This window comes from Chryseolinea lacunae, assembly GCF_016735595.1.
Classification (GTDB): domain Bacteria; phylum Bacteroidota; class Bacteroidia; order Cytophagales; family Cyclobacteriaceae; genus Chryseolinea; species Chryseolinea lacunae.
The window spans coordinates 173,015-230,685 of record NZ_JAERRB010000002.1 but is presented as its reverse complement, the minus strand read 5'-3'; the positions used below and the strand labels follow the sequence as shown (position 1 = coordinate 230,685).

Below are 57,671 nucleotides of genomic sequence, written 5' to 3'. Positions count from 1 at the left end.
GTAAAGTTTGATGTTCACGAACAAAACAAGGCCCAGCACAAGCACAACGATACCCGTGAGGACAACCTTTATTGTTTTACGCATAGCGGCAACGATCACATAGTTTCACAGAACAACTTATGCATTTGCCTTGAATTTCTTTGCTTCGAAAAAGATTATCGTTCAGAACAATTTCAACTGATCGCTCTCATCCTCCCTCCTCACGCGCTCGCCCAACTCTCCGAAGTTGGAAAGGGAGATGCCCAGGAGCCTGATTTTCTTTTCCTCCAGGTCGGTCGCTATCAACAGTTGGTGCACGGTGGCGAGAATGGTCGGTTTGTCGTTAACACCTTGGGGGAACGACTGGCTTCGGGTGACGAGGCGGAAGTCGTGGTATTTTATTTTCAAGGTGATGGTGCGGCCTTTGAAGCCGTGGCGTTGCAAACGGCCTTCCAGGATGGTGGCGATTTTTTCCAGCTCTTCCATCATTTCACTCACGTCTTCCAGGTCGTAGGGAAAAGTATCTTCGGCGCCTACCGATTTTGTTTCGCGGTCGGGGCGCACCTCGCGGTCGTCGATGCCGCGCACGATTTTGTAGAAAAACTTTCCGGGCTTGCCAAAACGCTTTGTCAGGTCCGCTTCCGAAAGCAGCTTCAGGTCGGCGCCTTTGTGCAGGCCCATGTTGCGCATCTTCTCGGCCGTGACGCGCCCCACGCCAAAGAATTTTTCTACGGGAAGGTCTTCCATAAATTTTTCGATGCGCGACGGACCGATGAACGTGAGGCCGTCGGGCTTGTCCATGTCGGAAGCGATCTTGGCCACGAACTTGTTGATGGACACACCCGCCGAGGCGGTGAGCTGCAGTTCGTCTTTGATGGCCTGCTTGATGAGCTTGGCGATGTCGATGGCCGAGCCGATGCCTTGTTTGTCGTGTGTCACATCCAGAAACGCTTCGTCGAGCGAGAGGGGTTCGATGAGGTCGGTGTAGCGATGAAAGATTTCGCGAAGTTTTCGCGACACGTCCTTGTAAACTTCAAACCGTGGTCGCACAAAAATGACACTGGCACAGAGTTGTTTGGCGCGTTTGGAAGGCATGGCCGACCGGATGCCGTACTTGCGGGCTTCATAGCTGGCCGTGGCCACCACACCGCCACGCCCTTCAGGCGAGCCACCCACCACAATGGGCTTGCCGCGATATTCCGGATGGTCGCGTTGCTCAATGGAGGCATAGAAAGCATCCATGTCGATGTGTATGATCTTGCGGAAATTTTTTGGAGTCTGTTCCATGCGTTGCCCGTGCATCACCTTGCCCACACTTCTGCAGGTGTTCTGAACGTTTTACGGCCGCGAGGTACCGGCCGTTTCGGACGGGCCGTGTTTTCTATGGTCTCAACCCAATCCACAACGTCCGGCAAAGTATTCCACCGCTTCATCCACAATCATGTCTTTGGCCTGAAGCTTTGTCCGCAGGGTGATGCCCCCCAAGGTTTTGCAACGGCTCAGGGCCACATAGAGCTGGCCGTGCGCAAAGGCACCGCGGCCCATGTCGATGATCACGTTGTCGAACGTCAGGCCCTGACTTTTGTGGATGGTGATGGCCCACGCCAGGCGTATGGGATATTGCGTGTAGGTGCCCAGCACTTCGAACGATATGGTGTTAACGCTCTTGTCCCATGTATACGATTTTCGTTCCCACGTGACGGGATCTACGCGGTGGATGTTGCCATCGGGAAAGCGCACCATAATCACCTCGGGGGTGAGGTGCTCCACCATGCCGATGGTGCCGTTGACCCAGCGGCCCTGCAAATCGTTTTTCACCATCATCACCTGCGCACCAACGCGGAGACTAAGCGACGCGCTGGCCGGATGCAGCCGTGTGTCGAAGGCACCGTCTGTTTTTCCTTTATACGATTCGCTGTGTGTTTTCAGGGCCATGAGTTTTTGCAGATTCACCTGGTCGGCCAGGGCGTTCACAGACGTGAGCGAGATGGCGAATTCGTTCTCGTCGTGGTCGGGAGCAAAGCGGCTGTTCAGCGCATCAAGGTCGTGTGTGTCGGCGGTGCCCACACGGATGCGGTTGAGCAGGTAAATAAAATCGTCGTCCTGCTGGCGGTAGATCTTTTTCAGCTCCATCACTTTGGGGCGGCTGGCGCGAAAGGCGTCGGCGCTAAAGAAGTAGGGGCTCTCGTAGTCGTCGAGGTCGGTACTTTGAAAATCCTGCGGGCTCACCACCGGCGAAAGCTGAAACACGTCGCCGATGAAAATGAGTTGTTTGCCTCCAAAGGGAAGTTCGCTGTCCATGTTGAGGCGCAACGACAGGTCGATGGCGTCCAGGATGTCGGCCCGCACCATCGATATCTCGTCGATCACGAGCGTGTCCATTTTCCGCAGGATGCGAAGGCGCGGGTGCCCCTTGCCCCAGGGTTGTATTTCGGGATCGCCCTTCACAAGCGTGCGCAGCGGGAAGCCGAAGAACGAATGAATGGTGCCGCCCCCCACTTGCAGAGCCGCCAGGCCGGTGGGGGCCAGCACTACATATTTCTTGGTGGTGTTCTTCCGGAAATAATTCAGCAGCGTGGATTTGCCAGTGCCGGCGCGGCCCGTGAGGAAAAGTGTCTCGTTGGTATACTCCATCATGTGGTAGGCCATCGTGAGGTCGTCTTCCAGCTTGAAATGGGCCGGGAGAAGGATGGATTCTTTGTCGGGAGCACCGGTCGTCGCCGCGTTCATGATGCGGCAAAATAGCGAAGAAAACAGTAGCGTTCATGAAAACCTCTGGCGCGTCGCTGGTCCGGACGAGTTGCGACGCTCGCCCGGCCCCACGGTTGCAAGCGGGCCCAAAGACGTCGCCGCGCGTTGTGTTGGGAGGGGAATTGCCATGCAGGGTTTGGATGGGCGAACGTCGTCTACATCGATTGAAGAACCTTGGCAGGAAGATTGTAAGCTGTTTATTGTTTTCTTACTTTTAGTTTTTCGTTATAAAACGAAGACCAAAAAATTTCCTTTAAACCATGCTGCCTTCACCGGCTATGCGCTTAGTTATGATGAGATCGTTCCTATTATCCTTATCGTTCTTGGGTTGCGCCACAGCATGGGCGCAAGTGTCCGTTCTGGAAACCACCAACCCCGCGCCACGCGTGGGCGACGAAGTTGAAATTCTGGTGTCTATCAAAAAAGAAAATCTGTCGACACTCGAAAGCAAAGAGAAAAAATCGAGCGACGACTTTGCGGCCATCCGCGGCAATAAAATTGCGTATGGCGACCTCAAAATATCGCAAGTATTTTCCGACACCGGCAAGGTGAAGATCGGGCCCTTCCGGTTTTCCATTCTCGACAAGGAATACGAAACCAACAGCCTCACCCTGCGTGTTTATCCAAAACTTTCAGACCAGATCAAAGACGGACTGTGGGTGCGCACCGTGGACTTTGGCGGACAGAGTTACCTGATTATCGAACAACGCATTTCTTCGGAGTGGGAGATCGCCAAATTTGCCCAGCTGGATCGCGATCGGTTGGAAGCTGCCGGGCTCGACATTGTGACCAGCACATCGAAATCGGAAAGCCAGGTGCTGGACAAGAAAAACTCGGTTGGCGCTGCACCGGTGAAGTATAAAATATCAACCTACAAGTTCAAGCGCAGCCCGCGCTTCAAAGGCAAACTAAAAATCGACCGGAATTATTTTATTGACTTCCCGTCAAACGTGTCGCTGGATGAGCTTTGGGTGAAGAACTGATTCCGTTCTCTTCAGAAATCTCACGCTACTCCCTTTCCTCCTGCTTTCTCCGTTTCGAACGATTGGAGCAAACTGAATTCGTATCCCCTGGCGTTGCACCACTTCAACCAGGTGTCGAACGCCGCCACCATTTTTGCACCGGTCTTCTTCTTCACAAATCCCGGAAAACCAAAACGCGGTTGCGTGAGGTCTGTAAACTCCCACGGGTGAAAATAGATGTTGAGATAGTTGTCTTTAAACATGGTGATGGCACACAACCGGCGATAGATCCACAACGGCAAATTGTGGAACGACAACCAGAACAATGGGAAGCGCACAAAGGGCGTGGCCGACGCCGGTATTTCCAGCAGCGGTCCGTTGTAGAAAAAAGTACGCTTTTTAAAGTAGTTGTTATAGCGCCCGGGAATGTAGACCGGGTTCAACGATGAATTGTAGCGATAGCCCGCGTCGATAATCGCCTGGGTTTCTACGGGCATCATCCGCGCCATGCGATAGCCGGTGATCTTTCTGCCCGACAATTCTTCCAGTGCCTCGCGCGACTGTTGCAGATGTTCGTTCTTGAAATCGGAATGGTAGTAGCCATGCGAAGCAAGCTCATGTCCTTCGTTGAGAATGCGCTGGATCACGACCGGCGCATGCTTGGCAAACACCACGGTGCTAAAGAATGTGGCGCGCGCGTTGTTGCGTTTCAACAAATCGAGAATGTGGTGACATCCTTCGGTGGAAATCTGAATCTGTTCTTCGAACGCGATGGTCTTGCCGTACTCCAGCGGCATGTCAAACTCTTCGATGTCGAACGAGAGGTAGAGGGCTTTACCCTTCGGTGTAGGCATAGTTTGCTTTAACGACTGCGGGATGATTGGTGGTGCGGATCACATAGTGTGGTCTTCCTTTGCCCTGCACCACCACGCGGCCGAGATACAAACCGATGATGCCGAGCATGAGCAACTGCAAGCCGCCAAAGAAAATAACAGTCATGATGATGGACGTCCACCCCGACACGGCCTGGCCGGTGAAATAGCTGATGAGCGCGTAGGGAAGATAAATGAGTGAGATCAGGAAGAAGATGATGCCCAGATAGCCGGTGACGATGAGCGGCTTGGTGCTGAACGAGGTGATGCCCTTGAACGCAAAGGTGAGCATGCGCGCCAGGCTGTATTTGCTTTTGCCCGAAAATCTGGGGTGCGGAAAATAGCGGACGGAGGTTTGCTTGAATCCCATCCACTTCACCAGCCCGCGGATGAAGAGATCGCTTTCGCCAAACTTGGTGAACACATCCACCACCGAACGGTCCATGAGCCGGAAGTCGGCCGCACCCTTCTCGATGTCCATGTTGGAAAGTTTGTTCATCACCGTGTAGAAATAGGTCGAGCTTTTGCGTTTGAAAAGCGAGAGCGACGGGTCGTCTTCGCGGATGGTGTAGACCACGTCGAAGCCGTCTTCCCACAACTTCACAAGTTTGGGGATGAGGTCGGGCGGATGTTGCAGGTCGCAGTCGAGCGTGATCACGCAATTGCCGCGGGCCACGTCCATGCCGGCCTTGAGCGCATATTGATGGCCGAAGTTCCGGGAGAACTCGATGTAGTAGATGTTGGGTTGTTCGGCGGCGATTTCGTGCACCATCTCCAGGGAGTTGTCGCGGCTGCCGTCGTCTACAAAAATAACTTCATAGTCATACTTCAGGGTTCCCATCACGCGGAGCAGCTCGGAATAGATTTTCCGCACATTGCTGCCTTCGTTGAAGACCGGGATCACCACAGAGATCATTTGCCGTGTTGTATGGACCATACCATCAGGAATCTAGTTGTTGTAATCTGGAACGTGCACCAAATCTCAAAAGCTCAACCATCACATAACACCACACAAAGATACACGGAACAGCTTTCAATGCATAGTCAAAGATGAACACCCGGGCCGGTTTGGGCATCAGGTCTGTGGGCGACAGGGAGGTGAGCACAAAGGCAAGGATCATCAACCCCATCACCAGCTTGGGGTAGGGCCTCTCGTGCAGCAAAAACCAGATGGCCACGCCGGTGAACGCCACGATGTAGGTAGACGACTCCGTGCTACTGCTGAACAGACAAAGGAAGAGCAACACCGAGCAGAGCATCAGCAACTGAAACGTTGTGTTGCCATAGTGTTTCACCTTGAGGTAGGGTAACATAAAAAGGAAAACACCCGGCAGCAGGAAATAGGTGAGCGGAATTTCGCGGTGCCCGGAAATGCGGCGCACCACGCCCGACACCGAAATGTCCTGGTGACGCGAGATGGCGTTCAACCCGTCCTTAGCCGTTAGCGACACTTGCCAGTCTTTATACGACTGCACCACAAACTCCGGCCCCGAAATGATCATGGGCGCCACAAAGCACACCACGGCCCAGAACGCCAGCGCCCCGATGAGCCGCATCTTGTGTTTGGAGAAAAAGAAAAACGCGAGGCCCGCAATGCTGTAGAGCTTTATGAACGTGCCGGCCATGATAACAAAGGCCGCCCAAAAATCTTTTTCCTTCCGCATCCACACATAGGCGAGAATGATGGTGGCCGCAATGAAGGGGTTGATCTGCTGATTGGAATACGACGTGTAGAGCTCGTTGGTGACCAGCCACAACACGGCGATGATCTGCGACTCTTTGAGCGGCAGTTGCCGGATGGCATAGAAGAGCACAGCCCCGTTGAACATGATCCACAGGCAAATGCCCACCGCGTCGGGCAACACAGCAAAGGGTGCGATGACCACGCTGAAAAACGGACCGTAGTGGTTGGAGTCAAAGTGGTCTTCGGGATAGAGGTCGTAGAGATTTTTTTTCTCCACGGCATGCCAGAACACGCCTTTAAAAATGAGGTAGTTGTTGTAGTTGCGCTTCACGTGTTCGGGACCGCGCAGGTAGTGCTGAATGCCGGCCGCGGTAGCCAACGTGAGCCACACTGCCAAAATGAACGAAGGTTTTGAAAAAATCACCTTCGCCCGGTCCAACTGATTCCTGGAGAAAATCATCTGAGTAGAGCGTTTAGTATAGAAAGACTGGTGGCTCTGTGTATGCGAAGGTACGCGATGGGCGCACCTTCTTTGAAGAAATCATTTCCGGGAACAGTAAAATCCGCCATGCAAAATCAAGTGTTTATACAAGTATTTTAAAACCTATCGTTGCAAAAAAGCCGAACATGGACGGGGTAATTTGTATTCGCCCCTAAAACTACAAACATGATCCATCGGTAGTGACCAAAGGCGCACATTAATTTTATATTTCCCTGCGTATACGTAATTTTTTATAAAATTAGCATACCCTCATTAGGCCTAACCTTTGTTCTTCACATCACTTGCTGCACTGCGCTCTCGAATTGAGGATCAAGCGCTTCCGGTCATTGAACTGATACGCGACCGCGACGTTTAGGTTCCGCATCACGGAACACAAACGAAGCCATAGGGGATAATATTTTTTGACGCTTGGACGATTATCGATGTTCCTGTTATCTTGCGGCCGATGGAGAATTTTGTAGTATCGGCAAGAAAATACCGTCCCACGGGCTTCGATGAAGTGGTGGGCCAGGAACATATTACCACCACACTCAAAAACGCCATCGACAACAACAAGCTGGCCCAGGCGCTGCTCTTCTGCGGACCTCGCGGGGTGGGCAAAACCACCTGTGCCCGCATCGTGGCCCGTCTCATCAACGGCTTCGAGGAAAAAGCCGAAACCAACTCGCTCAACATTTTCGAACTCGATGCGGCGTCTAACAACTCCGTAGAGGACATCCGCAACCTGATCGACCAGGTGCGCTACCCGCCGCAGTTCGGAAAATTCAAAGTGTATATCATCGATGAGGTGCACATGCTGTCAAACGCCGCCTTCAACGCGTTCTTGAAGACGCTGGAGGAGCCGCCGTCGTATGCCATTTTCATCCTGGCCACCACCGAAAAACACAAGGTGATCCCCACGATCCTGTCGCGCTGCCAGATCTTCGATTTTAACCGGATCCAGATCAGCGACATCGCCAATCACCTCAAAAAAATAGCCAAGCACGAAGGCATCCCCGCCGAAGACGAAGCCCTGCACCTCATTTCGCAGAAAGCCGACGGCGCCTTGCGCGATGCGTTGTCTATCTTCGACCTCATGGTCACCTATTCGTCCGGAAAGGGCGTGACCTTCAATGCCACCCTCAGCAACCTCCACATCCTGGACTATGATTATTATTTCCAGGTCGTAGATTCACTGCTCACCCAAAACCATACGCAACCCCTCCTGCTGCTGGACGAAATTCTGCGCAAGGGATTTGACGGACACAATTTCATTGTCGGCCTGAGCGAACACCTCCGCAACCTGCTGGTGTCGCAAGATGCCCGCACCACCAATCTCATGGAGGTGCCCGACAGCGTGAAGAAAAAATATGCCCAACAGGCACAGTCGTCGCCGCCCTCGCTCCTGCTCACGTGGCTGAACATTGCCAACCAGTGCGACATCAACTATAAGGGCAGCAAAAACCAGCGCTTGTCGGTGGAGCTTGCCCTCATGAAGATGGCCAACGTGGGGTCTGTGCTCCAGCTTCAGTATTTGAACCATGCGGGCGATGGATTAAAAAAAAAATTGATGTAAGCTCGGACGAAAGTGCCGAAACACCTCCCCAGGCCACAATAACAGCACCGCCGGTTGTCAACACACCGCCTGTTCCTACTATTCCGCCGCCATCAACACCAGTTCCAACACCGGCAAAAGCGCCACAAGAGGCACCTCCACCAACCGTGGAATTTCCTTCCAGGCAAGACGCTGCACCACGAAAGACAACGCCCAAAACGTTGAATCTTTCCAACATCATGAAGGTGAGCCCCAAGCAGGAGCAACCTGGCGAACAACAGCAACAAACCGAAACACAACCCCGCGCCGAAAATCCGTTCACCCCCCAACAGCTGCAAGCCGCGTGGGACACGTTTGCCGAGCAGCGGAAAAAATACCAGGCCGAATACCAGATGCTTCTCCAGCCGTTCGACCTCCAGGGGAACCGTGCCATTGTGTACCTGCTCAACCCCGTGCAGGAAACCATGCTCGAAAACATGCGCGCCGAACTGGTGACACACCTTCGCGAAACCCTCCAAAATTACTCCATCCTCGTGGTGGGCGAGATGCGCGAAATGGAACAAAAAACCATGCGCTACACGCCGCGCGACAAGTTTGAATACCTCGTGGATAAAAATCCAAACCTGAAAGAACTGAAAGACAGGCTTGGGCTGGACCCTGATTTCTAGACAGCCGTCGGTTAATCTGCCGTTCGCACCTAACAAAACAAGCATGCGCATTTCACTCGACGCTTCCGGGCTTTTTCTCAATGAACATCACGTTCAATTTCCCGTCACCAAAGAGACATTCGCCGAATGGATCGGGCCACCAGACCGCACCGTGACGTTGAAATATAACACGCTGCTCACCTGGGATGCATTGGGTATCTATGCCTTCTCAAAAGATCAAAAAAACATCGATGCGCTTGCCGTGCTGCTGAGCAGCCCGCCACGCTATAAGTATCAACCGGAGCATACCTTTCAAGGCGATATCACGCTGAATGGAAAAAACTTTCAGGCACAGGACTTTGTTGACAACAAGATGACGCTGGGCGGCGTGCTGGCCTATCATGATTTGGATGATGACGAAAAAACATCCGTCTCACTAGCCTTCAGCGTTCCCGAGCCCGAACCGCCAAAAGATCACTCCAAATATGTGCTCACCCCGCGCCAAGGCGACTTCATTGTCTTCAAAGATTTCAACTTCAAGCTGGCCGTGGTGAACATCCTGATGTATGAAAAAAAACTGATCACCCCGGCATTCGATCTCTATGAGTTTGCCGACCTGCATCGCGACAGAAAGATTGACATTGAAAAAGAGGGCTACGCATTTATTGCTGAAGTGACCCGCTACTTCACAGACCTTCAGATCGACAGAAAATTTGCATCCAAAATCACAAAGATCGTTCAGGACGGTGGCGACGAAATCTACGGCCAGCTGCTTCGTTTTTGGGATGGTGAAGACAACACCTTCAACATCGGCAGCGCCGACGACTTCGATCAGTTTCCGAACCTAAAACGCGTCAGTCTCTTTGGCGACACCAGCTCATCGGTGCTTGACGCTTTGCGGGCACGCGGCATTAAGGTGACAGATTCATAGCAAACTTTCTACTGTAAAAAAACACCGCGCGTGAGCGATAGCAGCGGCACCCCGCAGCCCGGTAGGGATGTGCGTGGCGCGAGGAGTATACCGGATAGCGCGACCCCCCGACGGGTCGGGGAGACACGCCCTGATTCCGGTTATTCGTTTTCTAACACAAGGTCGATTTCTTGATGTCGCCTTGTGATGCGGGCCTTTAGTTGCCGATGGGCTTCATGTAGCTGAACCCGATAATGAACGCGCGGTTCACGTTGTTCATGTCGTCGTTTGTTTTTTTCTGCAGGTCCATGAGGCCAAGTTCGTAGCGGAGATCAAGCGAAACGCTGCCGTTGCGTAAAAAATATTCCAGCCTGCCGCCAACGTTGGGGCCGAAGTCGAAGCGCTTGGCGCCGCTTTGGCTGAAGTCGAAATCGTCGCCTGTGGTGCCGGGGTCGAAGCCTTCGGTTTTATACTTGCCGCTGAGCCAATAGGCGGTGTAGACGCCCACGTTGCCGTGGAGCTTGAGGTTTTTCAGCCCGGGAAGAATGAAGGTATAGTCAAACACGATGGGAACTTCCAGGTAGTGCGCCTGCAGCTTGTCGGTGATGGTGTTGCACACTTTGTGATAGTAGCCCTTCTGAATGTATTGCAAATCGAAGGCGACGCCCACGTGCGAATTGATTTGTTTGAATGCGGTGAACCCAAACGTGTAGCCGAGGTTGGACGCTTCCTTCCACGGGGTTTTGGTTTTGTAGTTCGACAACGTGGGGCCGGCTTTCACGCCCACATACCAGATCTGAGCGGAGGCCACGGTGGCCGTGCAGATGAAAAGAAGAAGTAGTGCTGTTCTCATAGGTGGGGTTTAAAAAGGTTCTAAAACAAATTCAAATTCGTCGGCACCAGTCTTGTTGATGTCGCGCTCGATGATGAGCACCAGCTTGCGCGGCGTGAACGACTTGATGATGTAGGGCTCTACAAAACCCGACGCGGGAATGAGTGCAAGCACGGTGCTGTTGTTGCGCAGCTCCCACGTGCCGATGTCGGCCACGCCGCTAGGGTTCACGCGGTTGAAGAGCGAGGTGGTGGCCGTGGTGGGCTCGGGCATCAGGAGCGTGAGCTTGTATTTGCTGAGGTCGGTGGAGATGTCGAGCACGCCGTTGATGTAGGTTTCGGTGAGGCGCCACTCGCCCGACAGCACACACATTTTGGTGGGGCAGTCGGGAATATTCCCTCCGCAGGAAAATTCCAGCGCGAGGAAGGAGACGATGAGCAGTTTGGTGAATATGGATTTCATAGGTAGATGCGATCGAAGTTTTGTAGGCAACACGTTAGTTGATCTTCATGATTTTATAGGCTTGTTTTCTTCCCGGCGTTTCAATCATCAGGATGTTCACGCCGGTGGGAAGTTCGCGCACCGAAAGCACGTGCTCCATGCCGGAGCCTTGCCTTGTGCTGAGTGTGCGGCCGGTGATGTCGGTGAACGTGAAGGTGACCGACGACGCGGCCTCCGCCAGACGCACCGTTAACTCATCGCGCGCGGGGTTGGGATAGAGCGATACGGCTCCCGTGGCGGTCGTTTCGCGACCCGTGATGAGGTATACATAATCTTTCGAGCGCGAGGTGCAGCCGTTCAGCGACAGCTCCACGGCATAGATGCCATACTCATAGAGGTTGATGGGAAGCGATGTGGTGGTGGCCCCGTCAATTGGCTCAGCGTTGTGATACCATTGCAGGGTGCCCGGGGTGGTAGACGGAATGGTTAGCGTTGTGCCGTCGTTCGAAATGGAAATGACCGGTGCCGCCGGGCAGATGTCGTATTCGCCAAAATATTGGCGGGCCTCCCGTCCCATCCCGCCAAAGCCGCCGCCCACAAACAGTTTGTTCGAAGAGGTGGAGAGCGACACATTTTCATAGCCACTGTCGTTGCCCGTGTTGATGTCGGGATTCCATGGGTTGAGTGTGTTGTTGGCCAGCGAGAAAGAAGCCAGGCCGGGGCGGGGCGATCCGTCTACGCTATAGAAGAAGCCGGCCACGTAAACGTCGGTTGTGCTGAGGGCCACGTCGGCCACATAGCTGAAATCAAAATCAGGATTCCACGAAAGGGCGTTGCCGTTGGTGAGGTTTAGCGCAGCCACGCCAGCCTCGCGCACTTGCCCGCCCACGCCTTTCTCGAAGCTGCCGATCACATAGGCCGCTGCGGGTGCCACGCGAATCTTCTTCACTTCGCCAGTGCTCACAGGTGCCCACGAAAGCAGGCTTCCTGTTGTGGCATCAACCGCGGCAAGATTGCTGCGGGTGGTGTTGCCCACCGTGGCAAAATTTCCGCCGGCATACACCGTGTTGCCCACGATGTCGATGGAGTTCACATATTCTGAAATTTCTTTGCCGTTACCCACCTGCGGGTTCCAGGCATTGGCCACGCCTGTGGCCAGATCGATGGCTGCCAGACCGGGCCGTATGGTTGAATTGCTGTTGATGTTGAAGAACTGACCGCCCAGGTAGAGGAGGTTATCTTTTATGCGCATGCTGAACACTTCGTTGGTGGGGTCGGTGGTGCTTACGCCGTTTACCGTGGGGGCCCATGTAGACAATTTGCCGGTGGTGAGATCGAAGGCTGCGAGATTTTTGCGCGCGGTTTTGTTGATGAGGCCAAATTTTCCGCCGATGTAGAGCACGTTATCTTTCACGACGATGGTGTTCACGTGGCCTCCGTTGTCGAAGTCAAAACTAAAGGGCCATGCTTCGCCGGTGGCATCGTCTATCACCGCGAAGCCATTGCGGTTCACCCAGTTCACACCGGAGAAATATCCGCCAAAGAAAATGCTCGCTGCCGTGGCCTCCACCACATAGCCACCGCCAGTGGGCCGTGGTGCCCAGTTGGTGAGCGGTGCAGCGGCGGTGCCGGGCGCAGTCACATCAAGGGCGGCAGCATTTGTGCGGCTGATGCCGCCGATGGTGTTGATGTAGCCCGCGATGTATAAGGTATTTCCAAGCAACGACATGTCCTGTATGTAGTCGCCCGACTGCAGCACCGGGTTCCACGCCAGCAACGAGGCCTTGCCCACATCCAGTGCGGCCAGGTTTGTGCGCGCGGCGCCACCCACCGAATTGAAGTAGCCGCCCACAAACAAAACGTTTCCGTTGGTAGACATGGCCAGGTCATAGACGTAGGCATCCACATTCAAATTGGCATTCCACGATGTGGTGGCGCCGGTGGTGATGTTCACTTGCGACAATCCCTGGCGCGTGAGGCCTCCCGATGTGCTGAACGAGCCGCCAATGTAGACCGTGCCTTTTGCCTGATCGACCAGCAAGGTGTAGACATACGGTGAGTAGGGAGGCAATGCGAGCACGGGTGCCCAGCTGGTGGCGGTGCCCGCCGCATTGATGGCGGCCACGCTGATGCGCGATGCCCCACCGATGGTGGAGAAGCCGCCACCAGCGTAGACAATGTCGTTCGACACTTTGATTACTCTCACGTCACTGCTGGCATTGGGGTTCCAGGCGTTGAGGGCTCCCGTCGAGATGTCGAACGACGCAATGTGGCTACGGGCTTTGCCGGCAATCTCGGTAAAGCCGCCGCCGACGTATAACGTGGTGCCGCTCACGGCGAGGGTGTAGACAACGCCGTTCAGCTCGGGCTTCCAGGTGCGGTCAATAGTTTTGTCTGATTTGATGTGCGCGAGATAGTTTGTTTGCACCGTGTCCACACCATAAAAATAGCCGCCCACAAACCAGCCGCCGGTGCCGTCGGGTGCCACGGCATAAACATCGCCGTTAAATTTTGGCATCGACGCATCCACCACGCCCGTGACGGGGTCGGTGGCCACGCCGTTGCCCGTATAAGGGCCCACTTGCGAGAAACTTCCCGACAGCATAGTGTAGCCGTTGGAATATTCAACGCGGTCCACATAGCCATCGGTAATCCAGTTGTCGGTGCGATGTTCTTCCGACTGTGCCGCGAGCCGCAGGCTGGCAGCAAGCAGGGCGAAGAGAATGATGCGGCTTTTTTTCCAGAGCGTAAAAACAACCATGCAGAAAGAATTTATTTGAACAAGAAAGTTAGGAAATTTATGGGGTGCCCAGGAAATAATTTTGACGTATGTACGTTTCGTTGCACTGAATGATTCCAGGTTTGCAACGCAAGATCTGTGGCGCACCGGCTTCGGAGAGCCGTTCCTAAAATCACCTCATCACCACAAGGCCGTGCAACAGTCAACGCGGTCGAAAACCATCGTAGAATTTCAGGGCGAAGATTTGTCGATGTGTTTATTGATCGTGTATTGACGGGCACTCACGCTCAATCCCATCGCCGTGTTTATGCCGCCACTGACCGCTTGGCGCCCCGACAATTGAATGGCAACACACATAGGGATATGGCAGTTTTTTCTTTAGTTTTGCGACATTGAGAATAAATGGCACAAAACACCTATAAGTCAAATACATTTAAGAAGCCGGAGAAGGAAAAGAAGGGAAAAGCGTCCTCTAAAAGTAAGTTCACCTTAGGATTTTTGAAAGACCCGCGCTTCAAGCTGGCGATTGGGTTTTTCCTGATGATTGCCGGGATCTACCTCTTTCTGGCGTTGTTCTCATACCTCTTCACCGGCCAGGCCGATCAAAGCGTGGTGGAAGCCCACAACGAACCGCTGATCGAATCGGGCAAAGAAGCCGCCAACTGGCTGGGCCTCTACGGTGCCATCACGTCTCACTACTTCATTTTCCGCTGGTTCGGTATCTCGGCATTCTTCATTCCACCGCTGCTGTTCATTGTCGGGTTCAAAATCGTTTTCAACCGCGAGCTCCTGCGCATTTTTTCATTCTCCATCCTGGCCATCTTCACCGGCCTGTGGCTAAGCCTGCTGCTGGGCTACATGACCATGATCAACGACGGCGTGAGCGAGTGGAGTTTCCTGGGCGGAGGCCTGGGCTATTACCTGGCCGTGTGGAGCGACGGCATGTTTGGATGGGGCACGTTCCTCATTCTCATCCTCTCCCTGTTTGTGTTCATCGTGTTCTATTTTAACGTCACGGCCATCCCGCTTTTCGTGAAAGATCCGAAGCCCATGGGCAACGACGCTATCCTCGACGAAGAACAAGACGGCGAAGACGCACTGTTCTCTACCTACACCGACGACAAAGACAACTGGCCCGAACAAGATCCCAAAAAACCTGAACCCGCCAAGCCCGTGGTTGTGCCCAAGCCGCCGGCCGAAGACGTGGTGCTGCCCATGGCCGAAGTGAAACTCGACGTCGGCAAAACCGACATCCCCAAGCGGGAGCCCAAAACGGCAGAGCCCGTATTTACCGTGGAAGAAACTGTGGAAGCCGACACAGACAAGCTGGCCGAACAGCTGGTGCAGGAACAGGGACTCTACGACCCCACCCTCGACCTCAGCGGTTTCAAATTTCCACCGCTCGAGTTGCTGAACGAATACGACGCCAGCAAAGCCGGTGTAACCCAAGAAGAACTTAACCAGAACAAAGACCGCATCGTGGCCACGCTGGTCAACTTCAAGATCGGCATCCAAAGCATCAAGGCCACCATCGGCCCCACGGTGACGCTCTACGAAATTGTGCCCGACGCCGGCATCAAGATATCGCGCATCAAAAACCTGGAAGACGACATCGCCCTCAGCTTGTCGGCCCTGGGCATACGCATCATCGCGCCCATCCCCGGCAAGGGAACGATTGGTATTGAAGTGCCAAACAAGAACCGCGAAATGGTGGGCATCCGCTCAGTGTTCGCCACCAACAGCTTTGCCAAAACCGACAAGGAACTTCCCATCGCGCTGGGCAAGACCATCTCGAACGAAGTGCTGGTGATAGACCTGGCCAAGATGCCCCACTTGCTGGTGGCCGGTGCCACAGGTCAGGGCAAGTCGGTGGGCTTGAATGTGATTCTCACATCGCTCATCTATAAACGCCATCCTTCACAACTCAAGTTTGTGCTGGTCGATCCAAAAAAGGTGGAGATGTCGGTCTATAGCAAGCTGGAGCGCCACTACCTGGCCAAGCTTCCCAACAGCGAAGAAGCCATCATCACCGACACCCGCAAGGTGGTGCACACGCTCAACTCGCTGTGTATTGAAATGGAAAACCGCTACGAGATCCTGAAAGACGCAGGGGCCCGTAACCTGAAAGAATACAACGCCAAATTCGTGTCGCGCAAGCTCAACCCGAAAGAAGGCCACCGCTTCCTGCCCTACATTGTGCTGGTGATAGACGAGTTGGCCGACTTGATGATGACGGCCGGCAAGGAAGTGGAAACACCCATTGCCCGTTTGGCCCAGCTGGCCCGCGCCATCGGCATACACCTGGTGGTGGCCACACAGCGCCCTTCGGTGAACGTGATCACGGGCGTGATCAAAGCCAACTTCCCCGCGCGCTTGTCGTTCCGCGTAACCTCGAAAGTAGATTCGCGCACCATTCTCGACGCCGGCGGCGCCGATCAGCTGGTAGGACAGGGCGATATGCTGCTGTCTTCCGGGTCGGATGTGATACGGCTTCAGTGTCCTTTTGTGGATACGCCGGAAATTGAAAAAGTGGTGGAATTTATCGGATCGCAGCGGGGTTATGACTCCGCCTACATGTTGCCCGAATATGAAGGCGACGAAGAATCCGGACCGTCGAGTGTTGATCTTTCAGACCGTGACGCGCTGTTTGAAGAAGCCGCCCGCCTCATTGTGGGCCACCAACAGGGCAGCACGTCGCTCATCCAGCGCAAGCTGAAACTGGGCTATAACCGGGCCGGCCGGCTCATCGACCAGCTTGAAGCCGCCGGCATTGTGGGCGCTTTCGAGGGCAGCAAAGCCCGCGAGGTGCTCATAAAAGATGAGCTCAGTTTGGAACAATTATTGAATGCATTGAAAGAAAAACATAGTCAATCTTAACTTTACGCACGTTTTTAAGTTTCTAAAGAATGAAAAACCTGATTTTTGCCGCAATCGGCCTCTTTTTGGCTCTTAATGTTTCTGCCCAATACGACTCCAAAGCCCTGGAAATCCTGGAGGCGATGAGTAAAAAATACAAATCCATCCCTGCTTTTGAAGCCAATTTCTCCTACGTGCTCACCAACGATGTGGAAAAGGTGAACGAAGAGTTCAAAGGCAAACTCATCGTGAAAGGCGATAAATTCCGCATGGTGCTGCCCGAACAGGAAGTGATCAACAACGGCGCCACCATCTGGACCTATCTGCCCGAAGCCAAAGAAGTGAACATCGACAACTACGACAAAAATTCGGACGACGTGAACCCCTCCAAGATCTATGAGATCTATAAGAAAGGATTCAAATACCTCTACCTTCAGGACAAAACCGAAGGTGGTGTGCTCTGCGAAGAGATTGACCTGGTGCCCGAGAAAAAAGATGCACAGTATTTCAAAGTGAAAATGTTCATCAACAAAAAAGACAAGAGCATCCAGAGCTGGACCATGTTCGACAAAGGTGGAAACCGCTACAAATACACCATCACCAAGTTCATGCCCAACGCCAAAGTAGAAGACGCGGCGTTCACGTTCGATCCCAAGAAATATCCCGGTGTGGAAGTGATCGACCTCCGATAGGAAGGTCGCGACCCGCACTGCTTCAGGAAGCCCCGACACATCGGGGCTTTTTTGTTTTTGTCCACCCCCAAGTTTCCCTTACTTTAGCAGCGATTTTTCTAACACCGCTTCTATGAACCGCGCCGCCCTCTTCGAACAGATCAAGAAAAAAAATTCCTACCTCTGCGTGGGGCTTGACACCGACCTCGACAAAATTCCCCGGCACCTGCTGTCATCGTCGGACCCTATCTTTGAATTCAACAAACAGATCATCGACGCCACACACCAGTATTGCGTGGCCTACAAACCTAACATCGCCTTCTATGAAGCGCTCGGTCCCAAGGGATGGGAAAGCCTGGAGAAGACGATGAACTACATTCCCGAAGACATCTTCACCATTGCCGACGCCAAGCGCGGCGACATCGGCAACACCTCGGCGCTCTATGCCAAAACATTCTTCGACTACTTTCACTTCGACTCCGTGACGGTGGCGCCTTACATGGGCGAAGATTCTGTGAAACCCTTTCTCTACCCGGACAAGTGGGTGATCCTGCTTGCCCACACCTCCAACCCCGGCAGCAGCGATTTTCAACTGATCGAGTCGGTGGTGACGGGCCGCAAGCTCTATGAAGAAGTGTTGATCAAGTCACAACAATGGGCCACACCCGATCAGCTCATGTTTGTGGTGGGCGCCACGCAAGCCGAAAAAATGGAGAGCATCCGCGCGCAGGCGCCGGAACATTTTTTTCTTGTGCCCGGCGTGGGTGCACAAGGCGGCGATTTGAAAATGGTGTCGAAATATGGCATGAACAAACAATGTGGTCTGCTGGTGAACTCTGCCCGCGCCATCATCTATGCCGGCAACGGCCAGGACTTCGCCCAACGCGCAACGGCCGAAGCCGTGAAAGTGCAGGAAGAGATGTCGAATTACCTCCATAAGTACGCGAATTAAAAGTGATTGCCACAGGCGTTGATTTTGGTGCGGGAATCTTCTAGACTCGTTCCAAAAATCGTTACGCTGTGACCGAATCATTCCTCCACTACCTCTGGCAATTCCAGTATTTCGACAAGAAAGAATTGTGCACCGCCCAGGGCGAACCCATCCAGGTGCTGCATCCCGGCCACCGGAACACACACGCCGGCCCCGACTTCTTTAGCGCCCGCGTGCGCATTGGCCCCATGGAGTGGGTGGGCAGCGTAGAAATTCACATCCACGCTTCCGGCTGGCTCGAACACAAACACAACGAAGACAAAGCTTACGAAAACGTGGTGCTGCATGTGGTGTGGCACAACGACAAGCCTGTGCGCCGCGAGGACGGCACATTTCTGCCCGCCCTTGAACTGAAACACCGTGTGGATGATGCGCTGTTGTTCAGTTTCAAAAAACTCATCTACAACCCCGAAGAAATTCCCTGCGCCGCACAGCTTGACCGTGTGAACGAGATCACCAAAATTTCCATGCTCGACCGCGCGCTCATGCAGCGGCTCGAAAACAAAGCGCGCATCGTCACGGCCTTGTTGCAACGCAACGCCAACAACTGGGAAGAAACCTGCTACCAGTGGCTCGCGCGAAACTTCGGTTTCAAAGTGAATGCCGACCCCTTTCAGCAACTGGCCCGCGCCACCCCCTACAAACTCCTGCTCAAACACGCCGACCATCTGGTGCAGGTTGAGGCCCTGTTGTTTGGACAAGCCGGGTTCCTGGAAACAGACGAAGCCGACGACTATCACCAATTGCTGAAACGCGAGCATAGGCTGTTGGCCCACAAGTATCAGCTCCGCGAAAAGATGTTGAAGAAAGCACAGTGGAAATTTCTGCGCCTGCGCCCCGCCAACTTCCCCACGCTGCGCATTGCACAACTCGCCGCCCTGCTGCACCACCGCCAGCAGTTCTTCGCCATCCTCATGGAAGCCGACAGCCTGAAGAAAATGACCGACCTGTTTTCCACATCACAATCGGCCTACTGGCTGAAACACTACCAGTTTGTGAAGCCTGCGAAAGAACCCGTGAGCACCCTCGGCGAAACCAGCATCGAAAACATCATCATCAACACCGTGGCGCCCCTGCTGGTGGCCTATGGAAAATCGAAAGACGAATTGCTGTATGTGGAGCGCGCGGTGACCCTGCTGCAGAACGTGCATGCCGAGTCGAACATCATCATTCGCCAGTGGAAGAGCGTCGGCATTCCGTGCAAGACAGCGTTTGATTCGCAGGCGCTGGTGGAGCTTTACAACAACTTTTGTTTGAAGCGGCGGTGTTTGGAGTGTGCCATCGGGGCATCGTTGGTGAATCCGCGGCGAAGCCAGATGAGCATTGGATGATGTCGCGTCATTTCCCTTTTCTGTCGCACGCAGATGCCCGCTGGAAGTGGCAACCGAAGTTCACGCTCTCGTTGACAAATAGCATTGACGATTAATTCCTCCACTTTCCTAACTTTGACCCTTTACCAATTTCGTCTTTGTGGTGCCGTGAAGCAGCCCGCTGTTTTGTGCGACATATACAGGCGACTAAATCGTTGAGTCTGCCATGAAGATTTTCTTCGCGATCATAAATGTCGGTTTCCTGTTCGCTGTTGCGTTCCAGCTTTGGAAGAAGGAACCGGCAACGTTGCGCCCCCTCTTCTGGCCCGCCCTCCTCTTCAAATGCGCGGCGGGGCTTGGACTGGGTTGGCTATACGCCCACTACTATGGCCTGGGCGACACACTGCTCTATTTCCACGACGGCGCAAGGCTGGCTCAGCTCGCACGCCTGGACCCCGTGACCTACTTGCTTTTTTTGTGGAACGGCGACGAGTCCTTTCCGTTCTGGAGCAACCTTCACCTGCAGGAGCCGCGCGCGTTGTTCATGGCCAAGATCACCAGCGTGTTCAACCTCTTTTCGCACGACGACTACTGGATCACCTCGTTGTATTTCTCCATCATCCCCTTCTTTTCAGCATGGATGCTCACCAAGGCCATTGTGCGTCTGGATGCGACGTTGCGTGGGGCGGCGGTGTTCAGTCTTCTCTTCTTTCCATCGGCCGTGTTTTGGGGGACGGGGCTGATCAAGGAAAGCCTGGCCATGTCGTCGCTGTTTTTCATCAGCGTGGTATTTTTGAAATTGTGGCGCAACGAGCGGGTTTCGGCTGTTCAGTGGATTGCGTGCCTCCCGGCGCTGTGGCTGGTGTGGGGGTTGAAATATTATTACCTCGCCATCTTCCTTCCCGTGGCGGCGTCCACGCTGGTGGCGCGGTTTGTTTTCAGCAGGCTGCCTGCCATCAACACCGGCGTGAAAGTAGCGCTCTGGGCCGTCATCTTTCTCGTGCCGCTGTTGGCAGCAAGTCTTTTCCACCCCAATTTTTATCCCGAGCGTTTTCTGGAAGTGATTGTGTCGAACTATGACGTGTTTCATGAGATTTCACAACCGGAAGATGTGGTGACCTATGCCGGTTTGGAGGCCACGGCGTCGAGTGTGCTAGCGCATGCGCCCGGCGCATTGCTCACCGGACTGTTCAGGCCTTTTCCATGGGAAGCGGGCAACGTGTTGCAGGGCTTTGCCTCACTGGAAAACATGGTGCTGCTGGTGCTGTCGGTGGCCGCGTTGTGGAATGTTAAAAAACTGGTGGCCTCGCCGCAGCGCATGTTGCTGTGGTCGCTGTTTCTCTATAGCGTGCTGCTTTGCGTTTTCCTTGCCTTGTCAACACCCAACTTTGGCACATTGTCGCGCTATCGTGTGGGGTTTCTTCCCTTTTATGTGCTGTTGATATCGATTGAAAATCCGGTGCTGCGCTATGCATTTAACTTCCTGGAAAGATCATGGAACCGCCTTGTTCGGTAGGGCGCCGAAATCTACCTTTGCTCACTCACAAACACGTATGGAAAATCCCGTCATCATTCTCGGTGCAAACCCACTGGGCCGTCAGGCAAAAGAAATTCTCGAAACCAACGGCAACGTGGTCTACTGCTTCCTGGACGACAACAAAAAACTGCACCAGACCGAGATCGACAACATCACCGTGATGGGCAGCACCGACGATGACGGCTATCTGAAGCTGATCGGCAAAAAAACAGATTCGTTTGTGGCCGTAGACGACAACAAGCTGCGCAAAAACCTGGTGACCATGCTGCAGGAAGTGCGCCACGTGCAACCCGTGAACGTGATCGCCCACACCGCCATCGTGCCCAAAGCAGCAGACCTCGGTCATGGCAACTTCATCGACTACGGCGTCATTTTCGGCGCGGGTTCTTCCCTGGGAAATCACTGCATCGTGAATGCCGGTGCCATCATTGGCATGGAAACAACGATCGGCGATTTTGTTCAGGTTGGTTCAGGAACGGTGATTAATGCGGGCACGGTGATCGAGAACGAAGTGTTTATCGGCTCCGGCGTCACCATTGTGGGCGGCATCACCATTGGCAAAGGCGCGCGCATCGGCGCAGGCTCGGTAGTGGTAACGCCTGTGAAAGCGGGCGACACCGTGTTTGGAAATCCGGCTCAGACAATAAAAACATAGCCTTCTGAAGAACAGGCTTGCGTGTCGCGGTGTTCTATGCATAATCGCGCCGGGCTTCTATAGAAAATGAACACAGCGGCATTGCGTCTCTTGCTGTAGGCCGGACGTGATCCCGTTTTTTTAATACCAAACTCGAGCGGGTTTAAAACAGACAAGTCAGCGGATATGCCACCGATCTCAGAAACAGACCTCATTCTCAACAAAGACGGCAGCGTCTATCACCTGAACCTGTTGCCAAAACACATCAGCGACACCATCATCACCGTGGGCGATCCCAGCCGCGTCTATCGCATCAGCCAATATTTCGACGATTTGGAGTTTGAAATGAACAAGCGCGAGTTCATCACACACGTAGGCACATACAAAGGCAAACGCGTCACCGTGATCAGCACCGGCATGGGCACCGACAACATCGAGATCTTCTTCACCGAACTCGACGCCCTGGTGAACATCGACCTGAAGACACGCGAACCAAAGGCCAAAAAGAAACGCATGAAGGTGATCCGCCTCGGCACCTCCGGCGCACTGCAAGAAGACATACCGCTGGGCGCTCACCTCGTGACCGACTATGCTATCGGCTTCGACAGCCTCATGAACTACTACAACCTGGAGAACGACGGCTTCGAAGAAAGCATCGCCCGCGACATCCAGAAAAAACTGGCCCTCCCCTTCTCGCCCTATGTGGTGAAAGGCTCCGAGTCGCTGCGCCACCAAATTGGCGACGACATGGTGGTGGGCAACACCATCACCGCCCCCGGCTTCTACGCCCCACAAGGCCGCACCCTGCGCCTGCCTATCCGCTATCCCAAACTGATGGAAGACCTGAGCCGCTACCACAACAAAAGCAACGACTTCTGGCTCACCAATTTCGAAATGGAAACCTCCGGCTACTACGCCATGGCCCGCATGCTCGGCCACGACGTGGTGAGCGTAAACGCCATCATCGCCAACCGCGTGAAAAACAAGTTTTCGAAAGACCCGAACAAGGTAGTGGATGCGTTGATTAAGAAAGTGCTGGAGAGGATTTGATGGGTTGCAGTAGATCCAATATAACCGACGACCACCACTCTTTTTCGCAGCGCTAAGGCAAAGCACGCCCTGTATGAAATTTTAAGGCAACGGCAAAATTGTGCTGGATTGCTTGCACTACTTTCATATCTATATACTAAATTAGATCCAGCCCATCTTTTAACACCACACGGTGAGATTGATGGGCATTTTTATTTAAAATATTCTACGCATGAACGCTCTTAAGAGACAAGTTGAAAAAATTCTTGACGAAGCCTCTGGAGGCAATCTTCAGTTAATCGTGACGGTGAAAAACAGCAGACCAGAAATTAATCGATACATACAAGCCGCATCTGAGTCAGCGGAAAAAAGAAAGGCAGCCGTAAATCCACGCAGTTTACTTCCGCCCAGTAGAAAAATCCTTATCCGAAAGTCAATGAGCGATAAGAAACTTAGCGCCGAATTGAGGGAGACAAATTTACTTTCTGCAAAAACGCTAATTGCCTCCTTACCGCTACAAGGAATGACCTATCAATCTTTAAAGATCAGCAAACCATCATTTCTAAACTCGGCATATACCGCGAAGTCCATTGAAAGATTGTCAAAACGCAACAAGGCAATCTCAACTCCACCTATTTTCCATTCTTCAAGGAGTGTATTGATGGAGTTGTCAAAAGATGAATTATTCACCTTGTCCAGAGAGAATAATGAAATATCCGGAGTGTTTTTAAATAGAAAATTTAAGGGGCCGCCAGTATATAAGGCTTCAAAAATTCCAAGTGTTGTAATGGAACATAAAGGATACACATGGGGTATTAATAAGTGTGGGGCGCTGTCTGCGTGGGGAAGTTTTGGAGCGTATGGCGAGGGCGTGAAAATAGCTGTCCTCGATACCGGGGTCGATCCTAACCATCAAGATTTGAAGGGAAAAATAAGCCATTTTGCGGAGTTCGATGATTTGGGATATACCGTAACGGAAGGGGTAAAGAATGCTTATGATGATGACGTACACGGCACACATTGTGCGGGCATTATCGTCGGCGGAAATCAAAGCGGTAGATGGATTGGAGTGGCTCCTAAGGCATCTATCATGGCTGGCATTGTATTAAAAAATGGATACGGCACCGATGCGCAAATATTGGCCGGCATTGAATGGGCAATTGCCAACAAAGCGGATGTTATCAGCATGTCGCTGGGTGGCACCGATTTCGAAGCCGATGTATTTGATACCTACACCGAGGCGATTTTGAACGCCAATAGCGTTGGCATTCCTGTGGTCGTTGCAATAGGCAACGAAGGCCATCAAATTACGGGCGCACCTGGTAATGATTTTTTTGCATTCTCGATCGGAGCAACGGATGTAAACGATGGCATTGCAGGTTTTAGCGGAGGCAGAACACAAATAATATCCGACTCAAAATTTATTCGAAAGAAGGACCTTCCATTGGTTTATCAGAAGCCTGACATTTCTGCTCCCGGTGTTGACATATACTCATGTGTGCCCAGAAACAAGTATGCAACCCTCAGTGGCACGTCAATGGCAACACCACACGTAGCTGGCGCTATGGCATTGTTGTTGAGCAAAAATGGCCAAATGAAAGGCATAACGGGACTCCAAAAAGTAGATGTACTTCAATACTTATTGATAAGTGCCGTTAAACAACTGGGTGAATGTGGACAGAATCAACGATATGGATTTGGTCGAATTGATATCTTAAGAGCGTTAGGAGATGCGCAGGAGTTGGGGTACTGGTAAAAGCATCGGCTTTTAATTAACTTTGCATATGATTTCCAAGATTCATGAGAACACCCTAATTGACTTTCTGAAATCAGGGACTGATGACACTAGGTCCGTTATTGTTCAGCTAAGGGATGTATCGCCCGTTGTGAAAGTTGCAAAGTCGGTGGTTCTTGGTCGCCCCTTCTATCATAAAAATAGAAGAAGTGGTACACCCAAAATGGATTTTAAAAAGAGCGTTCGAACCTTTAAGAAAGAGCTTGCACAGATGGGCATCAAAAAGGTAAGAACGTTAGATTCAATTAAATACTTGATACTGGATTCTGTTACACCCGCGCAGATAAAACGCATTTCGATGATTCCCCAAGTAAGCCGAATCCGGCTCAACAAAAGCTATATAAAGCAGTCTTGAGTAGGGAATCGCCCTGTTCATAAAAAAACCTTTCCCAAAGCATCACCCGACACTTCGCGAAAGGTCTATTCGCTTTTGAAAGCAATTCTATTACTGCACGTTCACCGAGCTGTCCATGCGCATAATGTGCTTGGCGGCGGCGAAGGGTTCGTTGTTGTAGAATCCGGAAAGGATGCGGTGGGCAATTTGTTCGATGATGAGCTCGTCGTCGGTCTTGCCTTTTTTGCCTTGCCAGAAAATGCGGTTGGGGTGGCGCTTCATATCTTCCACGTAGCCTTTTGCACGGTTATACTGATCATCGGTGAAGGTGATCGTGAAGCAGGTTCTTACTTTTTGAGTTTCCATAGCGTTTTGCGTATCCATAGCCGTAGAGGTTTTTACAATAGTTATGCCATTTGATTGATGCTTTAAAATACTTAAAAACCCCAGCCCAGGGCAAGCGTTTGCCCGACATCGGTCAGAAGTGTTCGCGGATGGGAAGCGTGAAAATGAGGCTATACCCCAAAGGGCGGTGGGTTTTTGATATCATTGTTAGATATATATTTAAGGCCATAAAAAAGTATTCGGTTCGATGATAGACCAGACCAATTTCGAAGTTTTTAGGGCGGAGGCTATCTGGTATGTAAAACCAACCGACACTTTGGAGCTGAATGAATCAAGCCTGAAATGCTCCGACCTTTTCATCGCGACGTTTCCATCTCTCCACACGTTAATTTCGCAGGCAAGCGTTCTAGATGTGACACTGACCAGAAAAAAACGCACCATCTCCTATAAACTTTTCACCTGGACAAACGCAGCGAATCTGAAACGGGGCTGGTTATGCGAGTTCGAAACCAACGACTCGCCCATTGAAATTCTAAGTGAGCATCAACTCTTGCTGGATAATATTGGTGGAATAGTCGCGACCTACGATCAAATTCCCACCGCTGCGGAAATGTTGACCGACAATCAGAATTTCCTGTTCACAAAATCGCAGTGCTCAAGGGGCTTGAACGACTGGGCCATTTTATATAGTCAGTCCTGCGGATTTGAGGGAATCGAAAAAATTCAAACCGATGACCTGATCTGTTTTGTGTGTGAGGCAAACGGAAACGAAACTCTTTACGACTTAAACACAAAACAAGTTCTCCTTTTCGCGCCCGACCATAGTTTCAGAAATGTGGAAGTTCTAGAAGGGCAACCAGAATATACGTTTTACAAAATGACCGGCATCACAACATTTGTCGACTATGTCGAAACCCTCGCAGACCAATGGCTTTCATAACAGGTCTTTCCCGACTAGCTAAAATAGCTCCCTGGTGATTTCTCCAGGACATCCCGTCTGGGCACGTTCGGCATAGATAACCCAGAGATAACCCACATATGACCCAGTGATAATCCACTGATAACCCACTATTATTAAGATCTGGATTATCTCTGGTTGAAAGCTTGCTTACTTCAGGCTTATCAGCAGTGCGTGCGTACGTCTGGTATAGGCTGAACCTGAGGTTACTAATTCCTCCGAAATCCGTTGACCGCTCGTCCCATTTCAAAACCTAAATCATAACTGCCTCATTATGAACACCTAAGGCATCAAGGCATGCCGCACAACGCCGACCACTACCCGACTCACGACTAATAATTACCTTTGCACCCACATGAGAAACTGCACCATATTCAGGTTGGCCAACGGCATGCGCGTTGTTCATCAATATATACCTACCACTTCCATTGTTCATTGCGGCATTTTTCTGGGCATCGGCAGCCGCGACGAAACTGTCGAAAACCAGGGCATTGCCCACTTCTGGGAGCACATGGCCTTCAAGGGCACTCGCAAGCGCACCTCGCTCGACATCATTGAAAGCCTCGACTCTGTGGGCGGCGAACTCAACGCCTTCACCGACAAAGAGAAGATTGTGTTCTATGCCTCCGTGCGCAAGGAATATTTCGAGCGCGCCGTCGATGTGCTCACCGACATCACCTTTCAATCGGTGTTCCCCGAAAAGGAGCTGGAGAAAGAGCGCGGTGTCATTCTCGAAGAGATGGCCATGTATTTCGACAGTCCCGACGACTCGTTGCAAGACGAGCTGGAAGCGCTCATCTACAAGAATCATCCCATGGGCATGAACATTCTGGGCAACGAAGACACGGTGCGCAACTTCCGCAAGAAGGACTTTGTGTCGTTCTTTGCCGAGCATGCCGACAACCGTCGCATCGTGTTCAGCTGCATTGGCAACATCACACTCGAAGAAGTGGAACGGCTGGTGAAACGTTATCTCGAACCCCGGGCTGCGCAAAAGGCTACGGCCACACGCAAGAAGTTCACGAAGTATAAAAAGGGCGAGCATCACCTGCAGCGTGGCGTGAAGCAAACGCGTTGTGCTTTGGGCCGCACGGCCTATCCGCTGCTGCATCCCAATCGCATTCCGCTCTATCTGCTCACCAACATTCTGGGTGGACCGGGCATGAACTCGCGCCTGAATTTGTCGGTGCGCGAAAAACACGGCCTCGTCTATAGCATCGACGCACAATACCTGGCCTATGCCGACACGGGCATGTTCGCCATCTATTTCGGCACCGAGCCCAAGCAGGCCAAGAAGTGCATGCAGCTGGTGCATCGCGAAATGGACAAGCTGTGCACAAAGAAGCTCACGGCTCGCGAGCTGGCTTCGGCCAAAGAGCAGATCAAAGGACAACTGGCCATGTCGGAAGAAAATAACCTCGGCCTCATGATCATGATGGGACGAGCGGTCATTGATCTCGACAGAGTGCCGCCTTTACAGGAGGTGTTCGACAAGATTGACGCCGTGGACGCGTTAACTTTGCAGACGGTTTCGCAGGAGACCTTCGACCCCGACCAGCTCAGCTACCTGATCATGGAACCCGGCCAGTCGTAAAAAACACGCCGCATGGACTTTATAGACGAAAAGATTCAGGACTATTCCGAGCAGCACACCTCTCCGGAGAGTGCGTTGCTGCAGCGCATCAACCGCGACACACACGCCCATGTGATGAAGCCCCGCATGTTGTCGGGCCATCTGCAAGGACGCTTTCTTTCGATGGTGAGTCACATGATCCGCCCGCTGCGCATTCTTGAGATCGGAACCTACACGGGCTATTCCGCCTTGTGCCTGGCCGAGGGGCTGGCCGCTGGCGGCAAGCTCATCACCCTCGACATCAATGAAGAACTGGAGACCAAGGTGCGTGGCCACTTCGACGCATCGGCCTGGGGTGCTCAGATCGACTATCGCCTGGGTGATGCGCGCAAAATCATTCCCACGCTCGACGACACCTTTGACCTCGTGTTCATCGACGCCGACAAGGAGAACTATGCAACCTACTATGATCTGGTGATCGGCAAGGTGAGGTTGGGTGGCTTCCTGCTGGCCGACAATGTGCTGTGGAGTGGCAAGGTGTTGCAGGGCAAAACGGACAAGGACACGAAGGCGATTGTGGAGTTCAACGAAAAAATTCACAACGATCCACGCGTCGAGAACGTACTTCTTCCGTTAAGAGATGGTATTTTGACAATAAGAAAAGTATCTTTGTAGAACGAATAAGACCATGAAACTATTCTTCGCGCTATTTTTTGCGACCGTGTATACGGTTGCTGCGCAGACGCCCCAGGTCCCGCACAAGATGGAATTCGCCGGCATGTCGCTCACCATTCGTGACGATGCCCGACGCGAAATTCAGAAGGACGTGGATGCGCTCACCGCGTCGCCCAGGCATCACAACATCAAAGTGGAGCGGGCCAAAACCTACTTCCCGCTCATTCAGAAAGTGTTTGAAGAGGAGAACGTGCCCCAGGATTTTAAATACCTCGTGCTCCAGGAAAGCGCCCTCATTGCCGATGCCGTGTCGGTGTCGAACGCAGTAGGCTTCTGGCAATTCAAAGAATATACAGCCCTCGAAATGGGGCTACGCGTAGACAAAGAGATAGACGAGCGCCTCAACATCGTGTCATCGTCGCGGGCCGCAGCGCGCTACATCAAGAAAAACAATTTCTATTTCAACAACTGGATCTATGCCCTGCAAGCCTACCAGATGGGCGCAGGTGGTGTGATGAAAGCTGTTGACAAGACACAGAGCGGTGCCTCCACCATGGAGATCAACAGCAGCACCTATTGGTATGTGAAAAAATTCCTCGCCCATAAAGTGGCGTTCGAAGAAGCCGTGAAAGGTGAAGGTCAAACCAAAGTGGTGCTCTATGCCAACAAGACCAGAAAGAACATCGACGACCTGGCGCGCGAAGTGTCGGTTGACCAGGCCGAGCTGATGCTCTACAACAAGTGGGTGAAGAAGGGCACCATTCCCGAAGATCGCCAGTATATGGTGCTCATTCCCATGAAGGGCGACGGCAAACCGTTCTCGTTTCCTGAAGCATCGCCCACGGTGGCGGGCACGCAGGCCGGAGCAGCGCCCGTGCCGGCAGGAGCCAGTGTGGCCAGCAAGGCCAGTCGTATAAAAATCAACGGCATCGTAGCATTAAAGGCCATTGCCGGCGAAAGTGTGGGCCAGCTTGCCACGCGCGGTGGCGTGTCGGCCAGTGAGCTGGCGCGTTGGAACGACATCACGGTGTCGTCTACCCTCACGGCAGATCAATATTACCTGTTGGGCAAGAAACGCGCCCGTGGCAACGAAGCCTATCACAAAGTGGTGGCAGGCGAAGACTTGTGGGCCGTGAGTCAGCAACATGGTGTGACGATGAAGAAACTACGCCGCTACAACCGTCTTTCATCCGACAGCGAGCTGAAACCCGGCACCACCCTGTGGCTGTCGTCCATGAAACCGCGCGATGCAGACAAGGCCATGCCCGCAGGAGCGGTGGTGCAGGTAGACAACAGCCAGACCTTTGCCTGGGGCACGAACGGCGACGGCGAACAACCAACGGTGTCGGCAAAGCCCACCATCGTGGTGGCAGCTCCGGTGGCGACGCCGGTGGCCGATACGTCTATAAAGCCTGTTGAACGTACCGATTCAGCGCAAACCTTACAGCCCAAAACCGTCGCTGCGCCTCCCGTTGACACGGCGGCGCAACAAACCATTCAAGTGATCGTTCCCGAAAACAAAACGGAACACGTGGTGAAACAGGGCGAAACGGTCTATGCCATCGCCAAGGCCCACAACCTCGCCGTGATGGACCTGGTGACCTGGAACAAGCTGAACCTGCAAGAAGGTATCCGCCCGGGCCAGGTGCTGAAGCTGGTTGACCCTCAACCCGTTGCAACGGTGCAGCCCGCGGTAGAAGCAACCAAAGCAGTGACCGAAACAGAGCATGAAGTAAAGTCAACCGACACCCTGTATAGTATTGCCCGGAAGTATAATGTCACGATCAAAGAACTGATGGAGTGGAACAACAAAAAGGATTTCACCCTTTCCATTGGCGAGCGACTGAAAATCAAGAATAAGTGAATTGCGGTTTTTTGACGTTTTTAGTTAATTTATTACCTGACTTCACGAATTTTGCGGTTCTGGTGCCGGATATTCTAACAAAAGGATATTTTTGTGATTCGTGGATTTGAAAGTGTAGCCTGATTTACTCATTATTGATGCAAACCGATACAAAAGCCATTGACTTAGTAATGCTTGTCGATGATAATGACACTGATAACTTTATCAGTAAGCGTATCATTGAGATTACCAAGTTCGCCAAGCGCGTAGAAGTGAAAGGATCTGGCAAGACCGCGTTGGACTACCTTCGCGAGAATCAGACCAGTGCAGAAAATTTACCCAGCCTTATCTTTCTGGATATCAATATGCCCATTGTGGATGGTTTTGTGTTCCTCTATGAGTTCGAAAAATTCAACGAGGTGGTGCGGAACAAGTGCAAAGTCATCATCCTGTCGAGCTCCGACAACAAGCGCGACATCGACAAGATTGTGAACAACAATCACGTGATCAAATTCATCACCAAGCCGCTCACTGAAGTGGCGCTCGACGAGATCAAGCTTAACAATATCTGAGTTTCGTTGTTTGGATTTTTGACAGTACTTTTAGGTAAGTGTTACAAAAATCCATTGTCATGAAAAAGACCTATCCTCTCCCCGTAGTCTTTGTTGCTTTTTTTCTGCTCTCTATCACGACGGGCCTGCAAGCGCAGGTTGTGAAACCCGACACACTTTCGCACTGGAAGAAAAAACTCATCTTCAACATCAACGTGAACCAGGCCGCGTTCTCATCCAACTGGAAGGCTGGGGGCATAAACTCGCTGGGGCTTAACAGTCGCCTGAACTACCGTGCAAACTATGCCAACGGCAAGTCAAGCTGGGACAACGAAGTGGACCTGCTCTATGGCTTCGTGAACAACTCCGGCCAAGGTTTCCGCAAAACTGTTGACCGCATTTTTATCGACACCAAATATGGCTATTCCCTCAGCAAAAACTGGGGCCTCTTCACCTCGCTCAATTTCCTCTCGCAATTTGCCGTGGGCTATAAATATGAGAACGACGCCAACGGTGTGGAACAACGCATCACCATCTCCGACTTCCTGGCACCGGGCTATATCACCTCGGCCTGGGGTTTGGAATATCACCCGGTAGAATACTTTAAAGTGCGCATCTCTCCTTTCGCACCGCGTGTCACGATTGTGCGCGACTCCGAGCGTTTCATTCCTTCGGTAGACCCTGTCGCGCCCTATGGTGTTATCCCTCCCGACGAAACGCGCTTCGAATGGCTGGCCTTCCAGCTGATGGCCGAATTTAACAAAGACATCGCCACAAACGTGAACCTGCAATGGCGCTACATCATGTTTGCGAACTATGAAACCCTCGAACTCAAAACCATCGACCATCGCCTGGAGCTGATGCTGAACGCCAAGGTGAACAAGTTCATCCAGGTTGGCTTGGGAGGGATCATGGTCTATGACTACGATCAGGACTCGGGTGCCCAGATCAGCCAGGTGTTCAACCTCGGATTCACCTACTCGTTCCAGAACTACGTGGAACCGAAATAGCGGCAACCACCGTCATTCGAAAAAGCATACAGAAGGGCCCCGGCATGTCGGGGCCCTTCTGTTTTTATATCGCTATAATTTTAACTTGCATAAAAAAATTATCGCCATGTCAAACGAGAAGTTCGTCACCACCATCAACGCGGCCTACACCACCTCGCTTCCTTCCATCTACCTGGGCGCAGGTGTGCTCAACAACGAGATCATTGCCGACGCCAAAGTGAGCCTGCCACTGCGCATGATGAACCGCCATGGACTGGTGACCGGCGCCACAGGCTCGGGCAAAACCCGCACGCTGCAACTGATGGCCGAACAACTCTCGGCCGCCGGCGTGTGCGTGTTCATGCCCGACATGAAAGGCGATCTCTCGGGCATGGCTAAAGAAGGCACGGTGAACGACAAGATAACCGAACGGGCCAACGCCCTGGGCATAAAATATTCGTCTTCCGGTTTTCCCGTGGAGCTGTATTCGCTCACCGGAAAACTCGGCGCACAAATGCGCGCTACCGTGTCGGAGTTCGGGCCCGCATTGCTGAGCAAGATCCTTGAACTGAACGACACCCAAACCGGTGTGCTCAACATCCTCTTCAAATATGCCGACGACAAAAAACTTCCCGTCGTTGACTTTGCCGACCTGAAGAAAGTTTTGAACTATCTCACCGAAGGCGCCGGTGCCGCAGAAATTAAAAGTGACTACGGAAAAATATCCGGCGCCACCGCGTCAACCATCCTGCGCAAGATCGTAGCCCTCGAACAACAAGGGGTTGACAGCCTCTTCGGCGAAACCTCGTTTGATGTGGAGGACCTGTTCGAGAAAGTAGACGGCCGTGGCGTGATCAGCCTCTTGAATGTGGCCGACATCCAGAACCAACCCGCCATCTTCTCCACCTTCATGCTGTCGCTGCTGGCCGAGCTCTATCAACGCCTGCCCGAAGCCGGCGACCTCGACAAACCCAAACTCATCTTCTTCCTCGACGAAGCACACTTGCTGTTCAGCGATGCGCCCAAAGCCTTCATGGACCAGATCGACCAGATTATCCGCCTCATCCGTTCGAAGGGTGTTGGCATTTTCTTTTGCACGCAGCTCACACAAGATGTGCCGCCGAACGTGCTGGCACAATTGGGAAACCGGGTGCACCACGTGATCCGCGCATTCACCCCCAACGATGTGAAAGCTTTGAAAGAAACCGTGAAGACATTCCCGAAGTCTGAGTTCTATGAAATGGAACAGCAGTTCACACAATTGGGCACCGGCCAGGCATTCATCACCGTGCTCAACGAAAAAGGAATTCCCACCGCCACCGTGGTGACGCACCTCGCACCACCGGCATCGTTCATGGGTCCGCTGGGAGAGAGTGAATACAAATCGCACCTGTCATCGTCAGACATGTATAAGAAATACAAAGACGCAGTCGATCCGCAGAGCGCATTCGAGATGCTGGAAGGTCGCATGAAAGAACAGCAGGAAGAAGCTGAAGAAGCGAAGGAACAGAAAGCGCAGTCGCGCACATCGTCGAAGAAAGAGAAGTCCACATTTGAGGAAGTAATCTCTTCGCCAGTTGCCAAGCAGGTTGGTCGCGAGTTGGTGCGGGGTGTGTTTGGTGTTTTGTTTGGAACTACGACACGGCGAAGCAGCTCCAGAAGGAAGGGTGGACTATTCTAGACGACGGCCCCGGTGAACGAAAAATATTCTATGAGCCTGAGGTTTCCAGACATGGCCGACAGGTAGTAGCCTCGTTGAAATATTTCCTTCTCCCACTTTTTCCACGGTGCACTTCCCGGATTGGACACCCGAATAAGCGTGTCAATATTCACGGTATGAAGATGAAATCGATAGCTAACACCGTCTATACAAATACCTCTATTGGCCTCAAATAAATCCCACTGCATTTCTGTAATAATCGGGTCGTGAAAATTTTCGAGATAGGGCTCACAGAAAAAGTCAGTGATCTTATCTTCAGCATCGAGTCTAAAAAACTCCCCTCACCAACTGCTCTGGATTTTTGTGTTCCCTGAAATCACTATTCATAAACTTCATTGAAAACACACCACCAACTCCAGAGCCAAACCGGTCAACTATAGCAAGCCAGGCATAGTCGATACTTTTCTCATTTTGTCTCCAACCACGTTCATCGCGTATCACGTGGCCACCTATATAAAAGCAATGCAGTCCTAAGGCCTGCGCCAATGCATCTTTCAGTTCGTCATCATTTTCGATCCGGCCTGCCTTATATTTTCCCATTGCAGAATGATATCCCTTTGTAAATCAAACCTTCCCTAAAACCGCGACGTCGTCAACGCCACATCGGCATTTTTCCACGATGCTGTGAATCGCCTCGCGGTGTTCAGCACTTCTTCTTTTTTGCCTTGCTCGTGTTGGGCGCGTTGCAGGCCGGTGAGGGACCAACCGTTTTCGCGGTTGCGTTTCAGGTCGTCCTGATACACTTGTTCGGCTTCGGCAAACTTGCCGGTTTCGAGCAAGGCTGCGCCGAGGAAATGGCGTGAGGGTATTTTCCAATCGGGTGGTTCATTGTAGCGCATGGCATCTTCCGTCTTCACGGCCTGTTGCAGGTAGATGATGGCTTCGGCATTCTTCTTTTCGTGCAAGGCAATCTCACCGTGCAGCAATCCCGACGCCACCTCGGCGGCCATCGATGCGGGGTTAAAAGAGATGTAGACCGTTTTCAGTGTGTCGAGTTTCATCAGCGAATCGAGCTTCGACAGTTCGAATTTGGCTTCAGGTGTGTAGCCCGTGCGTAGCAGGGCCATGCCGCGTGAGAAGCGCCACATCACCTGGGGGTATAATAACTCCTTGCCGGGATCGGGCAACGCGAGGATGTCGTTCCATTTGCCAAAGCGGGTGAAGGCGATCATCGGCTCCACCTGCATATATTGCGAGAAGCCCGGTGCTGTTGTGGCCACAAAGTTTCCTTTGTAGGCCAGCTTCATCGCGGCCTGTATGGCAAAGGCGCTGCGGCCTTCGAAGTAGGCGCTGTAGCAAATGAAGTCGATGTTGTGGGGATAATACATGAGGCGATACATGCCCTGGTTTTCGGAGCGCGACAAATATTTTTCGTCAGCCTCCACGGCTTTCACGTTGGCGAGAATGGAACGGGTGTAGTCGCCGGTGCGCACATAGATGTGTGAAGGCATGTGCACAATGTGACCTGCGGCGGGCATGGCCGACTCCAAAAACTTCGCGCTCTTCATGGCCTGCTCCGGCGCGGGTGAGGCTTCCACCAAATGAATATACAGGTGATGTGCGCCCGGGTGGTTGGGAAATTTCGCGATCACATTTTCAAGCACACGTTTGGCCTCCTGTGTTTGCAGTTTGGGTTTGCCGTCTTCCAGCCAGTAGTCCCACGGCATGGTGTTCATCACGGCGTCGGCATAGAGGATTTGCACTTCGGCATCGTCGGGATAACGTTCGGCTATTTTGCCCATGGCGCCGGCATAGACCTGATTGAGTGAGTCGCGCACTTCGTAGGCATTGCCGTTGTAGCGCGCGGCCAGCGCATCGATCATGTCTTTCTCCACTTGCGACACGCGCGCCTTCTTGCGTTGGGCTTGCTGAATGGATTCGAGCGCGATGCGTTCGCGGTCTTTCGGATTCACATCGTTCAGGTTGGGTCCATAGGCCAAAGCCAATCCCCAGTAGGCCATGGCACAGTCGGGATCGAGCCGTGCTGCTTCGCGAAACGACTGAATGGCCTCCCAATGGTTGAAGGCGTAAACAAGGCGCAGCCCCTGTTCAAAAAATTTCTGTGCTTCTATGGAAGTGGTAGTGATGGGGTAATGCAGATTTCCAAGGCCGTTGATGAGTTTGGGGGTGGCTAGTAAGGTGTCGGCCAGGTTCCACGACAGTGGACCACACAAGGCCACGGGTGTGTTGGGAAGCTTGGCATAGCCGGTCACAACGGGTTTCTCTAACGAGCGCCACGACCAGAACAGCACGAGGGACAACACCAGGATGATCAGTGAAAAGAGGGGCTTATTTTTTTTCATGAAGCAAGTTTAGGCTGGAATGCGAATATACTGAAACTCTGAATGCTGAATGAATACGGGTGTTGCGTTTGTGTGGTTACGCCCCAGGGGAACAGACGTGTCGTCGATTGGGTGACAGGGTTCGTTTTCTCCATCACTCCATCCCAACCCTGCATTCCCGACCACAACCCCTTTTTTGCAGCACGCTGCTCTTGTCGCCTTGTGCATTGGTCGACGTCTCCGGCCTTTGGTCATCGTGTGGCTTTCCGGCACGACCTTTGGGAAGTATCTTTACAACATTAAAACTACACTGCATATGACCTCCCGCATCGCATCCCTCCTCTCTTTTGTTTTGCTAATAACCTGCACGATGTTTTCGTGCAAAGACGAAGACAAGACGTTCCCTTCCGTGGTTGGAAAATGGCAAGGCACATCCGCTTCAGCAAACATCACCCTGCAAGGCGTTCCCGTTCCTTTTGATCAGACCGATGACGACTTCGATGCCATCGTTGAGTTCAAGGCAGACGGCACGGCCACCATCACCGACGATGGCGTTCCTTCTACCGGCACATGGTCGCAGAACAACGACAAACTCACGGTGTCGCTCACCTTCAGCACCGACTTCATCGATCTGTCGGGCACCTACACCATTAAAGAACTCACCGATTCTAAACTGGTGATCTACATCGAAAAGCAAGACAACTACACCGATCCCGATACACAAATCGAAGTATCGGGCACCATCAAGGCCACGATCAATTTTGAGAAGAAGGTCTAACGATTTTCAAAAAAAGTATGTAAGGGAATGGTCGTGTGATCATTCCCTTTTTTTATGTGTGGCGTTGCTACGATCTACGAATGCAAAAATCTAAGCGCTGCGCTTCACAAGTCCCTTGTTGATGCGTTTCACAACCCCCGGGCCTTCGTAGATAAAGCCTGTGTAGAGTTGGATGAGGTCGGCGCCGGCGTCGATTTTCTCCAGGGCATCTTCGGCGGTGAAGATGCCGCCCACGGCGATGATGGGAAATGTGGGACCAAGTGCCGTGCGCAAATAGCGGATCACTTCCGTGGACCGTTTCGTGAGCGGCCGGCCGCTAAGGCCACCGTTGCCGATTTGGTCGAGTGTTGCCTTGGGGGTGTTGAGGCCATCGCGCGAAATGGTGGTGTTGGTGGCAATGATGCCGTCGGTGCGTGTGGCTTTCAGAATGTCTACGATGTCGTGCAGTTGTTCGGGTGTGAGGTCCGGTGCAATTTTTAGCAGCACGGGTTTGGGTTGAGGCTTGGCGTCGCTCAGCTGTTTGATGTAGGCCATCAGTTTTCCCAACGGTTCTTTTTCTTGCAACGCGCGCAGGCCCGGTGTGTTGGGCGAGCTCACGTTAATGACAAAGTAGTCTACATATTCATAGAGCGCTTCAAAGGCTTTTGCATAGTCGTCGTTGGCCTGCTCGTTGGGTGTCACTTTGTTCTTGCCGATGTTGCCGCCCACCACCACCGACGACGAGCGTTGCTTCAGGCGTTTCACCGCAGTCTCCACACCTTCGTTGTTGAAGCCCATGCGGTTGATGAGGGCGCCGTCGTGCGGAAGGCGAAACAATCGGGGTTTGTCGTTGCCGGGTTGTGCCAGCGGGGTGAGCGTGCCGATCTCGATGCTGCCAAAGCCAAGGCTGGCCATTTCATCGATGAGGCGCGCATCTTTGTCGAAGCCTGCCGCGAGGCCTACAGGGTTCTTGAAGGTGATGCCAAACAGCTTGCGCTGTAGCGACGGATGCTCATAGGCGTAGAACAAACGCAACAACGCTTTGGCGCCGGGGATTTTTCCCGTGAATTGAAGAACACGAAAAACGATGTGATGGATTTTTTCCGGATCGACGGTGAACAGCAGGGGGCGGATGAGTGCTTTATACATTCGGCGTGATGACTACTTTTTCTTTTTGCGCTTGGGAAATTTTTTGAACGCCTTATACACCGATGCATCCAGTGCGCGGTGCAGGTCGGCGCCGTCGAGCGTGAGGTTGGCAGAAGCCTTCCAGAGTTCTTTTTTGGAGTGTGCGTCGTCGATGTCGATCATCATCATGCCTTCGCGGGTTTCGCGCGACCAGGCCCGGGGCTGATCGAGCTGGGTGCCGTTGCTGGCCGGGGTCTGGCCCAACGGACCGTTCACGCCACCGTCGGTATAGTTGTAGCCACCGGCCACATAGCTCACCACCAGCTGCGCCGTGGAGTCTTCCACGTAGGTGTAGCCCCGCATTTCCAATTCTTCGATGATCGATTTTTTTATGGTCTTGAACAGCGACTCTTCGGAGATGTTGCGTTCATCGGGTGGCGTCATGAATTCGCCTTTGGCCACGGTAAATGTTTTGTAGACGGTCAGGTCAACCCCCTTCCCGGTGTGGGTTTCCACCGTGGTTTGTGCGCGCAGCGAAGCCGTCATAACGACGAGGCTGCATACCATCAAAAATCCGATCTTCTTCATGGGCGCGAAGGTACAAAAGAATTTGGGGCCATGCGTCTACGAACGCGGGTGAAATTCCTTGATCACCTGGCGCAAATAGTCGCGGTCGAGGTGCGTATAAATCTCGGTGGTGGTGATGGATTCGTGGCCCAGCATTTCCTGCACGGCGCGCAGGTCGGCCCCGCCTTCGATGAGGTGTGTGGCAAACGAGTGGCGAAAGGTGTGTGGGCTGATGGTTTTGTTGAGTCCCGTTTCCAGCGCCAGGTTTTTGATGATGGTGAAGATCATGACGCGGGTGAGCTTTTTTCCATTCCGGTTCAGGAACACAAAGCCCTCAAATCCTTTCTGCGCCGGTTTGTGTGGTGCCTTGCCCCGCACCTCGTTCACATAGAGCATCATGTATTTGAGCGCGTCGCGGCCAATGGGCACGAGGCGTTCTTTGTTTCCTTTGCCCACCACACGCAGAAAGCCGATGTCGGCGTGCACGTTGTTCACCTTCAGGTCTACCAGCTCGCTCACACGCAACCCCGAACTGTAGAGCACTTCCAGCATGGCCCGGTTGCGCGCGCCCTCGGGTTTGGATTGATCGATGGCCAGCAATAGTTTTTCAATTTCCGGATAGCTCAGGGTGTCGGGAAGTTTCCGGCCCAGCTTGGGTCCTTCCAGCAGGGCCGTGGGATCTTTCTCTACCAGCGATTCAAACAACAAATATTTATAGAACGATTTCAACCCCGACAGGATGCGGGCCTGGCTGTGGGCACTCATGCCCAGCTCGTTCACATATTGCAAAAAATGCTGACACTGCTTGGTGGTGAGTGTGAGCGGTGTGGTTTGCGGATAGGACATGCCCACAAATTGTTTCAGCAACGACACATCGTGCACATAGGCCTCGATGGAATTTGCCGACAGCGACCGTTCGATCTTGAGGTAGTGCGTGAAATGTTTGATGTGAAGGTCCCAGTTCATGAAGGCTGCCCGGCGAACGTGCGCACGCGCAGCACAAAGGTAACGCAAACCTGAAATTTTTTATTTGCCCGGCAGCCCGTAACTTTCCGTTCGGCATTCAGCCCTGAACCCTTTTTTGCATGAATATCCAGATCATCAACGGTCCCAACCTAAACCTGCTGGGCAAGCGTGAAACCTCCATCTACGGAAGCCAGTCGTTCGAAGCGTTTTTTGAAACCCTGAAGGCGAGGTTCCCGGAGCACACGCTGCACTACTATCAGTCGAACGTAGAGGGCGAGATCGTGAACAAACTGCACGAGGTGGGGTTTAGCTTTGACGGCATTGTGATCAACGCGGGCGCCTACACGCACACGTCGGTGGCCATTCACGACGCCATCGGGGGCATTAAAACGCCCGTGGTGGAAGTACACATCTCGAACGTGTATGCCCGCGAGGAATTCCGTCACAAGAGCCTCATCACGTCGAAATGCGCCGGCATGCTCACCGGCTTTGGCATGGAAGGATATGCCCTGGCCCTGAACTACCTCATCGCGCCGAAGTGACGTAAAAATCAGTCTTTAAAAAATCAGCAGCACGCCGTGTGACTTTTTCTCCTGCCGCCCACATCCAAAGGGTGAGAAACGTCGTTAAGGCTGTGACATGCACGCATAACTATTTTTCCCAATGATCAGCTTCTATCCAGGACCCTCCCGCGTACACGACGAAATTCCGGCCTATGTGAAAGACGCCCACAAGCTGGGCATCATGAGCATCAACCACCGCAGCGATGTGTTTGTCACCATGTCGGAGCGAACCATCACATTGTTGAAAGAGAAGCTGAACATTCCCCAATCCTACACGGTGTTCTTCACCGGGTCGGCCACCGAATGCTGGGAGATCATTGCGCAGTCGCTCATCACCGACAAAAGTTTTCACTTTTACAACGGGGCCTTTGGTCAGAAATGGCACGAATACACACACCGTCTTCATCCCGGTGCCACGGCTATGCCCTTTGGCATGGAAGAGAAGCTTGACGCCGCCAAGATCACCATTAACGATCCGGGTGTTATCTGCATCACCCAGAACGAAACCTCCAATGGCACCCAGGTGCCCAACGCGGTGATCCGTCGCATCAAGAAAAATCATCCCGAACACCTTGTAGCCGTTGACGCCACATCGTCTATGGCGGGCATCGCGCTCGACTTCAAAGCGGCCGACATCTGGTTTGCTTCGGTGCAAAAATGTTTTGGCTTGCCCGCGGGCCTCGGCCTCATGATTTGCTCGCCCGATGCCATTGACCGCGCCGCCGTGATTGCCGAAAAAGAACACTACAACAGCCTCACGTTCATGACGGCCATGATGGCCAAATGGCAAACGCCGTTCACGCCCAATGTGCTGGGCATTTATCTGCTGATGCGTGTGCTGGAAGACAGCCGCCCCATCAAAGAGGTGCAGGAAAAAGTGGTGGAGCGTTACAACGAGTGGGTGAAGTTCCTGGCCAAGCGCAAGAAGATCGCGCACCTCATCACGAATCAGACCACGCACTCTCACACGGTGGTGCCTGTGACCGGCGAAGCGGCAACCTTGCAAGAGATCAAGGCATTGGCCAAGAAGGAAGGACTGCTGCTGGGCGAAGGTTATGGCGAATGGAAAGCCACTACGTTTCGCATTGCGAACTTCCCGGCATTAAAAAAGAAAGAGATCAAAACGCTGATGAAAATCCTGAAGGATTTTTGAGGCGTGACGTGCATGGCCACCGTTGGCAACTGCAAAATCGCCATTCCCAGAAGGAGCATCTGAGAAATATGCTTTTATGATTCGCGTTAATCACGACTTCAAAAAGGTTGCGGGCAAATACGAAACACAACAGGCGTAAGTTTTTTTTACTCAGGTCATTCTGCAATCGGGGTAAACCCTGATCAGCCACCGGTTTCCCCGGCAACATATTGTAACAACACTGCTGTTTTGTCAAACTAAAACGTGAATTTTAGGGCGCGAAAAAGCACCCCGTTTTTACAACCAAAAATGAAGACATGCGAAACGTAAGACTTGCCCTTGTAGCGATGATGGCCCCAATTATTTCTTCCTATGCCCAGGTGCAAACCGATCCGGCTGCACAAGCCACAACACCCCCGGCACCGGCAAAGAAACCGGCCATCGAAGAACTGCGGTTGAAACTGAATGAAGACGGCACACACTACCTGAAGTGGACCTTCCTGAACCAGGTGTGGTTGCGCTACAACGATAGCAACCCCGGCACTACTGTGCTGAAAGAACCGGCCAGTAACACCACCGACATCGGCCTGCGCAGAACGCGCATCCAATTCTATGGACAACTGACCGACCATGTGTTTTTCTATACACAGTTTGGCCAGAACAACTTCAACTTTCTCTCAAACAACGCCGGCAACCGGAAACTCCAGGTGTTTTTCCACGATGTGTTGGGTGAATACAAAGTGTGGAAGGACAACGACAAGCTGAAGCTCGGCGGCGGCCTCACCATCACCAACGGTCTGTCGCGATTCAGCCAGCCCAGCATCGGCACCATCATGACTATGGACGTGCCCGTGTTTGCACAGGCCACCGTCGATCAAACCGACGAGTTCGCGCGCAAGCTGAGCGTGTATGCCCGCGGTCAACTGGGAAAATTTGACTACCGCATTGTGATGAGCGATCCATTCCCCATCACCACCAACGGTGCCACACCGCCGGTCATCGGACCGAATGCAACTTTTGCCACGCAAGGACATCACAAACAATATCAAGGTTTCTTCATGTATAACTTCTTCGACAAGGAAGCAAACACCACACCCTACATGACCGGAACCTACCTCGGCAAAAAAAGGGTGTTCAACATCGAAGCCGGTTTCATCACGCAAAAAAATGCCACGTGGACATCAAACGATCTTGGCGCCACACAACAGTATCACAACATGAACTTGTGGTCGGTGGCCTTGTATTATGACGCACCCTTGAATGCCGAAAAAGGAACAGCACTCTCTGCCTATGCGGGCTATTTCAATCTTGATTATGGCACCAACTATCTGCGCTACAACGGCGTGATGAATCCCGCCGACGGCATTGCCATGGCGCCTGGTGGACTCTCCGGAACACAGGGCAACGCATTCCCCATGTTTGGCACCGGCAAGGTGGTGTATGCACAAGTGGGCTACCTGCTGCAGAAAGATTTGTTTGGCGAAGGCAACGGCACGCTGATGCCCTACGCATCTATTCAGGCCGGCAACTACGATCGTTTGAAAGACAAGATGAACGTGTGGAACGTGGGCGTGAACTGGCTCATCAAAGGTCACACCAGCAAGATCAGCCTCGACTATCAGAACCGTCCCTACTTCGAGAACCGGGGTGCCGACATTGTGAAGGGCGGCTCCAAAGGACAGGTCGTGTTGCAGTATCAGATAAACTTCTGAGTGTAAGTTTACAAGAGTTTAGAAGGAAAATGCCGGGCGAAAGTCCGGCATTTTTAGTTTAGCTTTGCCCAAATTTTGGCTATGCTTGACCTCAAAGAGATATTTTCGGTGACGTTGATCCTCTTCTCCGTGATCGATATCCTGGGATCCATCCCCTTCATCATCATCATCCGCAAACGTGAAGGGCGCATCCACGCCGAAAAGGCTACGCTCATTTCGGCATTTCTCATGGTGTCGTTTCTGTATCTGGGTCAGTCCATCCTTCACCTGTTTGGCCTCGATGTGCAGTCGTTTGCTGTGGCCGGTGCCATCGTCATTTTCATAGTGGCACTCGAAATGATCCTGGGCATCACACTCATCAAAGACGATCCCGACGCGAAGGGCTCAGCCTCTGTGGTGCCGCTGGCGTTTCCCCTTATTGCCGGCGCCGGAACACTCACGACCATCCTATCCCTTCGTGCAGTATATCAGGAGTGGAACGTATTGATCGGTATCTTGTTGAATCTTGTTTTTGTATATATCGTGCTTCGCTCGTCTTCGTGGCTGGAGCGCGTCATTGGCAAGTCTGGCTTTGCCGTGTTGCGCCGTGTGTTTGGTGTGATTTTGCTGGCCATTGCGGTGAAGATCTTTAAATCAAATGTGTTCCCTTCATGATTCGTATTTTCACAGACGGCGCCGCGCAAGGTAATCCCGGACCGGGTGGCTATGGTGTGGTCATGAAATTCCAGAGCGCGGTCAAAGAAATGTCGCAAGGCTTTCGCCTCACCACCAACAACCGCATGGAATTGCTGGCCGTCATTGTGGGACTGGAAGCCATCAAGAAAGAAGGCCTGCCCATCACCATCTATTCCGATTCCAAATATGTGGTCGACTCGGTGGAGAAGGGTTGGATCTGGGGTTGGCAGAAAAAGAATTTTGCCAAGAAAGCAAACGCCGATTTGTGGCAACGCTACATTCCCCTCCACCTGAAACTCAAACCCAAGTTTGTCTGGATAAAAGGCCACGCCGGTCATCCCGAAAATGAGCGGTGCGACCAACTGGCCGTGCAAGCCGCCGAAGGCCACGCGCTGCTGACCGACCGTTGGTATGAAGCCAACCGGAACAACGAGGCGTAGGGTGGCATAATTTTTTATTGCCGCTCACCACCGTGGTCCTCACCTCAATATGCTCTCGGACTGGTGATGTTCCGCTGGCCTATGCAATGCAGGCTTGGGTTGCTTATGAACTCACGCAGTCTCTCGTGTGGACATTGGCTTATGTTGTGTCGCTGCCGGTTTCGCTCAGCTTCATTCACAGAAGAATTGTCCCATCATGATTTCCTAATATTCGCGCTCCACCAGGTGAATGCCGGTCTGTGACAATTCATGCAGAATGGGATCATAGAATTCCTTCTTCACCGGAATGGCTACACCCCGCGTTTTGAATTTTCCTTCCAGCAACAACTTGGCGGCGATGCCTACCGGCAGGCCTACCGTTTTGGCCATGGCCGTGTGCACTTCGTCTTCGCCGGTGGCGATGAGGTGGGCTTGTATTTCTTTCTTTTTTCCATCGGCCTCATACCGGAAGCGATGCCACATCACAATAAGGTCTTTGTCGCCCGGAATAAGTTTCCATCGCTTGCTGAGGATGTGTTCAAGAATTTGCGCAGGTGTGCCCGTGGCCAGGCCAACGGGATCGCTGGTGAACAGTCCACTCCAGCGCAGGCGCTTCATCTCTTCTCCTTCAGGCGACAGCTTTAACACGGCACAGAGTTTTTCCTCCACACGTTGTGTGTCATGAAAATCGAGAAAGGAATTGATAAAGCTTCTGTGCGTCATCTTGTCCACGCTGTCCAGCGCGTAGGTGTCGTCGCAGCAGCCCAGTTGCACCAGCACGTTCCACGCAGGGCAATAGCCTTTGTTGCGCAGGGTGCCACGAAGCATGGTTTGAATGCCTTGCAGCCCGTAGGTTTCCAGATACTTCAGTGAATCGCGGTTGGCATATCCTTCATAGTCCCCATAGCCCGGCACCGACACCGTGGTGATGCGCTGAAACAATTGTTGATAGGGTATGTATTTGTATTGACCGTTTTGCAAAAACTTGGCCGTGCCCTGTCCGGCCATCACCACGTTGCGCGGGTTCCAGGTGAACTTATAGCGCCATGGATTTTCAGGATCGGTTTCGGGAGCAATCAATCCACCGGTGAACGATTCGAACGACGTGAGCTTCCCTCCTCTTGCTTTGATGTTGTCGATCACCTGCATGGCGCTCATGTGGTCGATGCCCGGATCGAGGCCGCACTCATTGAGAAACAAAAGTCCCTTGGCCAGGGCTTCGTCGTGAAACGTTTTCATCTCGTCTGACACGTAGCTGGCGTTGAGCAGGTGCTTGCTGTGTTTGAGGCAGTGTTTCGCCACGAGCGGATGCAGGTTTGCAGGCATGAGCGAGATCACCACATCGGCACCCTGAATGGCCGCGCTGCTGAGCGCTTCATTCATAATATCAAACACAATGGCACGGCCGTTGACGGACGTCCCGATTTTTTCGCGTGCCGACTGCTCCGAGACATCGCCAACCGTGACGCTCCACTGTCCTGCAGGCGCATGGCGGAGCAAATACTGAATAAGGGAAGTGGAAGACCGGCCGGCGCCGAGGACAAGAATCTCTTTCATAAAAATGAATCAAGGAGTCGTTATGAAATATGCTGCAACGCTGCCGGACGCAAGTTCCGCGTCGTCATCGTTGCGGGGCAAATCTATCATTTATCGTCATGCCCGCCAGCATGTGCGCGGCTAGTTTTCACACCGAAATCGCTACGCTCGTCATGCGCCACCGCCGAAACGAATTGACAGGATGTTCATCATTGCCCATAGTTTTTTATCTTTCGAACCCAGCACACTTTATGAAAGACTTTATTCTTGCCTCCACACCAGACGATCTTGATGCCGAATCGGTGCAATTGATCGGGCACGCCGAGCGGGCCCTGGTGCATGCCTATGCACCGTATTCGGGATTTTCGGTGAGCGCCGCGCTGTTGCTGGAGAACGGCGTGATCCTGACGGGCACCAACCAGGAAAATGCCGCCTACCCCTCGGGGCTGTGTGCCGAGCGCGTGGCCTTGTTCACGCTGGCCGCGCAGCATCCCGGCACCGCCGTGAAGAAGATGGCGGTGGTGGCCCGCGGGCAAGGTGCTTCCGTGCTGACACCCGCCGCCTGCTGTGGCGCCTGTCGCCAGGTGATGCTGGAATTTGAACAACGCCAGCACAAACCCTTTGAGGTGGTGATGCTGGCACAGGAAGGACAATGGGTGAAAGCACCGTCTGCACAATCGTTGCTGCCCTTCAGCTTCAACCCCGATGCACTGGGAGCAGCCAAAATCAGCTAACTTCACCAATCTCCTACATCTGGTTTTTGCTTTCGCCTTATTTTAGTTTATTTGGGAATATGAACTTTTGGCGCAACACAACACTGAAGCAGTGGGGCATCTATGCCCTGGTGCTGATGGCCATCCTCTTTGTCGCCGAGTTTTTCGCCGTGCGGCACACCATCCAAACCCTGAACGAAGCAGAACGCAAGATCGACTTTGCCCGCAGCATCCAGGTGCGAAACCAGGAAGTGGCGCTGCAGGTGCAACAATATCTTCACGGACGCGCAGACCTTGGGACACAATTAGTGTCCGACCTGGACCAACAGGAGCACGTGCTTCAGACGCTGGCTCAGGGTGGACGAATAGACGGGACCGACTTTTTCCTCGCGCCGCTGTCGCGCCTGCCCCGCATCACCTACGACAACCTTTTCCAATACTGGACCCGCTACAAAACTTCGCTCAACACCCTGCTGACGGAAAAAGAGACTGTGACCGTGACCACCGCCGCACCGGCACCTGTGGCCGACACGCTCGCCGCCGCCGAGCCTGCCGCACCCATCGTCACCACCCAAGTCAATCCCAAATACACACAAGCGAAAAGTGCCTTCGAAGCACAGTGGATCTCCGTGTCGCATTGGTATGACCGACTCATTAAAGACCTGGAAGACGAAATTGCCACACGCCAGCAAACCGTGATGGTTTGGCTCGCGGTGTTTTTTATCGTCGATGTGGTCTTGTTGTTCGGCTTGCTCTATGCATTCGACCGCTTTGTGTTGAAACCCATTCAGCGCATAGAAGACAACACCGAGAACCACACGCACACCAACGGCTTCGCCACCAACGAGATCGGGCACCTGGCGCGCCAGATCAACAGCACCATCGAGAACCTGAAAGATGCAACCGACTTTGTGACGGCCATCGGTGAAGGACGATTGGACATGGACTATCAGCAGGCGTTCGACAGTGAATACAGAGCGGGCAAGAACAAGCTGGCCGACTCGCTCATCGAGATGCAAAACAAGCTCAAGGCCATGAACGAAGAGGAGCGCAAGCGCCAGTGGGCCAACGAAGGCCTCGCCAAGTTTGTGGACATTCTCCGCTCATCGAACGACAACCTGGTGACGCTGGGCGACAAGGTGATTGCGGCCCTGGTGCAATACACCGGTTCGAATCAAGGAGGTCTCTATCTGCTGAACGAAGAAGACGCCAACGACAAGCACCTGCTGCTGACCTCACTCTTCGCGTTTGACATCAAAAAATTTGAAGAACGCAAGATTAAGTTGGGCGAAGGCATTCTGGGTCAGACCTTTCTGGAAAAAGAAACCACCTACCTTTCCGACATACCGGAAGAATATATCCGGATCACCTCCGGCCTTGGCGATGCGCCACCGCGCTCCATTCTGATGGTGCCGCTTAAAGTAGACACGCAAGTGTATGGCATCATCGAGCTGGCCTCGTTCAATGCCTACCAGCCCCACGAGATCGCGTTTGTAGAAAAGCTGAGCGAATCCATTGCAGCCACCCTGGCGTCGGTCACGGCGGCCCAGAAGAACCGCAACCTCATCGAACAATTCCAGGAGCAAACCGAAGTGATGCGCGCCCAGGAAGAAGAGATGCGGCAGAACATGGAAGAAATGCAAGCCACACAGGAAGAAGTGGCCCGCAAAGAGAACAGCTATGTGGCCCGCATCCGCGAACTGGAGACCGCTCAACCTAAACCAAGCCACAGCGAAGCCGAGATCAAAGCGCTGCAGGCCGAGTGGTCGCGCAAGGAGCGCGAGTATCAACAGCAGGCCGAAGCCCTCGAAACACGCCTGGCCCAACAGCCTGCGCACGGCAACGACTGGGCGCTGGCAGAAGAAGTGGCGAAATCCCTAAGCGTCAGCTTGCAAGCGCTACAAATAACACAAGAAGAATTGGACAAGAAGTCGGGGCGTTGAGCGGAATCACCCAAAGCCTGCGCTGAATGACGGGCCGAGGTTTGCTTCCTGCTGATTTTTTAACGTCCTTTTGTTCAGGGAATTAGTTCGAATGGGTTAATTTGATTTTCTTTAAAAATAAAATGCTTCCGGTCAGATTACACGCGTGTAAGTTTTAGCGCCGAAATTCGTCGGGTAGTATCAGGCAGAAATTAATTTTGAGTTCCTTTTTAAAAGACCACCATGTTGGACATTGATATTGCCGACCTTAAACGGATCTCTGAGTTCATTTTCCAGAAGTATCACTATGACTTTCGGAACTACGCGATGTCTTCGTTCAAGCGACGCGTGCTCCGGATCATGGAACTGAAGAAACTCTCAGTTGATGGTCTTCTGAAAAAGCTGAACGAAACCCCCTCTTTCATCAACGAGTTCCTCGACGAACTGACGGTGAACGTGACCGAGATGTTCCGCGATCCCAGTTTCTGGCGCATCATGCGCGAAGAAATCATGCCCGCCATCATGCTTAATCACAAGCAATTCAAGATCTGGCATGCCGGCTGCTCGTCGGGCGAAGAAGTGCTTTCCATGTGCATTATGCTGAAAGAGATGGGCGTGCTGCAAGATGTGACGCTCATTGCCACCGATCTGGATGTGAATATCCTGGAGCGCGCGAAAGCCGCCACCTACCCCATCAAAAACATGGAACTGAATGAAAAGAACTACATCCGGTTCCAGGGCACAAAATCGTTCAAAGACTACTATCATGAAGAGAACGGCATGGCCGTGTTCAATAAGGACCTGCTCATGAACGTATCGTTCCGCCGCCACGATCTGGTGATGGGCGACATCTTCAACAAGTTTGACCTCATTCTCTGCCGCAACGTGATGATCTACTTCAACCAAACCCTGCAGAATGAGGTGCTTAAAAAATTCCACGAGAGTTTATTTAAATACGGATACCTGGCCATTGGATCGAAGGAGTCGTTGATTTGGTGTGATTATGCCAACCGCTTCATCGTCGTGAACAATGAAGAGAAGATTTATAAGAAAATAAAAGATTAGGAAGTTGTCTATTGACGAATGAAAAAAATCAGCCTAAATAACAGCTATAAGGCCGTTGTTATCGGTGGGTCAGCAGGCAGCTTTCAGGGTGTAGTCAAAATCCTGGCGCAATTGCCCAAAGGCTTTCCGTTGCCAATCATCATGTGCTTGCACCGACTCAAGCACGTGCGCAATGGCTTTGTGGAAGCGCTATCGATCAAGAGCGTTGTGCAGGTCACCGAACCACACGACAAGGAGAACATAAAGAAAGGCAGTGTATACCTGGCTCCGGCCAACTATCACATGTCGGTAGAACTGGGTCACACGTTCGCGCTCTCTACCGAGGAGATGGTGAACAACTCGCGGCCGGCCATCGACATCACACTTGGCAGTTGTGCCTTTGTGTATAAAGAAAAGCTGGTGGGCATTCTGCTCTCGGGCGCCAACAAAGACGGCGCCTTGGGCATGAAGCACATTCACGACCGCAATGGGTTAACCATTGTGCAAGAGCCCAGCGAATGCATGATCGACACCATGCCCAAGGCAGCCCTGGCTGCTACGGAAATCGATTATGTGATGAAGGTGGACCAGATTGTAGAATTTTTAAAAGAATTAGATAAACAATATCGATGACAGGCATTCTCAACGACCGATACAAGATCAGCCTCATGCTGGCCACACTGTTTGTGCTGGGCGCGGGGGTAACGCTGTACCTCATCTATTCCCTCCCCGGCGGGCTGCAGCTGGCACGGGGCTATGAGCCTGAATTTCTCAACGTGTATATCGCCATCGGTGTCACATTTCTGATTGGCGCGTTGAGTCTCAACAACGCCCTGCGCTACAAGCAGGAAATCATTGTGTTTCGCGATCGCGCGCTCGAAGATTCACTGGCCCAGCAGGAAGCCGCACAAGCCGGCAAAACCACCATCAGCCTCGAAACGGTGACCGCCAGCCTCACGCATGCCAAAGGTGAAAAAGAAATTCTGCAAGCCGGTCTGCAGGCCATCTGCAAACAACTCGACGCCGGACAAGGCGCCGTTTACCGCATTGTGGAAGAAGACGGCAAGCGCTTTGCCGAACTGAAAACCGGCTATGCCCTGAGCCTTGCCGAAAGCACGGTGATCCGTTTTGAATTTGGCGAAGGCCTTATCGGCCAGGCCGCCGCCAACGGCACAACGCTCTATGTAGACGACGTGCCCGAAGGCTACATCAAAATTGTTTCGGGCCTCGGCAGTGCATCGCCCAAGTTCTTGTTGATTCAGGCATTGAAGAAAACAGGACAGGTGGTGGGCATTCTGGAGATTGCTTCTTTCAATTCCATCAGCGAAGATCAACGCAAGTTTGTGGAAGAAGCCGCAACCCTGATTGCCGACAAGATTACTCAAGCATAAAAAATTTCTAGCGTCCAACGCGTATGATGAAAAGCATAAACATCAGCACAAAGATCACCATCCTCATCCTGGTTGTGTCTCTCGTGGCCGTGGCTGCCATCAGCTTTTTCAGCTATGACTACCACCTGAAAGCCAACCAGGAAAAGTTTGCCACCACCCTCAACGTGGTGGCCGACAACCGGGCGGCCTATTTCAATTCGTATTTTGAAAGAGCGGCTGTTGCTGTTCGCATGCTGCAAGGCTCCGACCGTATCAAAGGCGGCGATGCTGCTGCTGCTTCTGCCGCACCTGATGCCGGCATGGACGCCCTGATGGGTGGCCCGCCCGCAACCGACACCCCCGAAGTGAGCGCCGACACCATCCTGACCACCGGAAGCACCACCGACCAATCGCTGTCAGACTATCTTGCTGCGCAAAAAGAACTGCTTGGTGTTGACGAGATCATTATCACCTCTGCTACTGGAGCCGTGCAGGCTTCGACCGATCCCAACGTGAAAGGCGCCCTCGTCGATCCCGACGGTGTGACCTTCGACCGCGCCAAGTCCAATCTGTATTTCTCGGCCTTCCTGATCGACAAAAAGAAAAACTACTACTACACGTATGCTGCCGGTGCCGTGACCGACAACGCCGGCACACAACACCTCATCTTCATTAAACTCAACCTCAACATCCCCTACCGTGCGCTGAAGACCTACCAGGGTCTCGGACAAACCGGCGAGGTGATCATTGCGCGCGAAGATCCTATTTCGCGCAAGGTTGGGTTGGTGAGCCCCCTGCGTTCCGACACCACGTCGGCCATCAAACTGCTTGACCCACGCGACCCGAAAGACAAATTTGTAGCGGCCTTTGCCCCCGTGTTTGAAGGCAAGAGCATCGCCCTGAAAGGGGTGGACTATCGTGGACATTCTGTGCTGGAAGTGTCGCGTCGCATCGAACTGGCCAACCTGGCCCTCATTGCCAAGATCGATCAGGAAGAAGCCGACGGACAGGCGTCTGATCTGACGGCCGTGTTTATCTATGCCGGTCTTTGCATCCTGGCCCTGGCCACGTTGCTGTCGATGATGTTTGCGCGGTCTATGATCCGCCCGCTCTACGGCATGCGCAACACGCTGGGTTTGGTTGCTCAGGGAGTGCTGCCCGAATCGACGGGCGAGAAAAGCGGCGACGAATTTGGCCAGATGAGCACGAAAGTGGACGAGCTGGTGCAGTCGCTGAAGAACAGCGCCGATTTCGCACAACGCATTGGTGAAGGCAAATACGACACAGCCTTCAAACCGGCCAGCGACAACGACATTTTGGGTATGTCGCTCATCAACATGCGCAACAACCTCATCGAAAACGAACGTCGCGACAAAGAGCGCAACTGGATTGTTCGAGGTGTGGCCGAGATCAGCGAAATTCTGCGTATGCACGACTCGACCGACGAGTTGGGCGAAGACGTCATCAAATTTATCCTGGCCAAGATCGGTGCCATTCAGGGCGCGTTCTATATCGTGAACGACGACGATCCGAAGCGCCCCATCATCGAAATGCGCGCCAGCCATGCTTATTCCAGAAAGAAATATTTGAAGGCGAAGTTCAAGTTTGCCGAAGGTCTTGTGGGCCAGGCCGCCGCCGAAAAAGATACCATCCTGCGCACCGAAATCCCCGCCGACTATGTGACCATCACGTCGGGTATTCTCGGCGATCAGCGCCCCCGTTGCATTCTCATTGTGCCCCTCATCACCAACGAAGAAGTGTATGGCGTGCTGGAGTTTGCCGGCTTTAAGAAGTTCGACACCTCGCAGGTGAATTTTGTAAAAGAGCTCTCGCTCATCCTGGCCCGTACCATCTTTAACATCAAAGTGAACGAACGCACGCGCAAGCTGCTGGCCGAGTCGCAGGAGATGAGTAATGAGCTGAAGGAAAAGCAGGAAGTGTTGCGCCAGAATGCCGAAGAGATGCAGGCCACACAAGAGGAACTGCAACGCTCCAACCAAAAACTGGAAGAACAGATCGAAGAAGTGAACCGCACCCAGAAACGTATGCAGCTGTTGCTGGAAAACGCTTCGGAAGTGATCACCATCTACGAAGAAGACGAAAGCATCCGCTACATTTCTCCTTCGGTAGAATCGATCCTGGGCTATGGCCAGAAAGAAATGATCGGCAAGAGCGACATCGACAAGGTGCACCCCGATCACCGCGACACGTTCAAGGAAATTTTCCGGAGAATGAAAGCTTCGCCCGACGAAGAAGCTACGGTGCAGTACGAATACCGTGCAAAAGACGGAAGCTTTATCTGGATTGAATCGACCGGCCGGAACCTCATGTCGAACCAGGCCATCCACGGCTTCATCCTCAACTCGCGCGACATCACCGAGCGGAGACGTGCCGAACAGGAGCAACGGATGCGTTCGAAAATGCAGGCCCTTTCGGAAAACTCGCTCGACCTTATCACGCGTTTGGAAGGCGAATCCATATCGTATATCAACCCCGTTATCGAGGAATATACCGGCAAGAAACCGGCGTTCTTCCTGAACCAGAAAGTGAAAGAAGCCGAGCTGGATGCCTCCATCCTCGACGGCTGGCTGAAGGTGGTGGAAGAAGTGAACAACACCAACGAAAAGGCCTCCTCCGAAGTCGACTTTGCCTCCGAAATGGGCAAACGTGTGATGCAGGTGAACGCCATTCCCGAGTTCGACGAATCGAACAAACTGGAGTCGGTGCTGGTGGTGTCGCACGACATCACGGAGCGGAAAATGATCGAGCTCGAAATCCAGAACAAGAACAAGAAGATCACCGAAAGTATAAACTACGCGAAGCGCATTCAGAACGCCATCCTCCCCAACTCGAGGGTGATCAACAAGGCGCTGCCCGATTCGTTTATCCTCTACAAACCACGCGACGTGGTGAGCGGAGACTTCCCCTGGTTTGTTCAGATCAAGGACGATATCTTCATCGCGGCCGTAGACTGTACAGGTCACGGTGTGCCGGGTGCCCTCCTTTCGTTGATCGGCTACTTCCTGCTGAACGACATTGTGCGCAGCCGCAAGATTACCGAGCCGGGCAAGATCCTGGATTTGCTGGACGAAGGCGTAACGACCACCCTACGTCAGGACGAAGACGCCACCACCAAGGATGGGATGGACATTGCCCTCTGCAAGATCAACATGGCGGCCGGCGAAGTGGAATATGCCGGTGCCCACAGACCGCTCTACATCATGAAGAATGGTGTGATGGAGGAAGTGAAGGGAAATAAATTCCCCATTGGAGGCGGTATTTTTAAGAACCAGACTAACTTTACCAATACGAAGATCAAGCTTGAGAAGGGGGATTCGATCTATTTCAGTTCCGATGGATTCCCGGATCAGTTCGGAGGCACGGAGGGTCGCAAGTTCGGTCCGAAGCGAACCCGCGAAATCATCGAGCAGGTTCACACGCAGTCGATGCCGTCGGCCATGAATGTTTTCGACGAGCAATGGGAAGGCTGGCGCGGCGACACCAAACAAACGGACGACGTGTTGTTGATTGGTATTAAATTTTAAAACGAGCACCCTGTCCGGTCACGTGCCGGAAGGTTTTAAAGGATAAAACGTATATCTTAGTGAACCACAAACTTAATCATCTAATCTTCTGAAGCATGAATTTTATTTATGACCTGCACCGCACCATGATGTCGCAGAAACTGATTCTGGTGTATCAGGGTGATTTCACCCAGGAGAGCACCAAATCCATACTGTCCATGGCCGAGCGAAACCTTGACTCTTCAGGGGAAGAATCAAGCATCAAACGCAAGGTGTTCAACGTTATGGTCGAGGCGCTTCAAAACATTGTGAAGCATAGCGACGAGCTGGTCGACGGACAAATACGCAGTCATGCCGCCATCTTCCTGATCGGCAAGGAAGCGAACCGTTACAGCATCATGTCGGGAAACCCCGTTCAGAAAACCAACGTGCCCAAGCTCCAGAAAAACCTGGAACAGATCAACGGGTTGGATAAGGATGGACTAAAGGAACTGTACAAGGAAATCATCAAGAACACCACCATCTCGGAAAAAGGCGGCGCAGGATTAGGTTTTGTGGACATGGCCCGCAAGTCCGGAGGCAAACTGGAATTTGAGTTTCCTGAAATGAATGCGGAATACTGCTTCTTCTGCTTGAAAGTGAACGTGCCGCGCGACAACGAATAATTTTGATGAATAACTTAAAATAGACTGATACCATGGAAATTTTAAATCTCGAAGGAACGGAAGATACCCCAAAGATAATTCTCGATAAAAAGAACGGAATATTTGAAATCAGCGGCCGCTCGCTGCCCGAAGACTCAGCGGAATTCTACCGTCCCGTGCTGGAATGGATCGAAGCCTATGGCAGCGAATCCAACCCCTCCACGGATTTCGTTTTCAAACTCGAGTACTTCAACACTGCCTCTTCCAAGTTGATATTGGATGTTCTTTCCGCGCTGGAAGACATCAAAGGCATGAAGATCTTGTGGTATTTCCATGAAGACGATGAAGATATGGAAGAAGCCGGTCAGGAGTTTTCTGAGTTGGTGGAGATCCCCTTCGAGTTCAAAACCTACTGAGCTAAGTCCTTCGTAGCAAATCGGTTACCAGGCCATTGGTAGAATTCTTCCGTTGATTCTATGGGCTGGTAACCGATATTTTTTTTATTACCTTTATACTATTACAGTCTATCTATGAGTGAAGAAATACTCAAAGCCCTCACCCAACTTTTTGCAATTATCACGAAACAAGATGGCGGAGTAACGGTTCGCGAGCGCCAGTTCGTGATCAATTTTTTTCAAACGGAACTAGACCAGGATTCAGTCAAAGAATACCTCGACCTCTACGATCAGTTTTCGGGCTACGGCAAAGAGGAAGAAGAAGGCAAGTCGAAGCTCACCTCCGTGAAGGACTCGGTGAAGACCCTCGGCATTTGCAAGAAGATCAACAAAACCCTCACCCAAAAACAAAAGGTAGTCGTTGTTATCAAGCTCCTCGAACTGGTGAGCACCGACAAGAACTTCACGCCCCAGCGCATGGAGATCATCAACACGGCCTCCACCGTGTTTAACATCGGACAATACGAATACCAACTCATCGAAAACTTCGTTATCTCCGAAGACGCCAGCACCCTCAACTACGCCGACATCCTGTTGCTCGACAAGGCCGCCAAAGCCGAAGAAGGCAAACTTTATAAACACGTGCACGGTCACATCGAAGGCACGCTCGTGTTCATGCGCGTGAAAGGTGTTGACATGTACTTCACCAAATACCTTGGTGAAGAGTCTAACACGCTCAACGGGTTTCCGATGCCCTCCAACCGGGTGTATCTCTTCTCGCACGGCAGCACCATCAAAACACAAGCCGGCGACGCCCTCTACTATAGCGACCTGGTGGCCAACTTCAACGAAGAACTGAAAACCACCCGGCTCAGTTTCAACGTGAACATCGAAGAGCTGAAGTTTGCCAGCGGCGGCATCGGGTTGCGGAATGTGATGATCTCGGAAGGCCCCGGAAAACTCATCGGCATCATGGGTGCCAGCGGCGCGGGCAAAACCACCCTGCTGAACGTGATGGCCGGACTGGTGAAACCCACCAAGGGCAACATCCTCATCAACGGCTTCGACATCAACACCCAAAAAGATAAAATTCACGGTGTCATCGGCTATGTGTCGCAAGACGATTTGCTGATTGAAGAGCTTACTGTATACGAAAACCTCTACTACAACGCCAAGCTTTGCTTTGCCACCTTCACGGAAGAGCAACTGCAAAAGCGTGTGATGGAAGTGCTGGAAAACCTGGGCCTCGACCAACGCAAAGACCTGCGTGTGGGAAATCCCCTCGACAAAACCATTAGCGGTGGCCAGCGCAAGCGCCTCAACATTGCCCTGGAACTGATCCGCGAACCGGCCATCCTGTTCCTCGACGAACCCACCTCGGGTCTCTCGTCGCGCGACTCTGAAAACGTGATCGACTTGCTGAAAGAGTTGTCGCTGAAAGGCAAGCTCATCTTCGTGGTCATTCACCAACCGTCGTCCGACATCTACAAGATGTTCGACAAGATGATCATCATGGACACCGGTGGCTTCCCGGCCTACTACGGTCCCCCCATTGAAGCCGTAACCTATTTCAAGAAATCGACCCACCAGGTAGACAGCAACCGCGGGCAATGCGAAACCTGTGGTAATGTGAACCCCGAACAGATCTTCAACATCATCGAAGCCAAGGTGGTGGACGAATATGGTCAGCCCACCAACAAACGCAAGATCACACCGCCACAGTGGTATGACCTGTACAAAGACCGTTTCAAGATCAACCGTGTGGAGGATGTTCGCGAAGAACCACCCCAGTCGCTCAGCCTGCCCAACAAGCTGAAGCAAACCATGATCTTCGCCACGCGCGACACGCTTTCGAAACTGAGTAACAAACAATACCTCCTCATCAACCTGCTGGAGGCGCCGTTGCTGGCCATCATCCTGGCCGTGATCATCAAATACAAGAGCGCACCCGGCGGAAAGGAATACATGTTCCGCTTCAACGACAACTTCCCTGCGTTTTTGCTGATGAGCATCATCGTCGCGTTGTTTATGGGCCTCACGGTGAGTGCCGAAGAAATTATCCGCGACCGCAAGATCCTGCGCCGCGAATCATTCCTCAACCTAAGCTGGAATAGCTACCTCATGTCGAAGATCACCATCCTGTTTGTGATCTCGGCCGTACAGACTTTTTCGTTTGTCCTGATCGGCAACCTCATTCTGGAAATTGAGTGGAGCATGCTGTTGCCGTTCTGGTTTATCCTGTTCACCGTATCGTGTTTTGCCAGTGTGCTGGGGCTCAACATCTCGTCGGCGTTCAACTCGGCGGTGACGGTGTATGTGATGATCCCGTTGTTGCTCATCCCTCAAATGATTCTGAGCGGCTTGCTGTTCAGCTTCGACAAACTGAACAACATCATCAGCACCAAAGGCAAGGTGCCCATTGTGGCCGACATGATGGCGTCGCGCTGGGCCTATGAAGCATTGGCTGTCGATCAATTCAAGAACAACTCCTTTGAGAAACCTTTCTATAAGCTGGAGAAAATTGAGAACCAGGCCGACTTCCGTTCGTCGTTTCTGGTAGACGAACTTGAGAAGAAGCGGAAGTTCATCGCCGACAACTACAAAGACAAAAGAGACTCTGTGCAACAGCTTGTCGCAAAAGACCTGCGCATCCTGCA

At 52.6% G+C, this 57,671-nt stretch carries 50 protein-coding genes (2 of these 50 running past the window's edge); 34 read left to right on the top strand and 16 right to left on the bottom strand.

Annotated features, from left to right (window positions below):
* From JI741_RS06770 to JI741_RS06760, 3 genes are all read right to left on the bottom strand, one after another.
* Positions 1-84, bottom strand: the beginning of a protein-coding gene (locus JI741_RS06770; RefSeq protein ID WP_202008289.1) for a hypothetical protein. Its footprint begins 1,173 nt before the window's first position; 84 of the gene's 1,257 nt are visible here — the first part of the coding sequence; it begins with the start codon at positions 82-84; its stop codon lies beyond the left edge, outside the window.
* Positions 85-162: 78 nt separating this feature from the next.
* Positions 163-1,266, bottom strand: a complete 1,104-nt coding sequence (gene dinB, locus JI741_RS06765; protein ID WP_202008288.1) for a DNA polymerase IV — start codon at positions 1,264-1,266, stop codon at positions 163-165.
* Between the two features lie 102 nt (positions 1,267-1,368).
* Positions 1,369-2,709, bottom strand: coding sequence for an ATP-dependent DNA helicase (locus JI741_RS06760; RefSeq protein ID WP_202008287.1), 1,341 nt, complete (start codon positions 2,707-2,709; stop codon positions 1,369-1,371).
* 311 nt (positions 2,710-3,020) lie between these two features.
* Here JI741_RS06760 and JI741_RS06755 point away from each other — a divergent pair, with 311 nt between their 5' ends.
* Entirely contained in the window at positions 3,021-3,713 is a 693-nt protein-coding gene (locus tag JI741_RS06755; protein ID WP_236675930.1) for a hypothetical protein, read from the top strand.
* 20 nt (positions 3,714-3,733) lie between these two features.
* Here the strand turns inward: JI741_RS06755 and JI741_RS06750 are convergent, their stop codons facing one another.
* Genes JI741_RS06750 through JI741_RS06740 form a run of 3 tightly spaced genes read right to left on the bottom strand, consistent with a single transcriptional unit; the run spans position 3,734 to position 6,708 of the window.
* Complete coding sequence (locus tag JI741_RS06750; protein ID WP_202008285.1) at positions 3,734-4,546, bottom strand: polysaccharide deacetylase family protein; 813 nt, start codon at positions 4,544-4,546, stop codon at positions 3,734-3,736.
* Positions 4,527-5,501 (bottom strand): glycosyltransferase family 2 protein, encoded by a 975-nt coding sequence (locus tag JI741_RS06745; protein WP_236675929.1) that lies wholly within the window; start codon positions 5,499-5,501, stop codon positions 4,527-4,529. The genes JI741_RS06750 and JI741_RS06745 overlap by 20 nt, the downstream gene beginning before the upstream one ends.
* Positions 5,502-5,505: 4 nt before the next feature.
* Positions 5,506-6,708: a glycosyltransferase family 87 protein gene (locus JI741_RS06740; RefSeq protein ID WP_202008284.1), complete on the bottom strand. Its 1,203-nt coding sequence runs from the start codon at positions 6,706-6,708 to the stop codon at positions 5,506-5,508.
* A 487-nt stretch (positions 6,709-7,195) separates the two neighbouring features.
* On the opposite strand from JI741_RS06740, the gene dnaX reads away from it, so the two are divergent.
* From dnaX to JI741_RS06725, 3 genes are all read left to right on the top strand, one after another.
* On the top strand, positions 7,196-8,305 hold the full coding sequence (gene dnaX, locus JI741_RS06735; RefSeq protein WP_202008283.1) for a DNA polymerase III subunit gamma/tau: 1,110 nt from the start codon (positions 7,196-7,198) through the stop codon (positions 8,303-8,305).
* Between the two features lie 146 nt (positions 8,306-8,451).
* Positions 8,452-8,952 (top strand): DUF8439 domain-containing protein, encoded by a 501-nt coding sequence (locus tag JI741_RS06730; RefSeq protein ID WP_202008282.1) that lies wholly within the window; start codon positions 8,452-8,454, stop codon positions 8,950-8,952.
* A gap of 43 nt (positions 8,953-8,995) precedes the next feature.
* Positions 8,996-9,862 (top strand): DUF6892 domain-containing protein, encoded by an 867-nt coding sequence (locus JI741_RS06725; RefSeq protein WP_202008281.1) that lies wholly within the window; start codon positions 8,996-8,998, stop codon positions 9,860-9,862.
* A 196-nt stretch (positions 9,863-10,058) separates the two neighbouring features.
* Here the strand turns inward: JI741_RS06725 and JI741_RS06720 are convergent, their stop codons facing one another.
* From JI741_RS06720 to JI741_RS06710, 3 genes are read right to left on the bottom strand one after another with little or no spacing between them, the layout of a single operon-like run.
* Positions 10,059-10,694 (bottom strand): porin family protein, encoded by a 636-nt coding sequence (locus tag JI741_RS06720; protein ID WP_202008280.1) that lies wholly within the window; start codon positions 10,692-10,694, stop codon positions 10,059-10,061.
* Positions 10,695-10,703: 9 nt separating this feature from the next.
* The gene (locus JI741_RS06715; RefSeq protein ID WP_202008279.1) at positions 10,704-11,135 is read right to left on the bottom strand and encodes a hypothetical protein; all 432 of its coding nucleotides are present in this window, start codon (positions 11,133-11,135) and stop codon (positions 10,704-10,706) included.
* 34 nt (positions 11,136-11,169) lie between these two features.
* Positions 11,170-13,875: a T9SS type A sorting domain-containing protein gene (locus JI741_RS06710; RefSeq protein ID WP_202008278.1), complete on the bottom strand. Its 2,706-nt coding sequence runs from the start codon at positions 13,873-13,875 to the stop codon at positions 11,170-11,172.
* A 381-nt stretch (positions 13,876-14,256) separates the two neighbouring features.
* Here JI741_RS06710 and JI741_RS06705 point away from each other — a divergent pair, with 381 nt between their 5' ends.
* The 8 genes from JI741_RS06705 (at position 14,257) to JI741_RS06670 (ending at position 24,638) form a co-directional block, all read left to right on the top strand.
* Positions 14,257-16,731, top strand: a complete 2,475-nt coding sequence (locus JI741_RS06705; RefSeq protein ID WP_202008277.1) for an FtsK/SpoIIIE family DNA translocase — start codon at positions 14,257-14,259, stop codon at positions 16,729-16,731.
* A 29-nt stretch (positions 16,732-16,760) separates the two neighbouring features.
* Positions 16,761-17,402, top strand: a complete 642-nt coding sequence (lolA1, locus tag JI741_RS06700; protein WP_202008276.1) for an outer membrane lipoprotein periplasmic chaperone LolA1 — start codon at positions 16,761-16,763, stop codon at positions 17,400-17,402.
* Positions 17,403-17,514: 112 nt separating this feature from the next.
* The gene (pyrF, locus tag JI741_RS06695) at positions 17,515-18,333 is read left to right on the top strand and encodes an orotidine-5'-phosphate decarboxylase (RefSeq protein WP_202008275.1); all 819 of its coding nucleotides are present in this window, start codon (positions 17,515-17,517) and stop codon (positions 18,331-18,333) included.
* 68 nt (positions 18,334-18,401) lie between these two features.
* Complete coding sequence (locus JI741_RS06690; RefSeq protein ID WP_202008274.1) at positions 18,402-19,703, top strand: DUF2851 family protein; 1,302 nt, start codon at positions 18,402-18,404, stop codon at positions 19,701-19,703.
* Between the two features lie 205 nt (positions 19,704-19,908).
* Positions 19,909-21,198 (top strand): hypothetical protein, encoded by a 1,290-nt coding sequence (locus JI741_RS06685; RefSeq protein ID WP_202008273.1) that lies wholly within the window; start codon positions 19,909-19,911, stop codon positions 21,196-21,198.
* A 37-nt stretch (positions 21,199-21,235) separates the two neighbouring features.
* Complete coding sequence (locus JI741_RS06680; RefSeq protein ID WP_202008272.1) at positions 21,236-21,874, top strand: NeuD/PglB/VioB family sugar acetyltransferase; 639 nt, start codon at positions 21,236-21,238, stop codon at positions 21,872-21,874.
* Between the two features lie 165 nt (positions 21,875-22,039).
* Positions 22,040-22,903, top strand: coding sequence for a nucleoside phosphorylase (locus tag JI741_RS06675; protein ID WP_202008271.1), 864 nt, complete (start codon positions 22,040-22,042; stop codon positions 22,901-22,903).
* Positions 22,904-23,114: 211 nt separating this feature from the next.
* Positions 23,115-24,638, top strand: a complete 1,524-nt coding sequence (locus JI741_RS06670) for a S8 family peptidase (RefSeq protein ID WP_202008270.1) — start codon at positions 23,115-23,117, stop codon at positions 24,636-24,638.
* Between the two features lie 484 nt (positions 24,639-25,122).
* Here JI741_RS06670 and JI741_RS06665 read toward each other — a convergent pair whose 3' ends face one another.
* On the bottom strand, positions 25,123-25,395 hold the full coding sequence (locus JI741_RS06665; RefSeq protein WP_236675928.1) for a hypothetical protein: 273 nt from the start codon (positions 25,393-25,395) through the stop codon (positions 25,123-25,125).
* 208 nt (positions 25,396-25,603) lie between these two features.
* Here JI741_RS06665 and JI741_RS06660 point away from each other — a divergent pair, with 208 nt between their 5' ends.
* The 7 genes from JI741_RS06660 to JI741_RS06630 all read left to right on the top strand — a co-directional run bounded on the left by JI741_RS06660 (position 25,604) and on the right by JI741_RS06630 (position 33,626).
* On the top strand, positions 25,604-26,296 hold the full coding sequence (locus tag JI741_RS06660; RefSeq protein ID WP_202008269.1) for a hypothetical protein: 693 nt from the start codon (positions 25,604-25,606) through the stop codon (positions 26,294-26,296).
* A 373-nt stretch (positions 26,297-26,669) separates the two neighbouring features.
* Positions 26,670-27,908, top strand: a complete 1,239-nt coding sequence (locus JI741_RS06655) for a M16 family metallopeptidase (protein WP_202008268.1) — start codon at positions 26,670-26,672, stop codon at positions 27,906-27,908.
* Between the two features lie 12 nt (positions 27,909-27,920).
* Positions 27,921-28,562, top strand: coding sequence for an O-methyltransferase (locus JI741_RS06650; RefSeq protein ID WP_202008267.1), 642 nt, complete (start codon positions 27,921-27,923; stop codon positions 28,560-28,562).
* Positions 28,563-28,575: 13 nt separating this feature from the next.
* Positions 28,576-30,426: a LysM peptidoglycan-binding domain-containing protein gene (locus JI741_RS06645; protein ID WP_202008266.1), complete on the top strand. Its 1,851-nt coding sequence runs from the start codon at positions 28,576-28,578 to the stop codon at positions 30,424-30,426.
* A 137-nt stretch (positions 30,427-30,563) separates the two neighbouring features.
* Positions 30,564-30,977, top strand: coding sequence for a response regulator (locus JI741_RS06640; RefSeq protein WP_236675927.1), 414 nt, complete (start codon positions 30,564-30,566; stop codon positions 30,975-30,977).
* Positions 30,978-31,036: 59 nt separating this feature from the next.
* Positions 31,037-31,966: a DUF3078 domain-containing protein gene (locus JI741_RS06635; RefSeq protein ID WP_202008265.1), complete on the top strand. Its 930-nt coding sequence runs from the start codon at positions 31,037-31,039 to the stop codon at positions 31,964-31,966.
* A gap of 106 nt (positions 31,967-32,072) precedes the next feature.
* Positions 32,073-33,626: a helicase HerA-like domain-containing protein gene (locus JI741_RS06630; protein ID WP_202008264.1), complete on the top strand. Its 1,554-nt coding sequence runs from the start codon at positions 32,073-32,075 to the stop codon at positions 33,624-33,626.
* Positions 33,627-33,932: 306 nt separating this feature from the next.
* Here JI741_RS06630 and JI741_RS06625 read toward each other — a convergent pair whose 3' ends face one another.
* On the bottom strand, positions 33,933-34,205 hold the full coding sequence (locus JI741_RS06625; RefSeq protein ID WP_202008263.1) for a hypothetical protein: 273 nt from the start codon (positions 34,203-34,205) through the stop codon (positions 33,933-33,935).
* Between the two features lie 35 nt (positions 34,206-34,240).
* Positions 34,241-35,968 (bottom strand): tetratricopeptide repeat protein, encoded by a 1,728-nt coding sequence (locus tag JI741_RS06620; protein WP_202008262.1) that lies wholly within the window; start codon positions 35,966-35,968, stop codon positions 34,241-34,243.
* 295 nt (positions 35,969-36,263) lie between these two features.
* On the opposite strand from JI741_RS06620, the gene JI741_RS06615 reads away from it, so the two are divergent.
* Positions 36,264-36,725: a lipocalin family protein gene (locus JI741_RS06615; protein WP_202008261.1), complete on the top strand. Its 462-nt coding sequence runs from the start codon at positions 36,264-36,266 to the stop codon at positions 36,723-36,725.
* A 90-nt stretch (positions 36,726-36,815) separates the two neighbouring features.
* On the opposite strand, the gene JI741_RS06610 is transcribed toward JI741_RS06615, so the two are convergent.
* The 3 genes from JI741_RS06610 to xerD are packed head-to-tail and all read right to left on the bottom strand — an operon-like array spanning position 36,816 to position 39,365.
* Positions 36,816-37,853 (bottom strand): quinone-dependent dihydroorotate dehydrogenase, encoded by a 1,038-nt coding sequence (locus JI741_RS06610; RefSeq protein WP_202008260.1) that lies wholly within the window; start codon positions 37,851-37,853, stop codon positions 36,816-36,818.
* Positions 37,854-37,865: 12 nt separating this feature from the next.
* Positions 37,866-38,420, bottom strand: coding sequence for a DUF4136 domain-containing protein (locus JI741_RS06605; RefSeq protein WP_202008259.1), 555 nt, complete (start codon positions 38,418-38,420; stop codon positions 37,866-37,868).
* A 36-nt stretch (positions 38,421-38,456) separates the two neighbouring features.
* Entirely contained in the window at positions 38,457-39,365 is a 909-nt protein-coding gene (xerD, locus tag JI741_RS06600) for a site-specific tyrosine recombinase XerD (RefSeq protein WP_202008258.1), read from the bottom strand.
* 119 nt (positions 39,366-39,484) lie between these two features.
* Here xerD and aroQ point away from each other — a divergent pair, with 119 nt between their 5' ends.
* The 5 genes from aroQ to rnhA all read left to right on the top strand — a co-directional run bounded on the left by aroQ (position 39,485) and on the right by rnhA (position 43,887).
* Positions 39,485-39,907, top strand: coding sequence for a type II 3-dehydroquinate dehydratase (aroQ, locus tag JI741_RS06595; protein ID WP_202008257.1), 423 nt, complete (start codon positions 39,485-39,487; stop codon positions 39,905-39,907).
* 121 nt (positions 39,908-40,028) lie between these two features.
* Positions 40,029-41,081, top strand: coding sequence for an aminotransferase class V-fold PLP-dependent enzyme (locus JI741_RS06590; protein ID WP_202008256.1), 1,053 nt, complete (start codon positions 40,029-40,031; stop codon positions 41,079-41,081).
* A 296-nt stretch (positions 41,082-41,377) separates the two neighbouring features.
* Positions 41,378-42,772 carry a hypothetical protein gene (locus JI741_RS06585; RefSeq protein ID WP_202008255.1) on the top strand — a complete coding sequence of 465 codons (1,395 nt, stop codon included), beginning with the start codon at positions 41,378-41,380 and terminating at the stop codon, positions 42,770-42,772.
* Positions 42,773-42,853: 81 nt separating this feature from the next.
* Positions 42,854-43,426 (top strand): MarC family protein, encoded by a 573-nt coding sequence (locus tag JI741_RS06580; protein ID WP_202008254.1) that lies wholly within the window; start codon positions 42,854-42,856, stop codon positions 43,424-43,426.
* Positions 43,423-43,887 carry a ribonuclease HI gene (gene rnhA, locus JI741_RS06575; RefSeq protein ID WP_202008253.1) on the top strand — a complete coding sequence of 155 codons (465 nt, stop codon included), beginning with the start codon at positions 43,423-43,425 and terminating at the stop codon, positions 43,885-43,887. Before JI741_RS06580 ends, rnhA begins: the two co-directional genes overlap by 4 nt.
* A 204-nt stretch (positions 43,888-44,091) precedes the next feature.
* Here the strand turns inward: rnhA and JI741_RS06570 are convergent, their stop codons facing one another.
* Positions 44,092-45,423, bottom strand: a complete 1,332-nt coding sequence (locus JI741_RS06570) for a saccharopine dehydrogenase family protein (RefSeq protein WP_202008252.1) — start codon at positions 45,421-45,423, stop codon at positions 44,092-44,094.
* A gap of 230 nt (positions 45,424-45,653) precedes the next feature.
* Here JI741_RS06570 and cdd point away from each other — a divergent pair, with 230 nt between their 5' ends.
* From cdd to JI741_RS06525, 9 genes are all read left to right on the top strand, one after another.
* Positions 45,654-46,136: a cytidine deaminase gene (cdd, locus tag JI741_RS06565; protein ID WP_202008251.1), complete on the top strand. Its 483-nt coding sequence runs from the start codon at positions 45,654-45,656 to the stop codon at positions 46,134-46,136.
* Between the two features lie 59 nt (positions 46,137-46,195).
* On the top strand, positions 46,196-48,058 hold the full coding sequence (locus JI741_RS06560) for a GAF domain-containing protein (RefSeq protein ID WP_202008250.1): 1,863 nt from the start codon (positions 46,196-46,198) through the stop codon (positions 48,056-48,058).
* 222 nt (positions 48,059-48,280) lie between these two features.
* The gene (locus JI741_RS06555) at positions 48,281-49,102 is read left to right on the top strand and encodes a CheR family methyltransferase (protein WP_202008249.1); all 822 of its coding nucleotides are present in this window, start codon (positions 48,281-48,283) and stop codon (positions 49,100-49,102) included.
* Positions 49,103-49,120: 18 nt separating this feature from the next.
* Positions 49,121-49,714: a chemotaxis protein CheB gene (locus JI741_RS06550; RefSeq protein WP_202008248.1), complete on the top strand. Its 594-nt coding sequence runs from the start codon at positions 49,121-49,123 to the stop codon at positions 49,712-49,714.
* Complete coding sequence (locus tag JI741_RS06545) at positions 49,711-50,472, top strand: GAF domain-containing protein (protein WP_202008247.1); 762 nt, start codon at positions 49,711-49,713, stop codon at positions 50,470-50,472. Before JI741_RS06550 ends, JI741_RS06545 begins: the two co-directional genes overlap by 4 nt.
* Positions 50,473-50,495: 23 nt before the next feature.
* Positions 50,496-53,996 carry a PAS domain S-box protein gene (locus JI741_RS06540; protein WP_202008246.1) on the top strand — a complete coding sequence of 1,167 codons (3,501 nt, stop codon included), beginning with the start codon at positions 50,496-50,498 and terminating at the stop codon, positions 53,994-53,996.
* Between the two features lie 95 nt (positions 53,997-54,091).
* Positions 54,092-54,640: a SiaB family protein kinase gene (locus JI741_RS06535; RefSeq protein ID WP_202008245.1), complete on the top strand. Its 549-nt coding sequence runs from the start codon at positions 54,092-54,094 to the stop codon at positions 54,638-54,640.
* Between the two features lie 32 nt (positions 54,641-54,672).
* Complete coding sequence (locus tag JI741_RS06530) at positions 54,673-55,035, top strand: DUF1987 domain-containing protein (protein WP_202008244.1); 363 nt, start codon at positions 54,673-54,675, stop codon at positions 55,033-55,035.
* 114 nt (positions 55,036-55,149) lie between these two features.
* Positions 55,150-57,671 carry the 5' portion of an ATP-binding cassette domain-containing protein gene (locus JI741_RS06525; RefSeq protein WP_202008243.1) on the top strand. It continues 571 nt past the right edge of the window, so the window shows 2,522 of its 3,093 coding nt (coding positions 1-2,522); its start codon is at positions 55,150-55,152; the stop codon falls past the right edge of the window.

Bases quoted from the DNA above. Each gene is read 5' to 3' on its own strand.
- JI741_RS06550 (WP_202008248.1), top strand. From the start codon at position 49,121: ATGAAAAAAATCAGCCTAAATAACAGCTATAAGGCCGTTGTTATCGGT.
- JI741_RS06625 (WP_202008263.1), bottom strand. From the start codon at position 34,205: ATGGGAAAATATAAGGCAGGCCGGATCGAAAATGATGACGAACTGAAA.
- JI741_RS06585 (WP_202008255.1), top strand. From the start codon at position 41,378: ATGCGAAACGTAAGACTTGCCCTTGTAGCGATGATGGCCCCAATTATT.
- JI741_RS06665 (WP_236675928.1), bottom strand. From the start codon at position 25,395: ATGGATACGCAAAACGCTATGGAAACTCAAAAAGTAAGAACCTGCTTC.
- JI741_RS06645 (WP_202008266.1), top strand. From the start codon at position 28,576: ATGAAACTATTCTTCGCGCTATTTTTTGCGACCGTGTATACGGTTGCT.
- JI741_RS06670 (WP_202008270.1), top strand. From the start codon at position 23,115: ATGAACGCTCTTAAGAGACAAGTTGAAAAAATTCTTGACGAAGCCTCT.
- JI741_RS06755 (WP_236675930.1), top strand. From the start codon at position 3,021: ATGATGAGATCGTTCCTATTATCCTTATCGTTCTTGGGTTGCGCCACA.
- JI741_RS06635 (WP_202008265.1), top strand. From the start codon at position 31,037: ATGAAAAAGACCTATCCTCTCCCCGTAGTCTTTGTTGCTTTTTTTCTG.
- JI741_RS06715 (WP_202008279.1), bottom strand. From the start codon at position 11,135: ATGAAATCCATATTCACCAAACTGCTCATCGTCTCCTTCCTCGCGCTG.
- JI741_RS06760 (WP_202008287.1), bottom strand. From the start codon at position 2,709: ATGAACGCGGCGACGACCGGTGCTCCCGACAAAGAATCCATCCTTCTC.
- xerD (WP_202008258.1), bottom strand. From the start codon at position 39,365: ATGAACTGGGACCTTCACATCAAACATTTCACGCACTACCTCAAGATC.
- JI741_RS06570 (WP_202008252.1), bottom strand. From the start codon at position 45,423: ATGAAAGAGATTCTTGTCCTCGGCGCCGGCCGGTCTTCCACTTCCCTT.
- JI741_RS06655 (WP_202008268.1), top strand. From the start codon at position 26,670: ATGAGAAACTGCACCATATTCAGGTTGGCCAACGGCATGCGCGTTGTT.
- pyrF (WP_202008275.1), top strand. From the start codon at position 17,515: ATGAACCGCGCCGCCCTCTTCGAACAGATCAAGAAAAAAAATTCCTAC.
- JI741_RS06615 (WP_202008261.1), top strand. From the start codon at position 36,264: ATGACCTCCCGCATCGCATCCCTCCTCTCTTTTGTTTTGCTAATAACC.
- JI741_RS06535 (WP_202008245.1), top strand. From the start codon at position 54,092: ATGAATTTTATTTATGACCTGCACCGCACCATGATGTCGCAGAAACTG.
- JI741_RS06740 (WP_202008284.1), bottom strand. From the start codon at position 6,708: ATGATTTTCTCCAGGAATCAGTTGGACCGGGCGAAGGTGATTTTTTCA.
- JI741_RS06710 (WP_202008278.1), bottom strand. From the start codon at position 13,875: ATGGTTGTTTTTACGCTCTGGAAAAAAAGCCGCATCATTCTCTTCGCC.
- JI741_RS06720 (WP_202008280.1), bottom strand. From the start codon at position 10,694: ATGAGAACAGCACTACTTCTTCTTTTCATCTGCACGGCCACCGTGGCC.
- JI741_RS06745 (WP_236675929.1), bottom strand. From the start codon at position 5,501: ATGGTCCATACAACACGGCAAATGATCTCTGTGGTGATCCCGGTCTTC.
- rnhA (WP_202008253.1), top strand. From the start codon at position 43,423: ATGATTCGTATTTTCACAGACGGCGCCGCGCAAGGTAATCCCGGACCG.
- JI741_RS06750 (WP_202008285.1), bottom strand. From the start codon at position 4,546: ATGCCTACACCGAAGGGTAAAGCCCTCTACCTCTCGTTCGACATCGAA.
- JI741_RS06545 (WP_202008247.1), top strand. From the start codon at position 49,711: ATGACAGGCATTCTCAACGACCGATACAAGATCAGCCTCATGCTGGCC.
- dinB (WP_202008288.1), bottom strand. From the start codon at position 1,266: ATGGAACAGACTCCAAAAAATTTCCGCAAGATCATACACATCGACATG.
- JI741_RS06605 (WP_202008259.1), bottom strand. From the start codon at position 38,420: ATGAAGAAGATCGGATTTTTGATGGTATGCAGCCTCGTCGTTATGACG.
- JI741_RS06540 (WP_202008246.1), top strand. From the start codon at position 50,496: ATGATGAAAAGCATAAACATCAGCACAAAGATCACCATCCTCATCCTG.
- JI741_RS06620 (WP_202008262.1), bottom strand. From the start codon at position 35,968: ATGAAAAAAAATAAGCCCCTCTTTTCACTGATCATCCTGGTGTTGTCC.
- JI741_RS06705 (WP_202008277.1), top strand. From the start codon at position 14,257: ATGGCACAAAACACCTATAAGTCAAATACATTTAAGAAGCCGGAGAAG.
- JI741_RS06650 (WP_202008267.1), top strand. From the start codon at position 27,921: ATGGACTTTATAGACGAAAAGATTCAGGACTATTCCGAGCAGCACACC.
- JI741_RS06675 (WP_202008271.1), top strand. From the start codon at position 22,040: ATGCCACCGATCTCAGAAACAGACCTCATTCTCAACAAAGACGGCAGC.
- dnaX (WP_202008283.1), top strand. From the start codon at position 7,196: ATGGAGAATTTTGTAGTATCGGCAAGAAAATACCGTCCCACGGGCTTC.
- JI741_RS06660 (WP_202008269.1), top strand. From the start codon at position 25,604: ATGATAGACCAGACCAATTTCGAAGTTTTTAGGGCGGAGGCTATCTGG.
- JI741_RS06590 (WP_202008256.1), top strand. From the start codon at position 40,029: ATGATCAGCTTCTATCCAGGACCCTCCCGCGTACACGACGAAATTCCG.
- JI741_RS06630 (WP_202008264.1), top strand. From the start codon at position 32,073: ATGTCAAACGAGAAGTTCGTCACCACCATCAACGCGGCCTACACCACC.
- JI741_RS06555 (WP_202008249.1), top strand. From the start codon at position 48,281: ATGTTGGACATTGATATTGCCGACCTTAAACGGATCTCTGAGTTCATT.
- lolA1 (WP_202008276.1), top strand. From the start codon at position 16,761: ATGAAAAACCTGATTTTTGCCGCAATCGGCCTCTTTTTGGCTCTTAAT.
- JI741_RS06580 (WP_202008254.1), top strand. From the start codon at position 42,854: ATGCTTGACCTCAAAGAGATATTTTCGGTGACGTTGATCCTCTTCTCC.
- JI741_RS06640 (WP_236675927.1), top strand. From the start codon at position 30,564: ATGCAAACCGATACAAAAGCCATTGACTTAGTAATGCTTGTCGATGAT.
- JI741_RS06530 (WP_202008244.1), top strand. From the start codon at position 54,673: ATGGAAATTTTAAATCTCGAAGGAACGGAAGATACCCCAAAGATAATT.
- JI741_RS06680 (WP_202008272.1), top strand. From the start codon at position 21,236: ATGGAAAATCCCGTCATCATTCTCGGTGCAAACCCACTGGGCCGTCAG.
- JI741_RS06610 (WP_202008260.1), bottom strand. From the start codon at position 37,853: ATGTATAAAGCACTCATCCGCCCCCTGCTGTTCACCGTCGATCCGGAA.
- JI741_RS06685 (WP_202008273.1), top strand. From the start codon at position 19,909: ATGAAGATTTTCTTCGCGATCATAAATGTCGGTTTCCTGTTCGCTGTT.
- aroQ (WP_202008257.1), top strand. From the start codon at position 39,485: ATGAATATCCAGATCATCAACGGTCCCAACCTAAACCTGCTGGGCAAG.
- JI741_RS06560 (WP_202008250.1), top strand. From the start codon at position 46,196: ATGAACTTTTGGCGCAACACAACACTGAAGCAGTGGGGCATCTATGCC.
- JI741_RS06725 (WP_202008281.1), top strand. From the start codon at position 8,996: ATGCGCATTTCACTCGACGCTTCCGGGCTTTTTCTCAATGAACATCAC.
- cdd (WP_202008251.1), top strand. From the start codon at position 45,654: ATGAAAGACTTTATTCTTGCCTCCACACCAGACGATCTTGATGCCGAA.